The following is a 56751-nucleotide window of genomic DNA, read 5'->3' on the forward strand; positions in this document are numbered from 1 at the left end:
ATCGTCGAGCTCGAACAGGCGCCGTATGCGGAACGCGACAAGCCCTGGTACGAGGAGCGCCTGCCTATCCTCAAGGATCGCATCCGTGGCCGGCTGGACGAACTTTCCCGTCGGCTTGGCGATGCCGACTGGCTCGACGGCGCGTTCAGCGCCGGCGACCTGATGATGGTGATGGTGCTGCGCAGGCTCTACGGATCAAGGATACTGGAGGAGTATCCGAACCTCTCCGCCTATGTCGCGCGCGGCGAAGCGCGTCCGGCCTTCAAGCGTGCTTTCGATGCACAATTGGCGGTTTTCACCGGCGCATCGACCGGCCGGTGAGAGCATTCTGGAAGCTTACTTGACGACCGAAAATTCGTACTGGGTCCAGCGGTGCACCGCCTTGTATTCGTCATGTTGACCCGGCGTCCTCATCGGATTGCGGAAGATCGCCCCGCAGCTTGTCAACTCGCCCGGGAAGGATTTGCACAGGAAGCTGCCTTGCACCCAAGCTGTTCCGGAGTGTTTCTCGCTTCCTAGGGTTTGATCGAGCGTGCCGTCCGCCGAAATTGTGCGCTGCATCGGCAAGAACTTGGGGAATACCATTTTTCCACGCGTTTCATGGCCGAAAAGGAGAGATCTAATTTCCTCCCCCGTGAGTCTGTCCTTCGGGTTCATGCCCGCATTTGCAAATGCAGGCAGATCCGGCACGCCTGCCTTGGTGAGGCCGGCCAGGAGGCGTTCGGTATCGGCCGTGTTCTTGAATACCATGAAGTCTTGAGGGATCAACTGGTTCGGCTCCTGGTCCTGTCTTTGTGCGAGAACCTTTTTGAACTTTTCCAGGGCTGAAGCTGCTTGCTCGGTGCGCCCCAAATGAGCATAAGCCGAGACAAGTATCTGCAGAGCATAGAATTTCGCCCAAGGCTCGGGCGATTCAAAGTCCATGCTCTCGATGGTGCGAACCGCGTCGTCGAACTTTTCCTGGCCGAACTCCGCCAGCCCCGCCTGATAGCGCCGGTAGTTCACCCAGGAGTGCGGGTCGACGCGAGCAGCCGCATCGAGGTAGCTCAGCGCTTCCTTAGGCCTGCCGTTGAAATTCAAGGCATTGGCGAGGGTGAGATAATTCCAGGGATCGCTGGGGTCGAGCGCCACTGATTTCAGAAGAACGGTGACAGCTTCGTCTGAGTTGTGCTCTCGGACCATCAACTCGGCGACGAGTTGGTAATAGCCCGTCGAAGGATGCCGCGACGCGGTATCGAGCGTTTCGTGGACCTTGCTGTAAGCCTCGTCTATCGAAAGTCCCATCACCACGGCCCGGGTGGTATCCGCGTCCCAGTAGGCCCAGGCCAGTTGGGCATGCGCCGCGCCGAAATCCGGATCGATCTTAACTGCGCGCTTGAGGTGTTCTACCGCCTGGGCAAACTCATCGGGCGTGTTCTCGCGATTGTAGATATCCAGCGCCTTCAGATAGGCATCATATGCTTCCGGATTGCTCGTGCCTCCGGCGCGGGCTGGCACCTCGCCGCTGAAGAGGCGAAGCTTGAGCGCCCCGGCAATACTGCCCACGACCTTGTCCTGCAGCGCGAACACATCCGTCCACTGGCCGTCGAAACGCTCGGCCCACAGGTGTCCGGACGTCGAGCCGTCGATCAGCTGCGCGTTGATGCGCATGTCGTCTCCGACCCGGCGGATCGAGCCTTCGAGCAGGTACCGCACGCCCAATGCCTTGGCAATTTCCTCCGGCTTCGTTGCCTTGTCCTTGTAGGCGAAGGCCGCGTTGCGGGAGACGACGAAAAGGCCGGGCACGCGCGCCAGCTCGGTCGTCAGATCCTCGGTAAAGCCGTTGGCGAGATACTCCTGTTCCGCGTCGTCGCTGAGATTGTCAAACGGCAGCACAACGAGAGACGGCCGGACATCCACCGCCTCGCTGGCAGCAGGGGCGGCAGGTTGTGCAGGTCTCTCCCAAGGCTGCCACCATGCCGCGACAAGGCCGAGGGCCAGGACGAGGACAGCCGCCGCGACCGGAAAACGCCAGGCGCGCGGCTGGCGCGCCTTGGAGGTCAGGCGCTCCGCACGGGAATCAAGCACCACGCGATAGGCCTGAACCGGTTCGGCGATGTTCTTGACCCTCTGCTCACCCATCGGCTCGAAGGCGAACGCCAGTTTCCTCTCCACCTCCTTGGCAACTTTTCCCGACACGCAGATGCCGCCAGGTTCCGCCAGTTGCTGAAGCCTGGCGGCGATGTTGACTCCATCGCCATACCGGTCGTCGCCATCGACGATCACCTCGCCGAGGTTGATGCCGATCCGCACCAGGATCTGTTCTGCTTCGGAAAGCGAGGCGTTGCGTTCGGATAGGCCGCGCTGCAGCGACACTGCACATTCGACGCCATCGACGACGCTGCCGAATTCGGCCAGCATCCCATCGCCCATGAGCTTGAAGATATGTCCGTGGTGGCGGGCAATTTCAGGTTCGAACAGTTCCCTGCGTCCGGCACGAAGACGCTCGAAGGTACCGGCCTCGTCGCGCTCCATCTGAGCCGAATAGCCCACTACATCTGCGGCTAGAATCGCGGAAAGCTTGCGGTCCATTGTTGGCCTGGCCCCCAAGGGATCATAGTATTGCTTGTTCTGAAAAGAAACAGACCTCACCAGCACTAGTAAACCGCTTTCTTTCGTGCCGTTTTATTGACGGCTGATACGGCAACGTTTGACCAATGTCGTTATTCACTACATCGAGACATTCGAGCTTGCCTGCCGGTTCACCGCGCAACCTGGTCGAACGGTTCTTCAACAATATCAAACAACAATATCAAACAATGTCGGCGGATCGCGACGCGCCGCGACGAGATCGCTGCCAATTACCTTGCCTTTGTCCAGCTCGCGTCGATACGATCGTGGTTGCGCGTTAATAGGGCCATCAAGAAATGACCGCCTCGCCTCCGTTTCTCGGCTTTCCCGATCGCCTCGCCGATGGCCGCGTGCCATGTGCGGTGATCTTCGGAGCCGGCCACGCCAGTACCTATCCCGGCCAGGACAGCACCGGCTATACCCTGGCCGCCGACGCGATCCGCGCCGCCAGCCAATTCGATGCCGGGCTCGTCGAGCACTGGGACTTCGATCTCGGCGGCCCGCTGTTCGACAGCAAGCCTGTATCCTGCATCGACGTCGGCGACATCCCGACCACCATGCATGACAATGCAGGCAACCGGACCCGTATCGAGACGAAGACGCGCGAAATCCTGACATTGCCGGCCGTGCCGATCCTGCTCGGCGGCGACGATTCGGTGGTCATTCCCTTCCTCGCTGGCTTTGCGGATCACGGGCCGGTCTGGATCCTGCAGATCGACGCTCATATCGACTGGCGCGACGAGGTGCATGGCGAACGCCACGGCTATTCGAGCCCGATGCGCCGGGCGAGCGAGATGGCGCATGTCGCCGGCATGGTGCAGGTCGGCCTGCGCAGCGTCGGCAGCGCGCGTCTCGCCGAAATCGAAGCGGCGCGGCACTACGGCAGCCGCTTCGTGACCGCCCGCGAGGTTCACTCTCAGGGCGTTGAAGCCGCTCTGCGGCATGTTCCGGAAGGCGCGCGGGTTGTAGTCACCCTCGATTGCGACGGAGTTGATCCCGGCATTATGCCGGGTGTGGCGGCGCGTACGCCCGGCGGCCTCACCTACACGCAGGTCATCGACCTGATCGCAGGTGTCAGCAGGCGGGGCAGGATCGTCGGGTTCGACCTTGTCGAGCTCTTTCCCCCCGCCGACGTTGACGGCCTGTCGGCCCAGACCGCCGCGCGCCTTGTCGTCAATGTTATAGGCGCCATCGCCCGGCAGGTTTGAAACCCCTGCTTCCTTCCCCTGCGATTACCGCAGGTTCTCCATCTCCCTTATCCGCTTGGCGCTGTCGGTTTCGAGCTGCCGGGTGATTTCGCCGATCAGCGTCTCGGCTGCGACGAACAGCGCCGCGGACGAATCCCAGGCCGACGGCACGGCGGTGCGCCCGGCGATGACATGGCGGGCGAAACGGGCAATCGGCGACAGCCACTGGTCGGTGAAAAGCACGATCTGAACGCCGCGCGTGTTGGCCTTCTCGGCGAAACGGATCAAGCTCTCCTGATAGCGGCGAATGTCGAAAATGACGAGAACGTCGCGCTTGCCCATGTCGATCAGGCGGTCGCGCCAGTTGCTTTCCTGGCCGGTGAGATGAAACACGTTGGGCCTGATGATGGCGAGGTGGGCCGCCGTGTAGCGGGCGATCGGGTCGGTGAAGCGGCCACCCACCAGGAAGGTTTTGGCGCGCTGGTTGGAGAGCAGCGTCGCGATGTCCGCCAGTTGCTTGTCCGAAATGTGCCGGAAGGTTTCGCGGATGTTTTCGAGCGTCGCCTCGAGTGCGGGCGAGATGCCGCGGGGCAGCGGCGCAGGTGAAACCGTGCGCGAGGCGGGAGACTGCAGCTGGGCCGCGAGTTCGTCCTTCAGCACGGACTGGAACTCCGGATAGTTCTGGAAGCCGAGACGGGCGACGAAGCGCAGGATGGTCGGCGAGCTGACACCGGCCTGCGCCGAGAAGTCGGCGACCGTCTTCAGCCCGACCAGCGGATAGTTGGCGACCAGCGTCTGAGCGGCGCGCCGCTCGCCGGCCGGCATGCTGTCGATCCTGTCGGCGATCAGCTCGGCGATGTTGCTGCCCATTCCTGCCCCCTGTGCCGGAGGATGACGGCGCAGGCCGGTTTCCCCCTTGTTTTTCACCTACGCGCCGGCGTTGGCCGAAAACGCGTTTGACAAACGATAATAAGGTGTATGAAATCATCCGCAACGGCGCAAAGACAGAAAAGACGTAACATACGTTACAGCGCCATGGGGACAGTGGGATGGAGAAGAAGCGGCTCGCACCGCACGATCCGTCGAGTTCGGTCCGGACGACGAACCGCAAGGGTCGCAGTCCGGTTGTTCTGGTTTGCGACCACGCCTCCAATTTCATCCCCGCGCAGTTCGGAACGCTCGGCCTCGATGACAGCGAACTAACGCGTCACATCGCCTGGGATCCGGGTGCTGCCCCGGTGGCGCGGCTGATGGCTGCCGCACTCGACGCGGTGCTCGTCGAATCGCAGGTTTCGCGGCTGGTGATCGACTGCAACCGGCCGCTCGACTCGCCGGACCTGATTTCGCCGCTCAGCGAAACCACCCCCATACCCGGCAATGCACAACTGTCGCCGGCCGAGCGGGCCGAGCGCATAGCGCTTGCCTACGAACCCTTCCATGCCGCGATCGAAGGCGTGGTCGCCGCAAGGCTTGCCGCCGGACGCGAAACCCAGCTGGTTTCGGTGCATTCCTTCACGCCGGTCTACAAGCAGGTACCGCGGCCCTGGCATATCGGCATCCTGCATGACGACGACACCCGCCTCTCGGCCCCGCTGATCGCCGCGCTCGAAGCGCGAGGCGGCATCGTGGTCGGCGACAACCAGCCCTATTCGCCTGCCGATCGCGTGTATTTTACGCTGGAGCGGCATGCACGTTCGCGCGGCTTGCCCTGCGCGATGATCGAGATCCGCAACGACGAAATAGCCGATGAAATCGGGCAGCGGAAATGGGCGGATCTGCTCACCGGCATTTTCTCCAAACTTGAACCCGAGCCGTTACCGAAGCCCTCGGCGACGTCGAAGGTGGGACAGGCAATCGAAGGCACCGTTCAGCAATAATAAAGGGGACACTCAAAATGGCAGCGCCTGTATACACAGAAACGGACAAGAGCGAGGACGTAAAAGTCCTCCATGGCATGGGCTATGCCCAGGAACTTTCGCGAAGCATGTCGCGCTTTTCCAATTTCGCGATCTCGTTTTCCATCATTTGCATCCTCTCAGGCGGCATCAATTCGTTCGCACAGGCAACCTCATCCATCGGCGGCGCGGGCGCCGGTATCGGTTGGATCGTAGGCTGTATCGTGTCGGGCTTTTTCGCGCTCGCCATGGCCCAGATCGCCTCGGCGTTTCCGACCGCGGGCGGCCTCTATCACTGGGCCTCGATCCTCGGCAACCGCTTTACCGGTTGGCTGACCGCCTGGCTTAATCTGCTCGGCCTGATCACTGTCATGGGCGCCATCAACATCGGCACGGCGTTCTTTTTCGTCGGCACCTTCGGCAGTGGCATGGGTCTTACCGGTACGGCGGGCGAGATCGTTACCATTGTCACGGTCATCACAATCGTCCAGGCGGCCTTCAATCACTTCGGCATCAGGCTTACCGCCATGCTGACCGACCTTTCCGGTTATCTGATCCTCGCCACGACGATCGTGCTGATCGTCCTGTGCCTGGTGTTCGCACCGGCGATCGACATTTCGCGTCTGTGGACCTTCACCAACTATTCGGGCGAAGCCGGCGGCAATGTCTTCCCGCAGTCGAACAGCATGCTCTACCTGTTCCTGCTTTGCCTGCTTCTGCCGGTCTACACGATCACCGGTTATGACGCCTCTGCCCACACGTCGGAAGAGACGATGAAGGCAGCGCATTCCGTGCCGTCGGCCATTGTTTCATCGGTGTTGTGGTCGGCGCTGTTCGGCTGGGCGATGCTCTGCGCGATCACACTGGCCATTCCGGACTTGGACGCCGGCGCAAAATCCGGCTGGGGCGTCTTCTTCGGTACGATGGACGCGATCATGCCAAGCGGGATCAAGACCGTGCTCTATTTCGCCATCCTCATCGCACAATTCCTGTGCGGGTTGGCGACCGTGACGTCCGCCTCGCGCATGCTGTTCGCCTTCTCGCGGGACGGCGGCATGCCGGTAGGCTCGGCCGCGCTGGCGAAGGTTTCGCCGCAATACCGCACGCCCGTAACGGCAATCTGGACCGCCGCGATCCTCGAGATCCTGTACGTGTTTCTGGCGCAATTCGTCTCGATCGGCGGCACCAACATCTACACCATCGTCGTGAACTCGACGCTGGTCTTCCTGTTCTTGTCGTTCACGATCCCGATCGTGTTGGGCATGATGACCTATGGAACCGAGAAATGGCCGAACCCCGGCCCGTGGGCGATGAGCGCCGGCCTTTTCAAGCTCGTCTGCGTCCTGTCGGTGATCGGCATGGCGGTCATCCTGTTCATCGCGGTGCAGCCGCCGAACGACAAGGTGCTGCCGATCACCATCGGCTTCCTGATCCTCACGGCGGTGCTATGGTTCGGCTTCGAGCGTCGCCGCTTCCAGGGCCCCCCGATCGGTGAGGAAATCGCCAGGCGCAAGGCGATCATCGCAGCCGCCGAGAAGGCGGTCGGCGAAACGGGTCGCTGAGCCACCGTTCATCCCTGCCGTGGCCGGCGTCACGCCGGCCACGGTGCGTTTAGATTGTCGACGACGACGAGATCCCATCACGCCGGAGTAAGAAAAGAATGGCTGGAAATTTTTCATTCGATGCGTTGAAGAAGGCGGTTGCGGCCGGCGAGGTCGACACGGTGCTGGCTTGCGCCGTCGACATGCAGGGCAGGCTCGTCGGCAAGCGGTTCCTGGCGAAATATTTTGTCGATTCCGCGCATGACGAGACGCATGGCTGCAACTACCTCCTGGCCAACGACATCGATATGGAACCGGTCCCCGGCTACAAGGCGGCCAGCTGGTCGAAAGGCTATGGCGACTTCGTCGTGAAGCCCGACCTCGCGACGCTGCGGCTGATCCCGTGGCTCGAAAAAACGGCGCTGGTGCTGTGCGATATCCTCGACCATCATACCCATGCCGACCTGCCGCATTCGCCGCGCGCCATCCTGAAGAAGCAGGTGAAGCGGCTGCGGGATCGCGGCTATCTCGCCTACTTCGCCTCCGAGCTGGAATTCTACCTGTTCTCGGAAACCTATGATTCGGCGCGTGAAAAACACTGGCAGAACCTCGGCACCGCATCGCCCTATATCGGCGATTACCTGATCGGCATCACCACCAAGGAAGAAGGCGTGATGCGCCGGCTTCGCAACGAGATGGAAGCGGCCGGCATCCCGATCGAGAATTCCAAGGGCGAGTGGGGGCCGGGCCAGGAAGAGATCAACGTCCGCTACGCCGAAGTGCTCGAGATGGCCGACCGCCATGTCATCCTGAAGAACGGCGCCAAGGAAATCGCCGTCAGCGAAGGCAAGGCAATCTCCTTCATGGCCAAGTACAATTACGGCCTCGCCGGCAACTCCAGCCACATCCACAATTCGTTGTGGAGCGCCGACGGCAAGACACCGCTGTTCTACGATAAGAATGCCAAGTGGACGCTGTCGACGCTCGGCCGGCAATGGTCGGCCGGCCAGCTCAAATACGCCAAGGAGTTCACCTGGCTTCTGGCCCCCTACATCAATTCCTACAAGCGCTTCCAGTCCGGCACCTTCGCGCCGACCAAGATCATGTGGAGCGAGGACAACCGTACCGCCGGCTTCCGGCTCTGCGGTGAGGGCACCAAGGGCATCCGCATGGAATGCCGTATCGGCGGCGCCGATCTGAACCCGTATCTCGCCTTTGCGGCGCTGATCGCGGCGGGCCTCGCCGGCATCGACGAGAAACTCGAGCTGCAGAAGCCGTTCGTCGGCGACGCCTATCAGGCCTCGCGCCTGCCGGAGATCCCGAAAACCCTGCGCGAAGCCACCGACACGATGGCGAAGTCGAAAATGCTGAAGGCAGCGTTCGGCGCGGAAGTGGTCGAACATTATGTCCACACCGCCCGCTGGGAGCAGTTCGAATACGACCGCCGCATTACGGATTGGGAACTGCATCGCGGGTTTGAGAGGTATTGACATTATGACAACGTTGTGAAATGTTGTGATGCTGAAACCGGAGGTGCGGCAATGACTCTCAACGTTGACAAGCAATGGTTTGTGGATCGGTTGGCCGAGAAGGGGCTGAGTCTGCGAGAAGTTGCCAAAAAGCTCGACATGGATCCTGGCGCACTGTCCCGAACGCTCAGCGGAAAGCGGAGAATGCAGCTTCCTGAGGTTGACAAAATCGCAACGGTTCTAAACGTTCCACCTGAAATTGTGCTCGCACATTCAAAGGGTATGGATAGTGTTGCTTCGAATAAGAACAGCAAACCCGAAGCAATTCAGACGTCGGAGCGTTCCAAGGTCGGCAGGCACCCCGGCTTCGGCTTCATGAAGGGGTTGATCACCTTTGAGAAGGGGTTCGATGTCACGAAGCCGTTCTCCGACGAGCCCTGGGATCGGGGTTATCTTGGCGAAGGCGACCGTAAGTGACCGAACGGCCGAACCTTTTGCTGGATACCTGTGCGCTCCTCTTCGTTGCGAACGGGACGAAGATCGAGGATCAGGCTGAGACGGAGATTTCCGAGGCCGCCTATGACGGTCGCCTCTACGTGTCTCCTATGTCTGCCTGGGAGATTGGCGTCGGCGTCGCGAAGAACCGCCTGAAGCTCCCGCTCGACCCGCTTGAATTCTTCAATCGGTTCCTGAAGCTGATGACGGCTCAGCTCAGCGCCGTCTCGCCTGAGATACTGGTCGGCTCTTCGAACCTGCCTGGGGCGATTCACGGCGATCCGATGGACCGCATTCTGATCTCATCCGCGCGCCATCTCGACATGGTGTTGGTGACGCGCGACGGCCCTATCCTGGACTACGGCGCCGACGGTCATCTGCGCACACTTGCCTGTTAAATATTTGGAGACCTGGCTTTGGAAACGGTAAAACTGAAATCCCCCATCGACGGTTCGATCCATGTCGAGCGGCCCGTCGCCACCGATCAGGCAGTGAACGCCGCTGTCGAGCGGGCGCGCGCGGCACAGGCCGACTGGGCGAAGGTGCCGGTCGCCGAGCGCGCCAGCTACATGCTCAAGATGCTGGAGGCGCTCGTCGCCATGAGCGACGAGATCGTGCCGGAACTCGCCTGGCAGATGGGCCGTCCCGTGCGCTACGGCGGCGAGTTCGGCGGCGTCAAGGAACGCACCCAATACATGGTTGAGATCGCCGAGCGCGCGCTGGCGCCGGTGCCGGCGTCCAACCCGAAGGACGGCTTCCGCCGTTACGTGAAGAAGGACCCGCTCGGCGTAGTCATGGTGATCGCGCCGTGGAACTATCCCTACCTCACCGCCGTCAACACCATCGTGCCGGCGCTGATCGCCGGCTCCACCGTCATCCTCAAGCACGCCGCCCAGACGCTTCTGGTCGGCGAACGCTTCGCCAAAGCCTTCGAGGCAGCCGGCCTGCCGAAACATGTCTTCCAGAACCTGGTGCTCAACCACGCACAGACCGAGAAGCTGCTTGGCTCGGGCAAGATCGACCACGTCAACTTCACCGGCTCGGTCGCCGGCGGCCGCGCCATCGAAAAGGCGGCGGCGGGCACCTTCATGACGCTGGGGCTGGAACTCGGCGGCAAGGACCCAGCCTACGTGCTGCCCGACGCCAAGCTCGACCATGCCGTCGCCAACCTCGTCGAGGGCGCGTTCTTCAATTCCGGCCAGTGCTGCTGCGGCATCGAGCGCGTCTATGTGCACGAGAAGATCTATGACGACTTCGTCGAAGGGTTCATCGCCGAGACGAAGGGCTATGTGCTCGGCAACCCGCTGGAGCAGGCAACCACAATGGGGCCGATGGCGCAGGCGCGCTTCGCCGATTTCATCCGCGAGCAGAAGGCCGAAGCCCTGCGCAAGGGCGCGACCGCGCACATGAACACCAAGGCGGAAGGCGATAAAGCAGGTTCGCCCTATCTTCCGGCCGAAGTGCTCACCAATGTCGATCACCAGATGAGCGTCATGCGCGAGGAAAGTTTCGGGCCGATCGTCGGCATCATGAAGGTGCGGGGCGACGAGGAGGCGATCGCTTTGATGAACGACAGCCCCTACGGGCTTACCGCCTCGATCTGGACCGCCGACACCGAACATGCCGTTGCGATCGGCGACCGCGTGGAGACCGGCACCGTGTTCATGAACCGCTGCGACTATCTCGACCCCGCGCTTGTCTGGACCGGCGTCAAGGACACCGGCAAGGGCGCGGCGCTCTCGCAGATCGGCTACGACAACCTGACCCGACCGAAGAGCTATCATCTGAGAGAGGTGATCTAGCTGGCTTGCCATGAACCACCACCCCCTCTCGGAGAGGGGGACTTTTCAACATATCTGAAGGCTGTCACGCCCCATGTCCAAACTTGTCTCCAAATGGAACTATCCCACCACCGTCCGTTTCGGCGCCGGCCGCATCTCCGAGTTGCCTGACGCGCTCGCCGCCACCGGCATCAAGCGGCCGCTGTTTGTCACCGATCCGGGCCTGGCAAAACTACCGGTCGTCGCCTCGACGCTGAAAATCCTCGACGATGCCAAGGTGCCCTACGGCGTTTTCTCCGACGTCAAGCCGAACCCGGTGGAATCGAACCTCACCGCAGGCATTGCCGCGTTCAGACAAGGCAAGCATGACGGCGTCATCGCCTTCGGCGGCGGCTCGGCGCTCGATCTCGGCAAGCTGATCGCCTTCCAGGCAGGGCAGACGCGTCCGGTGTGGGATTTCGAGGATGTCGGTGACTGGTGGACACGCGCAAACTCCGACGCCATCGCGCCAATCATCGCGGTACCGACCACAGCCGGCACCGGCTCGGAAGTTGGCCGCGCCGGCGTCGTCACCAATGAAGAGACCCACACCAAGAAGGTCATCTTCCACCCCAAGCTTTTGCCCGCAATCGTGATTGCCGACCCGGAGCTTTCGGTCGGCATGCCGCAATTCATCACCGCCGGCACCGGCATGGACGCCTTCGCGCACTGCCTGGAAGCCTACTGCGCACCGGGCTATCACCCGATGGCCGACGGCATCGCGGTGGAAGGCATCCGGCTGGTGTTCGAAAACCTGCCTAGGGCCTATGCCAACGGCAAGGACCTGACCGCCCGCGCCCATATGATGAGCGCTGCCGCAATGGGGGCTGCCGCCTTCCAGAAAGGCCTCGGCGCGATCCATTCGCTGTCGCACCCGATCGGTGCGCTCTACGACACCCATCACGGCATGACCAATGCGGTGTTCATGCCCTATGTGCTGGCCTTCAACCGCGACGCCATCGAGGAACGCATCGCGCGCCTTGCCGCCTATTGCCGCATCAGGGGTGGTTTCGACGGTTTCGCCAGGGCGGTCATCAAGCTGCGCAAGGAACTCAACGTGCCGCATGCGCTGCCCGGCCTGATCAAGGGCCTCGACATGGACAAGAAGCGCAAAGGTCTGATTGCCGACATGGCGGTGGTCGATCCCACCGCCGGCGGCAACCCGGTGAAGCTCACCAAGAAGGCGGCGCTCGGCTTGCTTGAAAATTCCATCGCCGGAACGGTTTGATCGCCATTTTGGCGGTCAAACTTCTTTGCCGGCTATTGGAGGACGTGCTTAAATACCACCAGGGGAAACAGGGAAGGGGAGGAACGGACTGAACATACAAGTCGATGGCGCCCGATCTACTAAGGGATGCGGCGCCAACATTTGCCTGTAACCAAGAAAAGTAGTTAACTTTTTCAGCGCGGGCGGGTCGGTGTCATACCATTTTCATCCGACTGTCATTTGACAGCGGTAACGGCTTCGCAGGCGCCGATCGGCGTCAGTTCAACGGAGAGACACATGTTCAAATTCACGGGAAAGGTGCTTTCCCTCACGGCTTCCGCACTTCTGGTGACTTCGGCTATTTCGTCGGCGCAGTCCATGGACGAGTTGGTTGCTGCGGCGAAGGCCGAGGGCCAGCTCACCACCATCGCGCTGCCGCACGACTGGTGCGGTTATGGCGCGGTCATCGAAGCGTTCAAGGCCAAGTACCCGGAAATCACCGTCAATGAGCTCAACCCGGATGCGGGTTCGGGCGACGAGATCGAGGCGATCAAGGCCAACAAGGACAACAAGGGTCCGCAGGCGCCCGATGTCATCGACGTCGGCCTCTCCTTTGGACCGCAGGCCAAGGCCGAAGGCCTGATCCAGCCCTACAAGGTTTCGACCTGGGATTCGATCCCCGACTCCGTCAAGGATGCCGACGGCTATTGGTATGGCGACTATTACGGCGTTCTGTCCTTCCAGGTGAACAAGGACCTGGTTCCCAACGCCCCGGCGGACTGGGCCGATCTGCTCAAGGACGAATACAAGAATTCAGTGGCGCTGGCGGGCGATCCCCGCGCTTCCAATCAGGCGATCCTCGGCGTCTATGCGGCCGGCCTGTCCAAGGGTGGTGCCCCTGGCGAAGCGGCTGGCACCGCTGGCCTCGACTTCTTCAAGGAACTCAACGCCAAGGGTAATTTCGTTCCGGTCATCGGCAAGTCGGCAACGCTGGCACAGGGTCAGACGCCGATCCTGATCACCTGGGACTACAACGCCCTCGGCGGCCGCGACACGTTGAACGGCAATCCGCCGGTCGACGTCATCGTGCCGAAGACCGGCGTGGTCGCCGGCGTCTACGTTCAGGCGATCAGCGCCTATGCGCCGCACCCGAACGCAGCGAAGCTGTGGATGGAGCATCTCTATTCCGACGAAGGCCAGCTCGGCTGGCTCAAGGGATATTGCCATCCGATCCGCTTCAACGATCTGGCCAAGAACGGCAAGATCCCGCAGGAAATGCTGGACAAGATGCCGCCGGCAGCGGCCTACGAGGCCGCGATCTTCCCGACGCTTGACGACCAGGACAAGATGAAGGCGGCCATCACCGGCAACTGGGACAAGGTTGTCGGCGCCAACGTGCAGTAACAATAATAGCCATCATCGCTGCAAAGCTGGCGGTGATGGCGCAACGTGCCTCCCTCCCCCTTGTGGGGAGGGATTGAGGGTGGGGGTATTGTGATGGCGCCAAGCGCCATAGACCCGGCGACCATCAGCAGAGCCCGGACGTTGCGCAAGCGCATGACGGCTGGGGAGCAGAAGCTTTGGTCGGAGTTGCGCGAGTTCCGTAGGTATTACGGAATTCATGTTCGAAAACAGGCGCCGATCGGACCCTATGTCGTCGATTTCGTCATCCATGACAAAGGGCTTGTGGTCGAGGTAGACGGAGAACATCATTGCTTGCCCGACCAGATAATGAGCGACCGGCGCCGCGATGAATGGTTGGCAGGACAGGGGTATCGTGTCTTGCGCCTGACCACAGGCGAGCTCGGTGAATCCTTCGACGGTTGTATCGAGGAAATACTGAAAGAAATCGGGTTGATGAAATGATTGTGTTCTTGACCCCCACCCCTATCCCCTCCCCACAAGGGGGAGGGGGATACCGGCTCCGGCGGTGCCCAGGCGCATGACAGATATCAGCCTTTCCGATCCGGCCATGGCCCGAAAGACGGCGCCGCCAGCCGAAGCGCGCTCCGTGCGCCTTCCCACGCAGTGGATAGGTGTCGCGCCGTTCTTCATTTTCGCGGTGCTGTTTCTGATCCTGCCGACGATGTACCTGATTGTCGGCGCGTTTCAGGATCGCGACGGCGGGTTCACGCTGACGAACATCTTCAAGCTGTTCGAGCAGCCGACGATCCGCCAGTCCTACATGGTCTCGATCAAGATCAGCCTGTGGTCCGCCGTTCTCGGTGCGCTGGCCGGCCTCGGTATCGCGCTGGCGATCGTCCGCGGCGGGCTTCCCGAATGGGTTCGTTCGTCCACCATGACCTTCTCAGGCGTCGCGTCGAACTTTGCCGGCGTTCCGCTTGCCTTCGCTTTCCTGGCAACGCTTGGACGCCTCGGCCTGGTCACCATCCTGTTGCGCGACCTCTTCGGCTTCAACCTCTACGCGACCAGCTTCAACCTTTTGTCGTCCTGGGGCCTGATCGCGGTCTATCTCTATTTTCAGATCCCGTTGATGATCGTCATCATCACACCCGCCCTCGACGGTATAAAGAGGGAGTGGGGCGAAGCTGCCGCGACCCTCGGTGCCACCAACTGGCAGTACTGGCGCATGGTGGTTATCCCGGTGCTCTGGCCGAGTTTTCTGGGCACCGTGATCCTGCTCTTCGCCAATGCCTTCGGCGCCATCGCGACGGCCTATGCCTTTACCGGTTCCTCGCTCAACATCGTGCCGATCAGCCTTTACGCGCAAATCCGCGGCGACGTCCTGGGCGACCCCAATCTCGGCTACGCGCTCGCCTTCGGCATGATCTTCATCACCGGGCTCGCCAATATCTTTTACATCTGGTTCAGGACCCGCTCCGAGAGGTGGCTGAAGTGATGGACGCGCGTCTTCTGCTTCCCCCGCATCTGCGAGAGGCCATGCCATGAAAAAGCGCGGAGCATGGTGGGCCTGGCTCACCTTCTTTGTTGGCGCGGTCTATTTCATCGTGCCGCTCATCGCCACGTTCGAATTTTCCATGCGCATGAAGCGCGGCGAATATTCGTTCGAGGCCTACCGGGTCGTTTTCGCCAGTTCGCAGTTCCAGCAGACCTTCACCTATTCGGTGATCGTGGCCATCTTCACCATCCTGCTTGGGGTGTTTATCGTGGTGCCGACGGCCTACTGGGTACGCCTGCGCATGCCGCATCTGCGGCCGATCGTGGAGTTCATCACGCTGCTGCCGCTGGTCATTCCGGCCATCGTCATCGTTTTCGGCTATATCCGCATGTACGGCACCAACTCCTGGCTGCCGTTCCTCGGCACGATCACCGGCACCAACGTCCTTTTGGTCATCGGCTACTCGGTTTTGGCGCTGCCCTACATGTACCGCGCGGTTGACACCGGGTTGCGCACGATCGACGTGAAGACATTGACCGAGGCCGCGCAGATCATGGGCGCCGGCTGGCCGACCATCATCGGGCGCGTCATACTGCCTAACGTGCTGATCGCGGTGCTGTCAGGGGCGTTCCTGACTTTCGCCATCGTGCTTGGCGAGTTCACCATGGCCTCGCTGCTCAACCGTCCGGCCTTCGGGCCCTACATGCAGAACCTCGGCGCCAACCGCGCCTATGAACCGGCAGCACTTGCCATCATCGCATTCCTGCTCACCTGGGGCTGCATGACAGCCATCCAGTTCCTGGCGCGCTATGCGCCGAAATCCGCCAACCGGCCCAATTGAGAAAAGAGAACCCGATGGCAGATTCATTCCTCTCCATCCAGAACGTGAAGAAATCCTTCGGCGACGTCACCGTCGTCCAGGACTTCAATCTCCATGTCGAGCCCGGCGAATTCGTCTCCTTCCTTGGGCCGTCGGGATGCGGCAAGACCACGGTGCTCAGAATGGTCGCCGGCTTCGAGGAACCGACCGCCGGCAAGATCATGGTCGCGGGCAAGGACGTCACCAATCTGAAGCCGAACAAGCGCAATGTCGGCATGGTGTTCCAGGCCTATGCGCTGTTTCCCAACCTGACCGTCGCGCAGAATGTCGCCTTCGGGCTGAAGGTCGCCGGCATGCCCAGGGCCGATCAGGAAAAGCGCGTCGCCGAAATGCTCAATCTCATCAAGCTGCCGCAGCTTGGTGATCGCTATCCGTTCCAGCTTTCCGGCGGCCAGCAGCAGCGTGTCGCGCTGGCGCGCGCGCTGGCGCCGATGCCGAAGCTGCTTTTGCTCGACGAGCCGCTGTCGGCGCTCGATGCCAAGGTGCGGGTTTCGCTGCGCGAGGAAATCCGCTCGATCCAGAAAAGCCTCGGCATCACCACGATCTTCGTCACCCATGACCAGGAAGAGGCGTTGTCGATCTCCGACCGCATCGCGGTCATGTATGGCGGCAAGGCCGAACAGGTCGGCACGCCCTTCGAGATTTACAACCGCCCGGCGACCAAGTTCGTCGCCAACTTCGTCGGCACGCTCAACGTGCTGGAAGGCACCGTCAGCGACGCCGCCAACGGAACAGTACGCGTCAACGCGCAGGAGGTCGCCCTCAAGGGCAAGCTAAACGGCTCCAGGAACGGCGATACGCTTTCACTGGCGCTGCGGCCGGAGGCGATCACGCTCGGCCGCAGGCCGGGCGCTGACGCCAGCCTGTCCGGCGAAATCTCCGAAGTGCATTTCCTAGGCTCGGTCATCCGGGTGCGTGTCGGTGTCGGCGGCAGCACCGTATCGCTCGACACCTTCAACAACCCGAGCACGCCGCCGCCGGCCGTCGGTCAGAAGACCGACATCAGCTTTGCTTCCAACGATCTGCTGGTGTTGCACTAGAAGATCAGGCCTCCTTCGCCCCGCCAGCGGCGAGAAGGTCCGGTAGGGGGTGAGAAGCGGCGCTCGCCTTCGGCGCACTGGCCCAAGCGATTGATGCAGCCATGCTCGTTGCGCCGGCTAAGTTAAGAGGCTAGTTCCGCGAGCTTCTTCCTAACGCATGTCGCCCGAAAGTGTTCTCGGTTTCGGGAGAACGACGTGCTCAACAAGAAGCTGCAGCGCGGCGGCCGAATCCCGTTCGGCGTGACGCGATGTAGGGATCGCGGGACGCTTGAAGCTCGTCAGCTACAACATCCAGTATGGCTTTGGCGCGGACGGCCGCTACGCGCTCGAACGCGCCGCCGAGGTCGTGGCGGGCGCCGACATCATCGCGCTGCAGGAGGTCGAACGCCACTGGCAGCGCACCGGTGAAGACGACCAGCCGGAAATGCTCGGCCGTCTCCTGCCCGACCATTACCGGGTCTATGGACCAGCGTTCGACATGGACGCCAGCACGCACGGGGATGGCCGCATCGTCAACCGGCGGCGTCAGTTCGGCACCATGCTCCTGTCGCGGCTGCCGATCGTCTGGTCGAGGCTGCATCTCCTGCCGATGCGGCGCATGACGGCGCGCCTCAACACGCAGAACCCGGCGCTAGAATGCCTGATCCGCACACCGGCCGGGCCTATCCGCTTCCTTTCGCTGCATCTTGCCCACATCGACGCGGATGAGCGCCTGGAGCAGCTCGACTTTCTCCACGGCCTGCACCGCAGGGCGACGGGCGCGGGCGGTCCGTGGAGCGGCCTTGACGATGAAACGCACCGCAACTGGACGAATGGCGAGCCGGAGCCCGAATGCCCGCTGGAAGCGGTCTGGATGGGCGATTTCAACAGCGAGCCCGGCAGCGCGGAGTACCGGCGGATGACGGATGACGCCGGTGCGTCTGAAGGCTTCGTCGACGCTTTGGTTGCGGCGGGCCAGACGCCGGACGCGCAGTTCACCCATGTCAGGCAGTTCGAAGGCCGCATCCAGAAGCGGCGGCTCGACTACTGCTTTGTGAGTTCAGCGCTGGCATCGCGGGTGCGCTCCACCCGCGTCGACAACGACGAGGTCGCTTCCGACCACCATCCGGTGTGGACCGATATCGATCTCGAAATGCCGGCGCCGGAATGAGCCTATCCGTGTTTCTGGCGGTTCTCGCCGCCGCCGCCATGCACGCAAGCTGGAACGCGCTGATCAAGGTACGCGTCGACCGCTTCGCCTCGATCTCGCTGACATCGCTCGGCATGTCGCTCGCCGCCTTGCCGGTGCTGCCGTTCGTGGCGGTGCCGGATCCGCACGTCTGGCCGTAGATCGTTACGTCCCTGACTATTCATATAGGCTACAGGCTTTTCCTGATCCTCGCCTACGAAGCCGGAGATTTGGCCCAGACCTACCCACTGGCGCGTGGCGCCGCACCGCTGATGACAACCGTCGGCGGCATTTTTCTGATCGGCGAAATTCCGGGGCAGCTCGCCATCGCCGGCATCGTTCTTCTGTCCGCCGGCACGTTTTTGATGTCGGTTCGCGGCGGGTCCGGCCTCGGCAAGCTGGACAAGCGCGCCGTCGGCTTCGCGCTTGCCACATCGATATTCGTGGCCAGCTACACGCTGACCGACGGAAGCGGCGCAAGGCTTGCCGCTTCGGCGTCCAGCTATGCCGCGTGGCTGTTCCTGTGCGACGGGCTGGTGTCGATCACCATCGGCTTCTTCTACCGGGGGCGGCGTCTGCTGGCGATCATGGCGAAGGAATGGAAGATCGGCATCCTCACCGGCGTGCTGAGCGCCGGTTCCTACTGGATCGCGATGTGGGCGATGACAAAGGCGCCGATCGCCTCGGTCGCGGCGTTGCGCGAAACATCGATCCTGTTTGCGCTCGCCATCTCGCTGGCTGTGCTCGGCGAAAGAATGACGAAATGGCGGATCGCCGCGGCGTTTTGCATTGTGGCTGGCGTGGTGGCGCTCAGGCTCGGTTGAGATGCCGGCGCCCGCGCGCTGTGCGCCGAAACCGCGCGCAATCGTGCAACCGAAGTTGTGCTGCAAAATCTAGACTGGGAAGGATGGTGGGCGTGACAAGGATTGAACTTGTGACCCCTGCAATGTCAATGCAGTGCTCTCCCGCTGAGCTACACGCCCATCCGATGCCGCGCATACACCATTTTTGTTTGGGCGCGTCAATAGCTGGTTTGGCTGAAAAAGGCAGGCTGCGGCGACCTGTCCGGTCGGTCCGCGATGGAGGCTTTTTGCCTGCTCAGAGCATTTTGCAGCCAGGTGGAATCACTTGGCGTCCGCACAAATGCGGCTAAACAAACAGATGAGCGGAATGCCGGTTCAACCCATGTAATCCGCTCAGGCGGCCTGCAGCATCTTCTCGACCTCGTTGACGAGATCGCGCAGATGGAAGGGCTTCGACAACACCTTGGCGTCCTTGGGCGCCTTGGAATCGGGATTGAGCGCGACCGCGGCAAAGCCGGTGATGAACATCACCTTCAGGTCGGGATCGATCTCGGTGGCGCGGCGGGCAAGTTCGATGCCGTCCATCTCGGGCATCACGATGTCGGTCAGAAGCAGCGAGAACGGTTCCTCGCGCAGCCGCTCATAGGCGCTGGCGCCGTTGTCGAAATCGCTGACGTCGTAACCTGCCCGCTCCAGCGCCTTGACCAGAAAGCGGCGCATGTCGTCGTCGTCTTCAGCCAGCAGAATTCTTGCCATCGTTCCCGTCCGAATCAGAAAGCCGGTCCGCGCGACGCAGCCCGTTAACCATGTCTTCTATATGAAGAGCCGAGGGTAAACATCAAGTGAATGCTGGTGCCATGGGCCGCAACTTACGCATGGAAAACTACGGCATCGGCCCGAAAATCGGATTCGATTTTCGGAAAGCACGATGCCCAGATAAATCATAGAGCGTGCAGAAACGTGCAGCGCTCTATGTGTACTGGACAGGCAGGCGCTGCGATGGCAGGCTCCAGACACCATGAAGTGCGATGTTCGTCAGTGCAGGCAGGTATCATGACGGTAGCGGAGGATTTCTCAGGCGTTCGTCCGTTCGAAACTCGCAGTCCCGCCGAACAGCGCGTCCCCTTCGTCTTCAACTCTCCGCACAGCGGCCGTCACTATCCCGAGCGCTTTCTCTCCATGGTGCGGCTCGACCGCAACGCGATCCGCCGTTCGGAAGACTGTTTTGTCGACGAGTTGTTCGGGGGTGCCGTGGTGCTCGGCGCGCCGCTTCTGGCCGCCAATTTCCCGCGCGCCTATCTCGACGTCAACCGCGAGCCCTGGGAACTAGACCCGCGCATGTTCGCCGAGCCGGTGCCTTCCTATGCCAACATCCGCTCGGCGCGGGTCGCCGGCGGGCTTGGCACGGTGCCGAAGCTGGTCGGCGAGGGGCTCGACATCTATCCCGCCCGGCTGCCCTTGTCGGAAGCGGTGGATCGCATCGAGACCATCTACAAGCCCTATCACGAGCAGCTGAAGCGGCTGGTCACCCGCACCCACGCCCGGTTCGGTTTCGCCATCCTGGTCGATTGCCATTCGATGCCGGCATCGATCCGCGTCGGCGAGAACGGCATGCGGCCGGATTTCATCATCGGCGACCGCTTCGGCGCCTCCGCCTCCGCGGTGCTCACCGAACATGCGATCGGCCTGCTGGTCGCCATGGGTTATACCGTCGCCCACAACAAGCCATATGCGGGCGGCTTCATCACCGAACATTACGGCCGGCCGGCAAAGGGCCTGCACACGCTGCAGATCGAGGTCAACCGCGGTCTTTACATGAACGAGCGCACGTTCCAGAAATCGGTCGGATTTGACGCGCTGGCCGAGGACCTGGGGCGCTTCGCCGCCGACCTCATGGCCTTGCCCGAGCATCATTTCTACGGGCTTCCGCTGGCCGCGGAATAACCAGATTAAAACGTTTCGGCCTGAAAAAAGACCGCATCGTTTGCACGACGCGGTCGAAGTCTAGGGAGGAAACGCCCAAGGAGGGCATGGATGGGAACAACCCATCCGATTGATACTCTATTGTGCGCTGCACAAATGTCAATTGGCTTTTTTAATTCACTCTTATGTGTCAATTCAGTTTGATGGCTGGACCAGCACCGATCGGGGCATCATGACCAACGCAAAACCGGATGTAAGCGCGGCGTTCTTCCGCAAGATGGCCGACGCGGCGGCGGGCGAGACGATGCCGCGCTTCCGGCAGCAGGGTGCGGTTTCCAACAAGCTGAAATCGGGCTTCGACCCGGTCACCGAGGCCGACCGCGAAGCGGAAAAGGCGATCCGCGCCGTCATCAAGGCCCGGTATCCCGACCACGGCATTCTGGGTGAGGAGTTCGGCGCCGAAAACAGCTCCAGCCGGAATATCTGGGTCATCGATCCGATCGACGGCACGCGCTCCTTCATCTCCGGCCTGCCGCTGTGGGGAACCCTTGTCGGGCTGACGGTCGACGGCGATGCGGTCGCCGGCATGATGGCGCAACCCTTCACCGGCGAACTGTTCTACGCCAACGAGAGCGGCTCCCACTATGAAGGGCCGAACGGAAAACGCAGCCTTGCAACCCGCAAGACGGTTGCGCTCGAGGACGCGACGCTGTGCACGACAACGCCGGCGCTGTTCCTCGGCGGTCGCCGCGACGCCTACAACCGGCTGGAATCGGCCGTGCGCCTGCCGCGCTACGGCACCGATTGCTATGCCTATGCGATGGTTGCCGCCGGTCATGTCGATCTCGTCGTCGAGGTCGGGCTGCAATCCTATGACATCGTGGCGCTGATCCCGATCATCGAAAAGGCCGGCGGCATGGTGACCAACTGGGAGGGCGGGCCGGCCGAGAACGGCGGCGAGATCATCGCAGCCGCCACGCCCGAACTGCACGAAGCGGCCTTGAAGGTTCTGCACGAAAAATAAGCTGCAAAAGTCAGCATTTTGAAAACCTTACTGCTGACAGATCGCTGTCAGCAGCCCTGAGCTAGTGTCCTTCGACAGCAGATATCGAGGGGACCGCCAGCATGCCGCAGTTTTCAGCCACCCGCGACGCCAACACGCCGAATGACGGGCGTGCCGATTTCGATCCCTTGTTCGGGCGCTGGAATGTCCATCACAGGCGGCTGCAAAAGCGGCTTGAGGGCGACACCAACTGGGACGAGTTCTCCGGCGTCAGCGAGATGCGGCCGCTGATGGACGGCCTGGGCAATGTCGACGACAACCTTTTGGAATTGCCCTCCGGCACCTACCGCGCGGTGACGCTGCGCACCTTCGACCCTGCGACGAAACTGTGGTCGATCTGGTGGATCGACGGCCGCAATCCCTCGGTCATCGACGTGCCGGTGCGCGGCGCCTTCAAGGATGGCGTCGGCATTTTCGCCAGCGAGGACACCTTCAACGGCCGGCCGATCATCGTCCACTATATCTGGTCCGAAATCACCGCGAACACCGCGCGCTGGCAGCAGGCGTTTTCCCCCGACGACGGCAAGACGTGGGAATTCAACTGGGACATGCGGTTCACGCGAGCCGATTAACCGCCTGACGTGCGCCGGCCCAAGGCCAAATCAAACCCCGCTGTCGGTTCCCGGCACAAAGGCATCGAACGCGGCGAGCGCCTGCTCGCGGAAGATGTCGGCTTCCTGCAGGATCTCGTGGCGGGCGCCGTCGATGGTGAGCACCGTTCCGGAACGCAGCCGCGATGCATAGTCCTCGATGGCGCGGGTCGACACCACATCGTCGGCGCCGGCCGCGATGAACAGCGACGGAATGCGGATTTTCGCCATGAATTCCGGGTCCCGCACACGTTCGGCAGCCACGCTCGCCGCATGAATCCAGGCGGCAGTGGGGCCGCCCAGCCCAAGCTCGGGAAATTTCCGGTAGATATCGGTGTTGCGGGCGTAGCGGCGCCGGTCGGTGGTAAGCACGTTTCCGGCAAAAGGCGCAGGATCGCGCGTCTGCGGGCCGCCGCCGATATAGAGCTGGCCGAGCCCCGTCCAATTGAGAAACCCGCTCAGCCGGCGGACCGACTTCATCGACAGCGACGTCTTCTTCAATTCCAGGAACGGTGCGATCAGCACCATCCGGCGCACCCGGTTGACCATGGCGGGGGCTGCCAGAAGTGCCACCAGCGCGCCGGTGGAATGGGCAAGCAGGTAGAACGGGCTGCGGCAGTCGGGCAGCACGATCTCGTCGAAAAACTGTTCCAGATCACGCACATAGCTGTCGAAACTGTCGACGTGGCCGCGCATGGGGTCGCCAATGAGTCGGTCGGAACCGCCCTGGCCGCGCCAGTCGAAGGTTGCCACTGTGAAGCCCCGGGTCTGCAGATCGCCGATGGTCTCGAAATATTTCTCGATGCATTCGTTGCGGCCGGGCAGCACGATGACCGTACCCTTCACGGGACGCCCGTTCACGCCGAACCGGGCATAGCGGATCTGCTTGCCGTCCCGCGCCTTGAAAAACCCGGAAATCGCCTGCTCGGGCTGCGGGTTCTCCGGGATGTCGATCAAAAGCTCGGTCATCGATGGGGCGGTTTCCGGCGGCAGCGCGTGGTTGGATTTTCCACTGGAGGGTTCGATCCAGATAAAAAGCCGATTGCCAAAAAGCAAAGGAATTCCGTGATCTGGCGGCCTGGGCGGCGCGAAAAGAAAAGGCCGGAAGCCGCATGGTGCGTGCTTCCGGCCTCTATCGATCCGGGAGGAAGGGACGTTACACCCGGCTCGAACCCTGTGGCGATCCCTTGTCTGTGGTCGCCTTTTTCGATGTTGGGATGGATTTTAACGTCCGTCGCCTGAACGCAGGCCGAAGGCGCGGTTCATTTTCCGTTCATTTCGACAATGCATGTCGCGCAAAAGTGTGCAGCGGTTTTGCGATAACGACATGCCAAAAGCAAAAAGCTGCGCGGCCGCCACAGCGCATCCGACGCGCCGCGCCGCAGGCTTCCCGGCGGGGAAAAAATGCCTTGAAATCGCGGGCAGGGCTTCCCAAATCAACGTTGCGGCCGCCGAAAACCGGGGTCGCTGGCTCCCGGAAACGCCTGAACAGGGTTTTCGACCAGCCATACGCAAACCATGTTGCTCAGCAGGAGAACAAACCCATGCGTCATGTTGATTTTTCGCCGCTCTATCGTTCCACCGTCGGCTTCGACAGGCTCTTCACCATGCTCGATTCGCTTGCGCAGCCGGAAGGCGCGCAGACCTACCCGCCCTACAACATCGAGCGCACCGGCGAGGATTCCTACCGGATTTCGATGGCGGTCGCCGGTTTCTCGGACGAGGAAATCTCGATCGAAGCCCACCGCAACGTGTTGACCATCAAGGGTGAACGCAAGGACGAGGGCAATGGCGAAGGCTCCGAGCTGCTCTATCGCGGCATCGCCAGCCGTGCTTTCGAGCGCCGCTTCCAGCTTGCCGACCACGTCGAGGTGACTGGCGCCAACCTCAAGAACGGCCTCCTTCACATCGATCTCAAGCGCAGCATTCCCGAAGAGCTGAAACCCCGCAAAATTGCGATTTCGGCCGCTCCGGCGAACGCCAAGCAGATCGAAGCCAAGACCGCCAACTAAACCTGGCAGGATTTCTTGAAGGAAAAGGCGGCGCTTTCGGGCGCCGCCTTTTTCATTTCAGGGTGTGCTTTCTCAGGCGATCAGCGCGCCGAAAGCGTCGACTTCCTCCACGGTGGTGGCGAAGCTTGTGACGAAACGGTAGATCGCCTCGCCCTCCGGGAGATCGCCATCGAAGCTCTGCGGAAGGCCCCATTCATGGAACCTGGCCCCCGCCGCCCGTATCCGTTCAGCCTTCTCGCGGGTCAACATCGCAAACACCTCGTTGGCCTGCGGTTCCCAGGCCAGACGCACGCGGTTTGAGGCGCGCAGAGTGTCCGCCAGCCGTGCTGCCATCGCGTTTGCGTGGCGCGCCGTCTCAAGCCACAGATCGTCGGCCAGATAGGCCTCGAACTGCGCCGCCATGAAACGTGACTTGGAAAAGAGCTGGCCCGCCCGCTGGCGCAGAACCTGCAGGTCGCGGCCGAGTTCAGGGTTGAGCACGACGACCGCCTCGGCCATCCAGCAGCCGTTCTTGGTGCCGCCGAACGAGACGATATCGACGCCGTTTTTCCAGGTCATCTCCGCTGGCGTCACCTCGAGCGCGGCGAGCCCGTTGGCAAAGCGCGCGCCGTCCATATGCAGCGGCAAGCCGTGCTTCTTCGCCACGGCTGAAACAGCGGCTATATCGTCAAGCCCATAGACCGTTCCGATTTCGGTCGCCTGGGTGATCGTCACCGCCATCGGCTGGCCGGCAGGCGCGAGATCGTGGGAGAAGCGTGTGATGGCGCGATCGAGCGCTTTCGGGTCGATGCGGCCTAACCCGCCTGCAACCGGCAATGTCCGCGCGCCATCGGTGAAAAACCCCATCGCGCCGAATTCATCGACGGTCATGTGCGCTTCGGCATGGCAGAAGGCGACGCCGCCGATGCGGTTGCAGACGGACATGGATAGCGCGTTGGCCGCCGTGCCCGTCGCAGTGAAGAAGACCGCGACCTCGCGCTCGAAGATTTCGCTGAAGCGTTGCGAGACTATTTTGTCGAGCTCGCCGTTGCCGTAGGCCGGCTCGTAGCCCGCGGCATGGGCCGAAAGGCTTGCGGCAATCCTTGGATGGGCGCCAGCCCAATTGTCAGAGGCAAAAATCATGGAGTCCCGGTAAGTTGCCGTGTGGGAAATGTCGCCCGCTTCTATCATGTAGAAGCGCGCGGGAAACCGTCACACCAGCAAAAAACCAGCGGTCCACCGGTGTCCGGTTGCGCCATGATGTTGCAAGATCGGGCCTCCCGGCGAAACATTCTTACGCCGTTCCCCGATAAATTTTGCATTTCGGTCTTGTGCGCTACCCGAATCTCTGTCATAAAAAAATTAGGACAGCACTACTGTCTTATTTATCTCGATGAAGCTGGCCGGATCTGGCGTATAGTTCGCCGTCCGGCCTTCGCTGCGAGGCCCTACGGCCTTCGCTGCGAGCGGTGGCTGGCAGGATGCCCGGTTCGTTCGGTGCGGTCCGCCAAGCTTTCGCAAGACATGAAGCGTGACGTATGCTGGCTGGCGCCTGTTGCGGCCTGCCTGAAGGATGGAACGCCCGAAAGGGAATGTGAACGGAGGAAAGACGATGACGGAGATGACGCCATCTGTAACGACTGCAGCAATGCCGGCCGTGCAGACGAAAGCGGCTTCCGTCAAACGCGCCGCCAATCCCGCTACCGGCAACGCGCCGCAGGCCCAGGGCCTTTACGATCCGCGCAACGAGCATGACGCCTGCGGCGTCGGCTTCATCGCGCAGATGAAGGGCGTGAAGTCGCACCAGATCGTCAAGGACGGCCTGGCGATGCTGGAGAACCTCACGCATCGCGGCGCCGTGGGCGCCGACCCGCTGATGGGTGACGGCGCCGGCGTCCTGGTGCAGATCCCCGATCGCTTCTTCCGCGAGGAAATGGCCGGGCAGGGCATCGAGTTGCCGCCGGCCGGGCAATACGGCGTCGGCCACTGGTTCATGCCGCGCGATGCCGAACTGCGCGCCCATATTGACGAGATCATCCGTGAATCGGCGCAGTCCGAAGGCCTGCCGCTGATCGGTTTCCGCGACGTGCCCGTCGACAACTCCTCGCTGTCGAAGGCGCCCGATATCGCCGCGGCGGAGCCTCATCATCGCCAGGTGTTCATCGGCCGCACGCCAGACATCGACGACGACGAGGAATATGAGGCGCGGCTCTACCTGCTGCGCAAGGTCATCTCCGGTCGCTTCTATGCGGAAAACAACAACCGCGATATCGGCGCCTACTGCGTGTCGCTGTCGGCGCGCACCATCGTCTACAAGGGCATGTTCCTGGCCTACCAGGTCGGCGCCTACTACAAGGATCTCACCGATCCGCGTTTCGAGACGGCGCTGATCCTCGTCCACCAGCGTTTTTCCACCAACACCTTCCCGTCGTGGAAGCTGGCGCATCCCTACCGCATGGTCGCCCACAACGGCGAAATCAACACGGTGCGCGGCAACAACAACTGGATGGCGGCCAGGCAGGCGTCCGTCGACAGCGAACTGTTCGGCAACAACATCTCCAAGCTGTGGCCGATTTCCTATGAAGGCCAGTCGGACACGGCCTGCTTCGACAACGCGCTCGAATTCCTGTTCCAGGGCGGCTACAAGCTCGCGCATGCGATGATGATGCTGATCCCGGAAGCCTGGGCCGGCAACAAGCTGATGGATGCCGACCGCAAGGCTTTCTACGAGTATCACGCAGCGCTGATGGAGCCGTGGGACGGTCCCGCCGCCGTGGCCTTCACCGACGGGCGCCAGATCGGCGCGACGCTCGACCGCAACGGCCTGAGGCCGGCGCGCTACATCGTCACCGACGACGACCGGGTGATCCTGGCGTCGGAGGCCGGCGCATTCACCGTGCCGGAAGAAAAGATCGTCAGAAAGTGGCGGCTGCAGCCCGGCAAGATGCTTTTGATCGACCTTGAAAAGGGCCGCATCATCTCCGACGACGAGATCAAGTCGCAGATCGCCTCGCGCCACCCCTACCAGACCTGGCTCGCCAACACCCAGCTTATCCTGGAAGAGTTGAAGCCGGTCGAACCGCGCGCGCTGCGCAAGGACGTGACGCTGCTCGATCGCCAGCAGGCGTTCGGCTACACGCAGGAAGACACCAAGCTCCTGATGTCGCCGATGGCGACGACCGGGCAGGAAGCGGTCGGCTCGATGGGCACCGATACGCCGATTTCGGCGATGTCGGACAAGTCGAAGCTGCTCTACACCTACTTCAAGCAGAACTTCGCCCAGGTCACCAACCCGCCGATCGACCCGATCCGCGAGGAACTGGTGATGAGCCTGGTGTCCTTCATCGGGCCGCGGCCGAATATTTTCGACCTCGTCGGCAATTCGCGGCGCAAGCGCCTCGAAGTGCGCCAGCCGATCCTCACCAATGGCGATCTGGAGAAGATCCGCTCCATCGGCCACACTGAGGACCGTTTCGACACCAAGACGATCGACATCACCTATGCCTCCACGGAAGGTGCTGCGGGCATGCAGGGCGCGGTCGACCGGCTCTGCGACCGTGCCGAGGCGGCGGTCGCCGGCGGCTACAACATCATCATCCTGTCAGACCGCCAGGTCGGGCCGGACCGTATCGCTATCCCGGCGCTGCTTGCCACCGCGGCGGTGCATCATCACCTGATCCGCAAGGGCCTGCGCACCGCCGTCGGGCTGGTGGTGGAGTCGGGCGAGCCGCGCGAGGTCCATCATTTCTGCTGTCTCGCCGGCTACGGCGCCGAAGCGATCAACCCCTATCTCGCCTTCGACACGCTGCTCGACATGCACAAGCGCCGCGAACTGCCGGAAGAGGTCGACCAGTACGAGGTGGTTTCGCGCTACATCAAGTCGATCGGCAAGGGCATCCTCAAGGTGATGTCCAAGATGGGCATCTCGACCTACCAGTCCTATTGCGGCGCGCAGATTTTCGACGCGATCGGGCTGCGCACGGATTTCGTCGACAAGTACTTCTCCGGCACGGCGACGACCATCGAAGGCGTCGGGCTGGAGGAAGTGGCAGGCGAAACGGTGAGCCGCCACCACGACGCGTTCGGCGACGACCCGGTGCTGAGGAATGCGCTCGACGTCGGCGGCGAATACATGTTCCGCATGCGCGGCGAGGCTCACATCTGGTCGCCCGACGCCGTCGCAACCCTGCAGCACGCCGTGCGCAAGGGCTCATGGGAGACCTTCAAAGAATACTCCCGCGAGCTCGACAACGAGACGGCGAGGGCGCAGTCCATCCGCGGCCTGTTCAGGATCAGGAAGGCCGAGGAGACCGGGCGCAAGCCGGTGCCGCTCGACAGCGTCGAGCCGGCGGCCGACATCGTCAAGCGGTTCTCGACCGGCGCCATGTCGTTCGGCTCGATCAGCCGCGAAGCCCACACCACGCTCGCCATCGCCATGAACCGGATCGGCGGCAAGTCGAACACCGGCGAGGGCGGCGAGGAACCGGACCGCTACCTGCCGCTGCCCGGCGGCGGAGCCAACCCGGAGCGCTCGGCGATCAAGCAGGTGGCTTCCGGCCGCTTCGGCGTGACGGCGGAATATCTCGTCAACTCCGACATGATGCAGATCAAGGTCGCGCAGGGCGCCAAGCCCGGCGAGGGCGGCCAGCTGCCCGGCCACAAGGTCGACGCGACAATCGCCAAGACAAGGCACTCGACGCAGGGCGTGGGCCTGATCTCGCCGCCGCCGCATCATGACATCTATTCGATCGAAGATCTGGCGCAGCTGATCTACGACCTGAAGAACGTCAACCCGGCGGCCGACGTTTCGGTCAAGCTGGTCTCGGAAGTGGGCGTCGGCACGGTGGCGGCGGGCGTGGCCAAGGCGCGCGCCGACCACATCACCATCTCCGGCTATGACGGCGGCACGGGTGCGTCGCCGCTGACCTCGCTGAAGCATGCAGGCAGCCCGTGGGAAATGGGTCTTGCCGAGACGCACCAGACGCTGGTGCTGAACGGCCTGCGCTCGCGCGTGGCGCTGCAGGTCGACGGCGGCTTGCGTACCGGTCGCGACGTCATCATCGGCGCGTTGCTGGGCGCCGACGAATTCGGCTTCTCGACCGCGCCGCTGATCGCGGCCGGCTGCATCATGATGCGCAAGTGCCACCTCAACACCTGTCCGGTCGGCGTCGCCACCCAGGACCCGGTGCTGCGCAAGCGCTTCAAGGGCACGCCCGAGCATGTCATCAACTTCTTCTTCTACGTGGCCGAAGAGGTGCGCGAGCTGCTGGCGGCGATGGGCTACACCCATCTCGACGAGATCATCGGCGAAACCGACCTCGTCGAGAAGCGCGACATGATCGACCACTGGAAGGCAAGGGGTCTCGACTTCTCGAAGGTGTTCTTCAAGCCGGATGCGCCGCGCGAGGCCATCCACTGGACCGAACGGCAGAAGCACCCGATTGACGATGTGCTCGACCGCAAGCTGATCGAACAGGCCAAGCCGGCGCTCGAAGCCCGCCAGCCGGTGACGATCGAGGCCGACATCCGCAACGTCGACCGTTCGGTGGGCGCCATGCTGTCGGGCGAGGTCGCCAGGCGCTTCAGGCACAAGGGGCTGCGTGAGGACACCATCTCGGTGCGGCTGACCGGCACCGCCGGCCAGTCGTTCGGCGCCTTCCTGGCGCGCGGCGTGTCGTTCGAGCTGATCGGCGACGGCAACGATTATGTCGGCAAGGGACTGTCGGGCGGCCGCATCGTCATCCGTCCGCCCGAAAACTCGCGCATCGTGGCCGAGAACTCCATCATCGTCGGCAACACCGTGCTCTACGGCGCGACCGAGGGCGAATGCTATTTCCGTGGAGTCGCCGGCGAGCGTTTCGCCGTGCGCAACTCGGGTGCGGCGGCCGTCGTCGAGGGCGTCGGCGACCATGGCTGCGAATACATGACCGGCGGCGTGGTGGTGGTCATCGGCCAGACCGGCCGAAACTTCGCGGCGGGCATGTCGGGCGGTGTGGCCTATGTGCTTGACGAGGAAGGCGATTTCGCCATGCGCTGCAACATGGCGATGGTCGAGCTGGAACCGGTGCCGGAGGAGGATTACCTCCTGGAGAAATTCCACCATCACGGCGGCGACATCGACCACAAGGGCCGTGTCGACGTTTCCGGCGACATGACCAGCCACGACGAGGAGCGGCTGCACCAGCTGATCTCCAACCATGTGCACTTCACCGGCTCGACCAAGGGCAAGGCGATCCTCGAGGACTGGGCCAACTACCGGCCGAAGTTCCGCAAGATCATGCCGGTGGAATACAAACGCGCGCTGGAAGAGATGGCGCGCGCGCGCATGAACGTCGCGGCGGAATAGCGTGTGAGCGCGGCCGGGAAGCGGGGCTTCCCGGCGCCTGCCGATCAGCAGCAAATTTTGAAGCCCGATCCCTGGCGGTTGTCATTGTGACTGGATGGGATTAACGGGTGCGGCGGTAACCCCGCCATGTGGACTACAGGAACCGAAACATGGGCAAGGTAACAGGTTTTCTCGAGATCGACCGGCAGGTGCACAAGTACCAGCCGGCCTCCGACCGCATCCGGCATTTCCGCGAATTCACGCTGCCGATGTCGGATAAGGAGGTCGAGAAACAGGCCGCGCGCTGCATGGATTGCGGCGTGCCCTATTGCCATGGACCGACGGGCTGCCCGATCCACAACCAGATTCCGGACTGGAACGACCTCGTCTACAACCAGGACTGGGACAACGCGATCCGCAACCTGCATTCGACCAACAATTTCCCGGAGTTCACCGGCCGCATCTGCCCAGCACCTTGCGAGGAAGCCTGCACGCTGAACCTTGAGGACATTCCGGTCGCAATCAAGACCATCGAGCAGGCGCTGGCCGACAAGGCCTACGAGCTCGGCCATGTGCGGCCGTATCCGGCGGAGAAGAAGACCGGCAAGTCGGTCGCCATCATCGGCTCGGGACCGGCGGGCATGGCGGCGGCGCAGCAGCTCGGCCGCGTCGGCCACGACGTGCATGTCTACGAGCGGGAGTCCAAGCCCGGCGGGCTGATGCGCTACGGCATTCCCGACTTCAAGATGGAAAAGCACTATATCGACCGGCGCGTCGAGCAGATGCGCGGCGAGGGCGTCACCTTCCATTGCGGCGTCAATGTCGGCGTCGACAAGAAGGTCAGCGAACTGCTGGCCGAACATGACGCGGTGCTTTATTGCGGCGGCTCCGAAACGCCGCGGCCGGCCGGTATTCCGGGCGCCGATCTGCACGGCGTCCACGACGCGATGCCCTATCTGGTCCAGCAGAACAAGCGCGTCGGCGGCGAGGACATCCAGTCGGTCGCCTGGCGCGCCGAGCCGATCCTGGCCGGCGGCAAGCATGTCGTGGTGGTCGGCGGCGGCGACACCGCATCCGACTGCGTAGGCACGGCGTTCCGCCAGGGCGCGGTCAGGGTGACGCAGCTCGACATCCGCCCGCAGCCGCCGGAGAAGGAAGACAAGCTGACGGTGTGGCCGTACTGGGCCACCAAGATGCGGACATCGTCCAGCCAGGCGGAAGGCGCGGAGCGCGAATTCCAGGTGGCGACGCTGGAATTCATCGGCGAGGAAGGCGAGCTGATCGGCGTGCGCTGCTGCGAGGTCGACGAGAAGCGCAAGCCGGTGCCCGGCACCGATTTCGTCATCCGGGCCGATCTCGCCTTCATCGCCATCGGCTTTGCAGGACCGTTCGCCGATAGCGTGGTGCGCGAACTCGACGGCCAGATGAAGGTCGGCATCGACAATCGCCGCTCGACCAACGTCACGGCCAACGACCGCGATTACCGGACCAGTGTCGACCGGCTTTACGCCGCCGGCGACGTGCGCCGCGGCCAGTCGCTGGTCGTCTGGGCGATCCGCGAGGGCCGCCAGGCGGCGCGTTCTATCGACGAGGCGTTGATGGGAAGCTCGGTGTTGCCGAGGTAGGAAAAGTAAGGCAGTTGGCAGCAGGGCAATCGGCAGTAACTTCGCTTCTGAGATATCTGCCCTTGAGGGCTTGAAGCGGCGGACGACGATATGCCTACTGCCTTGTCGCCGTGGTTGTTTCCGGCTCGGGAAGCACCGGGGCTGCCACCGCTGCCGGCGTTTTGCCCCCGCCAAAATCGTCGGCGCGGCCGGGAGTGGCGTCAGACGCGACGCCTTCGATGGCCAGGCGTTCGCCGGGCGTCGTCGGCTTCGGCTTCGGCGAAACCTTGAGGCCCAGAAGCTCGGAGCCGCCGTCAAGTTCGGGGTCGGTGAACGAAATCGGCACGGTGCGGTCGATCTTGGCGATCGCCGCGGGGTCGACGGTGATCTCCGGGAGGGTCGGTGTGGGCACGCCGATTGCCGGCGCCTTGGCGTCGCCGAAAATCTTGGCTAACGGCTTTTCGGCATAGAAGGCGAGCTTGCGCTTGCCAGCCTTGGTCACGTTGATGCCGTCGCTGGAACGCAGCCGCACCGGCTGGCCGTTCATGTCCGGCCCGGACATGACGAAGGCGCCGTTCTCGTCGACAAAGCCGTCCCAGACATCGACGAACTCGCCCTTGGCGTTTTCGGCGACGCGCCGGTAGATGTCGTTGAGGGCGAGCATGTCGGCGGTCATGCTGGTGGATTTGAAGGCCGGCATTCCCACCCAGATCAGCGGGGCGTCGTTCTGCCTGGCTCCTGCCGCAAACACCGTGGCGCGCGCCTCGTATTCCTTGATCCAGGCTTCGCTCAACTTGTCGGCGCGGGTGTCGCCGGTGCGAATCTGCTGGCGGTCGTTCGAGCCCAGCATCACCACGATCGCCGCCGGTTTTTCGGTTTCGACCATCGGGCCGATCTGCTCGGGCCAGTTGAAGAAGTCGTCGCGCACGAAGCCCGACGAGCCGGAACTGCGGTCGACGACCCTGATGCCGGGCGTCTGGGCGTAGGCATCGGTCAGGCCTTCGGCGAGGCCGCTGCCGAGGAAATCGCCGACGACGAGGATAACCTTGGCGTCCGGCTGCTTCTCGACCGCCACGATTGCGGGTTCGACCGGCTCACTCGAACGCTTGGGCTGCGCCTTGGTGACTTTCTTGCGCGGCCTTGCCGGGCGTACCTGGCGCGGCGGCTCGCGATAATAATAATAATTGCCGAACAGCAGGCGCTGGATGAAGGTGCGGCGCGGCTGCTGCCGCTGGTCCTGCGCGGCCGAATCCGGCGCGGTGAACACCAGCGCCGTCGCGACCATTGCGAAAGCCAGGAACAGGCAGGCAAGGCGACGCAATGGATATGGTCTGGCCCAGCCTGCCTTCATCTACTCCGCCTTATCGCCCACGCAGGAACTTTAGCACTTCCTTGCTGGGGTGTCCGTCCTGCGTCAAGCCCATCTGCGCCTGAAACGCCTTGATCGCCGAACGGGAGCCGTCGCCGATCTTGCCGTCCGCCTTGCCATCGTAATAGCCGTTCGCGGAAAGCCGTTGCTGCAGTTCCTGCTTCTCCTCGAACGAAAGCTTGGTGAACGGCCGTTTCCAATCCTGGACAAGGCCGCCATGGCCGGCGATCTCGTCGGCGAGCAGGCCGACGGCCAGCGCATATTTGTCGGCGTTGTTGTAGTTCTTCAGCACGTAGAAGTTCTTGGTCATCAGGAAGGCCGGACCGCCGCGCCCGTCCGGCACCTTCAGTTCGGCCTTGTCGCCGCCGCGCCTGAAGGCCTTGCCGTTGGCCCGCTCCACACCGAGGCTTTCCCATTGCGCCAGCGTCTTCGAGCCGGCTGGCAGCTTGCCGGCCGGGATCACGACTTCATAGCCCCAGGTCTTGCCGGACTGCCAGCCGTTCTTGCGCAACAGGTTGGCGGCGGTCGCCAGCGCATCGGGCACCGAGGTCCAGATGTCGCGCCTGCCATTGCCATCGGCATCGACGGCATAGGCCTGGTAGCTGGTGGGGATGAACTGGGTGTGGCCCATGGCGCCCGCCCACGAACCGGTCAGGTGGCTTTCGTCGATGTCGCCGCTCTGAAGGATCTTGAGCGCGGCGATCAACTGGGTGCGGGCAAATTTCGCCCTTCTTTTGTCGCCATAGGCAAGTGTAGCCAGCGAGCGCACCACGTTGCGCATCACCTTGTCGTTCTTGAGGATCTCGCCGTAATTCGATTCCATCGACCAGATGGAGAGCAGGATGTAGCGGTCGACGCCGTAGCGGGCTTCGATGCGGTCGAGCCAGGGCTTCCACTTGCGCGCCATTTCGCGGCCCACCGCGACCGAGTTCTCGTGTACGCGGTTGTCGAAATAATCCCATACCGGCGCCGTGAACTCCGGCTGGTAGCGGGCCTTTTCAAGCACTTCCGGGTCCGGCGCGGTAATGCCGCGGAACGCACGGTCGTAGGTGTTGCCAGAGACGCCGCTCTTGGCCGCTACAGAGCGGAAACTCGCCACCCATTGCTGAAATCCCGCGTCGGCCGAAGCCGGACCTGCAGCAAGCGCGAACGCGACAGAGAACCCCGCCGCCGCGAGCATCATTCCAATGCGGTTTTTGGCCTTTTGAATGCCCATGCATCCCTCCTGAAAAAACAAGCAGAAGACCATTCTTGCCAAAGCCGGTTAGGAATTAGTTTACCATGGATGTCTTTCGGACGATAAATCGAATGTCGGGGTGGGAAACGGCCCGTTGTTGAATATTCTTCAATTTCGGCGTGAAAATGTCGATGGATGGAAGTGAAACAACAGGTTCGCGGGTGAGACGGGGATGAAGAAAGTTCGCAAGGCGGTTTTTCCGGTGGCTGGCCTCGGCACGCGATTCCTGCCGGCGACCAAGGCCATCCCCAAGGAAATGCTGACCGTCGTCGACAAGCCGGTCATCCAATATGTGGTGGACGAGGCCCGTGAAGCCGGCATCGAGCATTTCATCTTCGTTACCGGCCGCAACAAGACGGTCATCGAAGATCATTTCGACGTCCAGTTCGAACTCTACAACACCTTGGCGGCCCGGGGTAAGGACGAGCAGCTCGCCCAGTTGCAACGGCTACAGCCGGAACCCGGGCAGACCAGCTACACCCGCCAGCAGGTTCCGATGGGCCTTGGCCATGCGGTCTGGTGCGCGCGCGATCTCGTCGGCGACGAACCTTTCGCGCTGCTCCTGCCCGACATGATCATGCAGGCGGAGACAAGCTGCATGAAGGACATGACCGATCTCTACAACCAGACCGGCGGCAACATCATCGGCGTGCAGGAATGCGACCCCGCCGAAACCCACAAATACGGCATCGTCGGCCAGGGTGATACCGCGGGCAACGGGTTCCGGATCACCAGCATGGTGGAAAAGCCGAAGCAGGGGACCGCGCCGTCCAACCTCTACATCAACGGCCGCTACATCCTGCAGCCCGAGATATTCGGCCTCCTCGAGAAGCAGGAGCGTGGCGCCGGCAACGAGATCCAGCTCACCGATGGCATGCTGAACCTCAAGAAGAACCAGGATTTCTACGGCTACCACTTCCGCGGCCGCACCTTCGACTGCGGCTCGCCGGAAGGCTTCGTCGAGGCAAACGTGGCCTTCGCGCTGTGGCGCCCGGATATCCACGACAAGGTGGCCGACACGATCCGCAAGCTTGCCAACGAGTTGAAGCCGATCGACCGGCGCCAGTCGGAGCGGTAGCGCGGGAGCGACCGGCGGGATGCCGCTTTTGACCCCATTGCTGCGGTCTGCGATTAGTGGCTAACTAGAACCGGGGCTTGCGCGTCGGTCGCGGTTTGAGGAGGCCGATCTCGCACGGTTCACAGGGAGTAACGGTGATGTCCGTGGCGACGCACCCGTTGGCGCCACATTATCTGCCGGGATTTATCACGGCGCCGGGCGAGACCGATTATCTGTTCGTGGGGTCGGTCATCTTCCTCATAATTGTCGTGCTTGCCGTCGGGAGCCTGTATTTCTGGCTCCACGCCCTGCCGGAGCGCCTCGCGCACGGGACAAACAATCTCCAGTTCGAGCTCGTGGCGGTGCTGGCGTTGCTCGCCCTGTTCACGCACATCAATGCGTTCTGGGTGGCCGCGCTGTTGCTGGCTCTGGTTCCCATTCCCGATTTCTGGACGCCGCTGGCGACCATGGCCGAGTCGCTCGCCCGCATGGCCGGCCGGCGGTCGCCCGCATCGCCGGACGTGCCCGCGCAGGAACCGCAAGGGGCAATAGCCAACCTGTCGCATCCGGCGGATGAAGTCGATGGTCCCGACGACCATCCGCAAAGCGTTCTGCCGGTGGAAAAGCGTCAGCCATGATCGAAGTGCTGCTGCGCTCCGTCTTAGCGATCCTTCCTGATTTTCTCATCCGGCGTTTTGTGCAGGGCAAAAGGATAGGACGCGAGATCACGCTCTACCCGGTGTGGTACGAGCTTCGCTACGCAATAGCAACCTGCCTGATGCTCACCATCACTGCATCTCCAAGCGGATGACCATCATCCCAATGGTGGTTACCGAAGTGCAGGACTTTATCGCCACCGGCCAGATCCGGGCGTCGAATCAACTGATCGATCCGCAACTGGCCGGACAGCTTGGAACGATCACCGTCTTCATGGAGCAGAAGTCAGCGCATTCTGGCCTGGAAAATCTTCCAGAAAGCTATGACTGCGGCGATCGATACGTAGCCGTCCACCGCATAGTGCCAGCCGAAATAGACGGACCCGTAGAGGATAAGGGCGGTGAAGGCCCACGCCGCGAACCCCAGCCAGCGGCTGATCTGCATCAGGAACAGAGCATTGAGGGTTGCCACCGCCACATGGATGCTCGGCATGGCCGAGATGCCGGCGAAGATGTCCGCCGCACCGGAAGCATAGGCGGCGTAGAGCCGGTCAGCGACTAGGAAATGGTAGCTGGAGGCCGGGCTCTGTTTAAGCGTTGGGATGAGCTCGGCGAACCGGCCTTCGCCGGGAAAGAACTGGTCGTAGAATATCGGGCCGACAGAGGCGCCCAAAGTGGCGACCACGATTCCCAGCCCCGCATAGGTCGCGGTGAATGACAGCAGGTAGGTGAATCTCAGCCGATCGCTGGGGTGGAAGGCGGCCAGGGCGATACAGCCGAAGAATTCCAGCAGCCACAACGGGAAATAGACGACGAGCATGGGCCCCATCGCGGCCGCAGGTGCGATGGAATGCGCCCACCGCCACGGATCGCCGAAGTGAAGCGCGCGGTCGATTTCTGCAAGGGCGGGGTCAGCATAGAACGGAACGACGTGCGGGATATGGAATTTCAGCGTCCAGAACGCCGCCATGCCAATGCACATCACCAGGGCGATCCCGAGCGCGCCGCGTCCACGGCGCTTGATGACGCCGCTCAGCTGTGTGAGGGGTGCAGCCGGGTGCTGGACGATGGCGGCAAACAACAGGCCGAGGGCCGACAGGACCAGCGCTGCCGGCAGAAATTGCAAAGCAAACGCGCTGAGGTTGCGCATGTAGAGCGCTGGCGCGATGGCGAAGGCTGTGGTCGCACAGCCTCCACAAGCGATGCTGAGCCAGGCCGACGGCCACCTCGATGCGGCCATGCTGATCGCAGCTTCGGCCAATCCGGAAATCCCCATGTCCCGGAGCGATTGAACCACGAGTTTCTTTAAGGCTCGTTAGCGGCCCCTCACGTGAAAGAGGTTTTTCCCCGAAACCGATCACCGAGGCGAGAGTTACGCGCAGACGCCGCGATAGCAGGAGAACGGGCGTCCGCCGACCGTACCGGTGGTGCGGCCGTCGGCATCGGTCCAGGCGCTGACTGCTTGGCCGCCGATGGTGCCGGTGGTGGCGCCGCCGGGCTCGACCCTGAGCGCAACCGCTTTGCCGTTCAGCGATCCGTTGATGGTGGTGCCGGTCTGGTCGGCGCGGAATGCAACGGCACCGGCCGCGCATCCGGTGACAGCCAGCAGCGTGGCGAGGAGATAGATCTTCATTGCGGCAGGATAGACGATTCCGTTGGCCGGAAGCCAGACCGGTCCCTGATGCTTGTTTCGGGGGTTGCCGTCGGGCTGCTCTCGGGTGATGCGTGGCGCGGTGATGTCTGTGTCGCCAACCGTCGCATGATCGTGCAAAAAGATCCCTCATGTCAGGTGTCGAAAAACCGGCCCAGAAAATCGAGATCGACGCGGCGCTGGCGCGGCGGCTGGTCGATGCGCAGTTTCCTCAGTGGAAGCACCTGCCGGTCAAGCCTGTGGAGGCCGGCGGCTGGGACAACCGCACCTTTCATCTCGGCGATGCGATGACGGTACGGCTGCCGAGTGGCGCCTTTTATGCCTTGCAGGTCGAAAAGGAACAGGAATGGCTGCCCAAACTGGCGCCTCATCTGCCGCTGCCCATCCCGGCGCCGGTCGGCAAGGGACGGCCGGGCGAGGGGTATCCATGGGCATGGTCCATCTATCGGTGGATCGAAGGCAGTACCGCCACCAACGAGCGCATCGGCGACCTCGGCCAGTTCGCCGTCGCGGTGGCCGGTTTCCTCGTCGCCCTGCAGCGCATCGACGCCACCGGCGGGCCGCTGCCTGGACATCACAATTTCTTCCGGGGCGGTCCGCTCACCGTCTATGACAGCCAGACCTGGGCGGCGATCGAGGCGCTGAAAGGCAAGATCGACGCCGATCTCGCGGCCGCCGCATGGAAGGCGGCGCTGGCGGCGAGCTGGGAGGGCGCGCCGGTCTGGTTCCACGGCGACATCGCCTGGGGCAACCTTCTGGTCGAGGACGGCCGCCTCTCGGCGGTCATCGATTTCGGCACGTCCGGGGTGGGCGATCCCTCCTGCGACCTGGCGATAGCCTGGACACTGTTCAAAGGCGAAAGCCGGCAGGCGTTTCGCGCCGCGTTGCCGCTCGACGAGGCGACCTGGGCGCGCGGCCGTGGCTGGACGCTGTGAAAGCGCTGCTGGTTTATGCAGGCCACGCCGGTGCGAGCCAGGTGGAAGTGGAGAAATCCCGCCTCGTGCTGAAGGAGGTGCTCGACGATTTTCAGCGGCTGGGGTGACCGTTCCGGCTCAGCCTACCGCTGCATCTTCACGCCGAGGAAGACGCTGTCGGTCTTGCTGTCGCGGTCGGGCAGGTTGCTGTTGAGCTCCTCATGCCGGGCGCGCCCGACCAGGCCGAAATAGCGGTTGAACCAGTAGGTCGCGCCCGCTTCCGCCGAAAAGATCACGTCGCGGCCGTCCGAACCGGTGTAGTCGCGGTAGGCTGCGCCAAGCGCCACATTGGCGGTGAGGTTCGCGCGTATCTCGCGCTCTACGTTGAGGCGGCCGGCATAGAGGATTGAGCCGCTTTCGCCGGGCGTGGTCGTGCCTTCGATGATGGTGGAGCCCAGCAGGGAAACGTTGGTGCCGCGCTGCGGCGACCAATTGATGTTGGCATCCACCGTCGCGCCGGAAACCGGGGCAAGCCGGTCGTCGTCGAGCTTTTCGCGCAGCCAGCCGGCGGAGAATTCGCCGGAGAGCTTTTCGCCAAAGTCGAATTCGAGGCCGGCGCGTGCGCCGAGGCGGTCCGCGGAACGCTCGAAGCCGCTGGCGTCCTGCTTCTCGTCATAGAAGCGCCGGCCCACTTCGACCGCGACGAACGGCGTAAGCGCCGGCGAAATCTCGTAGCCGGTGCGCAGGTTCAGGGTGGCAAGCGTAGAGTCGCGATCGCGCTGCGAAACTGTGCCGCCGGACGAAAGCTCGGCGTCGCCATACCAGTCGCGCTCGATATTGCCGTCGATGCCGAGGCGCAATTTGCCGACGTCCTTCTCCAGGCCGAGATTGGCGTCGATTATCTGGCGGATCGGCCGCGAGGTGGTGTCCTCGATGATGACCGGGGACGACGCGGATTCCGGCTTGATGACATATCCCGCACCGGCAACTGCGCGGAACTCGTTGCCAAGTTCGATTATCGTCGAACCCTTGATGCCGAATTCCTTCTCGTCGAGCTCCTGCCCGGAGATTGATTCGCGCAGGCTGCCATAGGTCTCGAAGGCGGCTGAGTGGCGCGACCAGTCGGAAACGCCGTTCAGCCTCAGAATGGTTTCCGACAGCACCGCCGAACTGCCGTCCGGGCTGGAATCGGCGTTGGAGGTGGCGGTGATGCCGGTCTCGGCGCTCGGCGTGACGATGAAGGTGCCAAGCCGCAGCCCCAGCGGTGCGTAGGGGTTTTGCTCCGGCTCGCGGTCGAGGCCTTCGATCGCCTCGGCGCGTTCCGCGCCCCTGTCCACGGTGAGGTCGATTTCGGAATCGACCGTGTCGACACGCACCGTGCCGGTCGTGATGTCTTCGTCGGTCGCCGTTTCGGCGGCCACGCGGCCCGTCGGTGTCTGCGGCGGCTGGGCGAGGCGCTGGCGCGCTGCCTCGGTGCGCTCCCTGGCGGTCGAAGGGCGCATGGTCGGCACCGGCGCGGGCGCCGCCCCGAAAGCAGCCTCGGCGGCGTCGTTGTTCTGGAACAGCGAGGGCTGCGCCCCGTCCGCCGCACTCGGCTCGTCGACCGCGACGGTCGTTGGCCGGTAAGGCGGCACAGGCGCATTTTCCTGGAGCGCCGGCGCGGCGCGACCGAGCGTGGGGCGACCGCTCGCCATCGACGCGCCGGGGAGCAATTCCTGGTTGATTTCCTGCTCGTCGACGGCGCCGCGCATGCCGGATTCCTGCGCCAATGCCGGCCATCCGCCCACGAGCGCGGCCACGCCCGCCCCGACAAGCAGGGCGTGCACCGACGCAAGCCGCGCGCGTCTTCGGTTCTCTGGGCCGGCCGGAAACATCGTCACCTGACAGTTCGAAAGCGCGCAAGCGCCATGCTTACCGAACCGTAAATGCGGATGGTTAATGGAGGGTTGAGGAGCCCAACGCCGCAATCATCAATGGACAGACTCGGCCGAAAGCGCTAAGCGCATCTCCATGCATGCGGGTAGCTTGAAGAAACCGGCGGACGCGGAGGCGGCGATCGCTTCGGCCTTGCGCACGGTAGTCATCGAACAATCGGGCCTGTCGGCGCTGGCCGAAGCCCTCGACAACGGCCTTGCCGGGCCTTTTGCGCGGGCGGTCAGCCTTTTGTCGAACATCCAGGGCCGGGTCATCGTCACCGGCGTCGGCAAGAGTGGACATATCGGCTCGAAGATTGCCGCGACGCTGGCCTCCACCGGCACGCCGGCGTTTTTCGTGCATCCTGCCGAGGCCAACCATGGCGATCTCGGCATGATCACCCGCAGCGACGTCGTTCTGGCCATGTCGTGGTCGGGCGAGAGCGCCGAGTTGAAGGGCATCGTCGCCTATTCGCGGCGTTTCGCCATTCCGCTGATCGCCCTGACGTCGGGTGAAGGTTCGTCACTGTCGCGCGATGCGGATGTGGTGCTGACCCTGCCGAAAGTCGCCGAAGCCTGCCCGCATGGATTGGCGCCTACGACCTCCGCGCTCCTTCAGCTCGCCATCGGCGATGCGCTGGCGATCGCCCTCTTGGAGGCACGCGGCTTCACGCCGGACGACTTCCGCGGCTTCCACCCCGCCGGCAAGCTCGGCGCGACGTTGACGCATCTGTCCGAGATCATGCGGACCGGCGAAGATATCCCCTTCGTCGCCGTCGGCACCAAGATGCCGGACGCGGTGATGGAGCTGTCCAACAAGAAGGTAGGCTGCGTCGTCATCGTCGATGCCGAGGGTCGGCTCGCCGGCATCATCACCGATGGCGATGTGGCGCGGAACCTGCACCGCAACCTCAAGGACGTTTGCGTCGAGGAGGTCATGACGCGGACGCCGAAGACGGTGGAACCGAGCATGTCGGCGGGCGCGGCAATCGCCTACCTGAACGAAAACAAGATCGGTGCGCTGGTCGTCGTCGACGACGACAAGCCGGTCGGCGTCGTGCATTTCCACGACCTGCTGCGCATCGGCGCCGCCTGAGGTTAGCCTCCTTCTCCCCGTAAACGGGGAGAAGCCGGCAGGCGGATGAGGGGCAGCGCCTTTATCCCCTTTGGGCCGCCACTGGCCCCTCACCCTTACCTTCTCCCCGTGAAGAACGGGGAGAGGGGGCGTCGGCGTTGCGGCTCACGCCGCTTCGACCACCAGCTCGAGGTCGGTTTCGGTCGCTGCCTTGACGCGCACCTTGGCGCCGACAGGCAGGTCGGGTCCTGAAACTCGCCACATCGTGTCGCCGATGCGGATGCGGCCACGGCCGTCGGTGATCGGCTCGGTCAGCGTCGCGATGCGGCCGATCATCTGTTCGCCGCGACGGTTGAGCAGCGGCTGGTCGGTCTTTTCCTTGGCTCCGCCCATCACCTTGTTGCCGAGATAGGCTGCAACCAGCGACAGCCCCAGGAACAGAAGCACCTGCACCTGCCAGACCCAGGCGCCGGCATCCCACAGAAGTAGCGAGACTGCGCCGGTGATGAGCGCCGCGATGCCGATCCACAGCAGGAAGAAGCCGGGAACGATGATTTCGAGCACCAGCAGGGCGAGGCCCAGAACCATCCAGTTCCACGGCCCGAGTTCGGAAACGATGCGCTCGATCATGGCGTGCCTCTGCTAACTAACCCTGTTCCGGTCCGGTGCGGGGCGGGCGGCCCGAGGCTGAGGCGCGCTGCGCGCCGGCGGTGCCGCCATCGCGGAAAACTTCCTTGGCGATCTCGCCGATGCCGCCCAGCGTGCCGATCAGCGACGAGGCTTCCATCGGCATCAGCACCAGCTTCGAATTGTTGGCGGTGCCGACCTTGGCCAGCGCCTCGGTGTATTTCAGCGCGACGAAGTAGTTGAGCGCCTGCACGTCGCCCTTGGCGATGGCGTCCGACACCACCTGGGTGGCCTTGGCCTCTGCCTCGGCGGAGCGTTCGCGCGCCTCCGCGTCGCGGAAGGCGGCTTCCTTGCGGCCCTCGGCTTCCAGCACCTGCGCCTGCTTCTTGCCTTCCGCCTCCAGGATCTGGGCGCGCTTTTCGCGTTCCGCCATCATCTGGCGGGCCATGGATTCGACAAGGTTGGCCGGCGGGTTGATATCCTTGATCTCGACGCGGGTGACCTTGATGCCCCAGGGATGCGCCGCCTCGTCGACGACGCGCAGCAGGCGCTCGTTGATGGCGTCGCGGTTGGACAGAAGTTCGTCGAGGTCCATCGAACCCATCACCGTGCGGATGTTGGTCATGGTGAGGTTGAGGATGGCGTTCTGCAGGCCGGCCACCTGGTAGGCGGCCTGCGGCGCGTTCAGCACCTGGTAGAAGGCGACGCCATCGACCGCCACGATGGCGTTGTCGCGGGTGATGACCTCCTGCGTCGGCACGTCCAGCACTTGCTCCATCATGTTCAGCTTGGCGCCGATGCGGTCGAAGAAGGGGATGATGAGGTTGAGGCCGGGCGTCAGCGTCTTGGTGTAGCGGCCGAAACGCTCGACCGTGTAGTTGTAGCCCTGCGGTATCGTCTTGATGCCGGCAAACAGCAGCACGAGAACAAGAACGACCAGAACCGGTATGACGATGTCGAATCCCGAAAACGGCATCAAGCTCTCCCTCAAGTTGCAGCCGGATGGCAATGCTTGCGGCTTGCCAGCACAGATTGTCCGAAGAAAGACTTAAGGGTGATTTCCAGACGTTACAATCGCGTGAAGCCGGAATGTTTTTTGCGAAGCATTCAACCGTCAAGCGCATAGAGGCCGGCGTCGGCGTCCTTATGGCCGGCGATTGCGGCGCTGACGATCTCCGACGCGATCTGCGAATAGGTGATGCCGTTACCGCCATAGCCCATCACCGCGAAGGTTCTCGTGTGGCGCGGCACCCTGCCGATGAGCGGTAGGCCGGTGCCCGACGAGCCGAAGGATCCCGCCCAGGCGAATTGCGGCGTTGCATCGATCGAGGGCAGTAGTTTTTTCAGCCTGGCGGCGATGGCAGCTGTCTTTTGCGCGATCAGCGCATCGCGCCGGTCCGTGTCGGTGAAATCCTCGTCCTCGCCGCCGCAGATGATGCGGCCATCGGCCGATGCGCGCAGATAGAGGTAGGGATCGGAGGCTTCCCACACCAGCGGCAGGTTTTTCCAGTCAAACCGCTTCTGCGGCGCGGTCGCGATGGCGAATGTCGAGATGATCGAATGTCCTGCGGTCGGCACCTTGTCCATCAGCTCGTAACCGGTGGCCAGGATCAAGAAACCGGCAGAGATGGTCGGTCCCTCGCTTGTCGCGACCGTCACGCCGTCCCTGCTCTCGGTGAACGACACCGCTTCCACCGGCGCATAAAGCCGCGCCTTGCGTGCCAACGCCTTCAGCAGCAGTCCGGCGGTCAGCTTGCGCGGATCGAGCGCGATGTTGCCATGGCTGAGGATCGCGCCGTCGCGCGCCATGCCGAAGCGATCCCTCAATTCACCGGCAGTCAGATATGCCGCATGGATGCCGGCCAGCCGGCGCGCCTCGGCCTCGTCCCGCAGGGCGCCCGCCACAAGCGTCGTGCCGGCGAGATAGAGCGATTGTTTCCACGCGCAATCGCAGCGTATGCCCAGTTCGTCGATGCGCGCCGCCAGATTGAACACCGCAAGCCGCGAGCGCCGCCACGCCCGCTCCGCGCTCGCCTTGCCGATCTTCTTCGACAGCAGCGTCAACGGCTGGTCGATCTCGAACTGCACGAGCGCGGTGGTGGCCATTGTGGAGCCGAGCAGTGGGCCGCGCCGGTCGACCACGACGACGGAACGGCCGGCCGCCGTCAGCGTCTCGGCCATCATGGCGCCGCTGATGCCCATGCCGACGATCACCACGTCGGCCTTGACGTCGCGCGCCAGCCTGCTCACGGGAACTTTCGGGGCGCGGTAGGCGCTCCAGACGGGACGTCCGGTCCTGAGATCGAGCTGGCGCGGCATGGATGTTTCCCCCCGAGGTGTTTGGTCAACGCTGCGGGGTGCATCCGGTTCCGGGAGTCTTGCTCATCCTTTTTGGGTGACGCTGGCTGGGGATGAGGGGCAGCGCTAATCGATCCGAGCGTTCTCTGTATGATCCCAGCCGTTATTCAACTCAGAGATCGGAAATACGTCAGGGCGTGGCGGAATCGAAGATGGGCGCGTTAGCGACCAAACAGGTTATTTCGAGAACCGGAGCGCAGCGTACATTTTGGTACGTGAGCACCGGAAGCGCAGAAATTGCCATTTGCAGCCCGCCATCACGTATTCCAGGGGTCTCTTACATCCACCCCATCAGTTCGCGGCGCACCAGCGCCTCGATCACCGCCATGCCGTCGGCGCTGTCGTTCAGGCAGGGGATATGGCTGAAGTTCTTGCCGCCGCCATGATGGAAAATCTCTGCCACCTCGCCGGCGATCTCCTCCAGCGTCTCGATGCAGTCCGACGAGAAGCCGGGATTGACGATGGCGATCGACTTCACTCCTTCCTTGGCGAGCCTCTCCACGGTTTTGTCCGTATAGGGCTGCAGCCATTCCTGCGCGCCGAAGCGCGACTGGAATGTCGTGATCAGCTTCTTCTCGTCCCAGCCCAGGCGCTCGCGCAGCAGGCGCGTCGTCTCCAGGCAATGCTCCCGGTAGGGGTCGCCGCGGTCCGAATAGGGCTTCGGGATGCCGTGGAAGGAGGCAAGCACCACCTCCGGATCGAAGTCGAGGCCGGCGAGATGCCGTGTGATCGAGCGGGCCAGCGCATCGATATAGACCGGCTCGTCGTAATAGGGCGGCACGCTGCGCACCGCCGGCGCGCGGCGCATCTTCATGAGTGCGCGGAACAGCTGGTCGTTGGCCGTCGCCGTCGTGGTCGCCGAATATTGCGGATAAAGCGGCACTGTCAGGATGCGGTCGCAGCCCTGCGCCTCCATCCGCTCGACCACGCTGGCGATGGACGGAGTGCCGTAACGCATGCCCCAGTCGACGACGATTTCGGGGTTGCCGGCAAACACCGCCGCCAGCTTTTCCGACTGCGAGCGGGTAAAGGTCCTGAGCGGCGATTCATTCTTCTCGCGGTTCCAGATCTTCTTGTAGTTGGCGCCCGATTTCGTCGGCCGTGTGGTCAGCACGAGGCCATAGAGGATCGGATACCAGATCGCCTTGTTGAGCTCGATGACGCGCGGATCCGACAGGAATTCCCTGAGGTAACGCCACATCGGCCAGTAGTCGGTGCCGTCGGGGGTGCCGAGATTGACCAGCAGCACGCCGATTTTCCTGACCGCAAGCGGCGAACGCCCGGCGGGCAGTGTGCCGACGGCTTTTGCCTTGGCCATATCGATCTGAACGGGACGGTTCATGCGTTTCTTCCCTTCACTGCGGGGGAAACTAGCGATGCGAGGCTCAGATGCAATGCCGCGTCTAGCCGCAGGGCATCGTTGCGGCCGCCCGCCTTCGCCCCGGAGAAGGTGCCGTCGTCGACAAGGTCAGAAGGCGGATGGGGGCAGTTCTGCACCGCCACCGATTGTTGAGGGAGGCAAAGAAACGTGTCATTTCGATTGTGAAGCATACCAGAACCAAAGCGGTGTCAAATCGAATGCCACATCACGGCAATTCACCGGTCGGCAAGGTCATTCTGCTCAATGGCGCATCGAGTAGCGGAAAGTCGTCTGTTGCCGTGCAGTTCAAGCGAGAGCCGAAGAGCCTTTCTGGCACATCTCGATAGATCATCTGCGCGACAGCGGCGTTCTTCCATTGGATCGTATCCGCAGCGGCGATTTCAAGTGGCTAGAAATGCGCGAGGCCTTCTTCGACGGCTTCGAGCGCTCGCTTGTCGCCTACATCCAGGCTGGGAACAGCCTAATCGTCGAATACATCATGGAAACCCCAGAATGGATGCGAAGGATGGTCCGGCTGTTGCAGGGATATGACGTTTTCTTCGTGGGTGTTCGTTGTAGCCTAGCCGAGCTGGAGCGCCGTGAGCTTGCGCGGGGCGACCGTCCAATAGGCGATGCGCGCCGTGATCACCACACGATTCATGAGTACTGTACTTACGATGCCGAACTGGATGGTATGCTTCTACCCGACGTCAATGCGGCGAAGCTGATCTCCTTGTGGCAAACCCGTCAACGTCCTTCGGCCTTCGAAAGGATGGCAAACGCCGTCGAAGCCTCGTGATGATGTGATCGAGCGGAGCCGTTGCCGCCGCAGGGATTGACGCTCGCTTTCCCCTTGCCGCGGATTTCCCAACAAGCCCTCACTTCCTCCCTTGCGGATAGATCGTCTCGCCGTGCCTCAGCATCTCGACGAAGGTTTCGATCTTCTTCTTGCGGCCGGCTTCCGTCTTCATGTTGTGGGTGCGGAAGGCCAGCGCGAAGCGGTTCTGCGCGCTGAGCCCGGCCAGCATCGCCTTCGCTTCCGGTACCGCGTCGATCGCCGCCTGCAGATCGGCGGGGATCGCCATGTCCTTGATCCTGTAGGCGCGGTCCCAGCGTCCGTCGGCCTTGGCCGCCTCGACCTGGCCGAGCCCGTGTTCGGTCATGCGGCCCTCCCCGATCAGCCGGGCGACATTGTCGACATTAATCTGGCTCCAGGTGCTCTTTCGGCCGCGCGGCGTGTAGCGCTGCAGGAAGCTCTTCTCATCGAGCCCCTTGCGGATGGCGTCGATCCAGCCCCAGCACAGCACCACGTCGATGGCTTCTTTCGGGGTGATCGACTTCAACCCCGAACCGGCCTTGTGGACCTTGATCCACACCTCGTCGTCGCTGCCATGATGCTGGCGCAGCCATTCGTAGAACGCATCGGCGTCGGCGAATTCATGCACCTTGTCAGGATCGACCTTGAACGGCGCCATCAGTTCGTTCCTGCCCTACAACCCGAACTTCTCTTTGATCAGCGCTGCGCACTCCATAGGCGAGGCGCCGCCGGTGTCGACTTCGAGATCGTAGGCCATGTCCTTGTGAACCAGCCCGTATTGCCATCGCGCCAGCCCGATCGAGCGGTCCCTGCGCCGGTGTTCGCGGGCTTCGAGAATTTCAAGCGGCGCAAACAGCCCGACGCGGTGAAACACGAAGGGAGAGAGGAGATCGGCATATTCCCGCTTCTCGTCGCCCAGAAGCACATCGTCGACGATCAGGTTGTTTCCTTGCCCGGCCATGGCGGCGACGGCGTGCCGCATGCCGCGCAAGACCGTCTCCCCGACCGGCCCCGTCTTGACGATCGTCACGCGCCGCCCCGCCTCGTCCGCGGTTTCGTAGGTGAAGCCGTCGGGATGAGCATGATGGGTCTCGGGCAGCATGTCCATGAATGTATCCATCTGCACATGCAGGAAGGGCGAGGCGGTGATCGCCTGCAGCGCCCGCGCGATGGAAGTTTTTCCGGCGCTTCCGGCGCCATTGAGCAGGACAATCCGAGCGGTGGTGTTCATTGGCTCTCCCGGCCACGAGAAGCGCTGCGCGGTCATGACGCTATCAAATACCGCAAGGCCCGCCCGGTGGCCGGGCGGGCCTTGCAGTCGAATGCTATGGCAACGATCAGCTTGCCGGCGGCAGCTTCAGCGTCGTGCCCACAAACAGATGGCGCGGGCGCAGGCCCGGGTTGGCATCCGAAATCAGCTTCCACTTCTCGCCATCGCCGTAAACCTTCTCGGCGATGTCCCACAGCGTGTCGCCGGCGGCGATCACATGTTCGCCGGGGTTGGCGGCTGCGGCCGGCGCCGCTGCGGCAGCCGGCGCCGCTGCGGTCGCGGGCGCCGCTGCTGTTGCCGGTGCTGCCGCCGTTGCTGGCGCGCCTTCGACCTTGGGCGGCTGGTTGGCGATGTCGCCCGATGCCGCCGGCAGTTCGGGTAGCGGCGCGGTCGCGGCCGGCGCCGCCGCTGTGTCGGCGGGCTTGGCTGCCTCGGCCGGTGCAGCCGGAACAGCTGCCGCGATCTCGGTGATGCGGCCGTCGAGCTTCGGGGTGTAGGGGCGGTTGGCGCTCAGATAGTCGGCCACCAGCTGCTCCAGTCCCGGGCCGTAGTCATAGGCCTTTTCGGCCTTCTCGGCGAACAGCTTGTAGCCGTCGCCGCCGGCGCGCACGAAGTTGTTGGTGGCGATTGAGTAGGTCTTGGCGTCGTCAAGCGGCACCCAGGCGCCGCCTTCCATCACCTCCACCGACTTCAGCCGGCCGCCATTCGGCGCCACCGACTTGTCGAAGGAATATTTGAGGCCGGCGACCTGCGGGAACTTGCCCTTCGCCTCTTCGATCTCCGACAGGCCGCTTTCCAGCGACGCCTTGAGGTCGGCGCCCTTCAGCTGGAAGGTCGCCAGCGTGTTCTGGAAGGGCAGCACGGTCAGCACTTCGCCCATCGTCACCACGCCCTTGTCGATCGAGGCGCGGATGCCGCCGCCGTTCTGGATGGCGATGGTGACGCCCTGGTCCTTGGTGCGGTCGAGCATGGCGTCGGCGATCAAATTGCCCATCGCGCATTCGCGGGCGCGGCAGTTGTCGCGGCTGCCGTCGATGGCGTCGGTGGATTCGGCGACTTCCTTGGTCTTCAGCTCCTCGATCGGCGCGCCGAGTTCCTTGATGCGGGCAAGCACGGCCGCGTCGGGCGTGATCGACTTGTCGAGGAAGATCGGGTCGCCGGTGGCTTCCTTGACGACGCCGTTGTCGTCGAAAACCACCTTGATCTCGCCGAGATATTTCGAATAGGAGGCCGCCTGCACCACCGGCACCTTCGAGCCTTCCGGATTGTCGACGATGGTCGGGTAGGGGCCTTCCGCCTTGGGGTCGGTCTTGGACAGGAGCGAATGCGAGTGGCCGCCGATCACCACGTCGATGCCGGGAATCTTGGCGATGACGTCGCGCTCGCGGGTATAGCCGATATGGGTGACGGCGATGATCTTGTTGACGCCCTCGGCCTTCAACTTCTCCACTTCGGCGGTGATCGCCTTGACGTCGTCGTCGATGGCGATGTTGGGGCCGGGGGAGGCGAGTTCGGGCGTATCGTTGGTAATGCCGCCGATGACGCCGATCTTCTGGCCGCCGACATCGAGCACGACCGATGACTTGACCTTGCCCGAGGCGCCGGACTTTTCGTTGGGATGCACGTTGGCGCCGAGCACAGGGAACTGCGCCTTGTCGAGGAACGGCACCAGTGCTGCCTCGCCGTCGTCGAATTCGTGGTTGCCGAGCGCCATGGCGTCGGGCTTCATCTGGTTGAGGAACTCAAGCTCGGCCTGGCCCTTGTAGGTGGTGTAGAAGAGCGAGCCTTGGAAATTGTCGCCGGCGCTGAGGAACAGCACGTTCTGGCCCTTGAGCTTGTCGCGCTCCTGGTTGAGCGCCGTGACGAGCCGCGCCGCGCCGCCGATGCACTCGCCCTTGCCTTCCTCCTCAGCCGAGCAGGTCGATTCGAATTTGTTGTTCGATTCGATGCGGCTGTGCCAGTCGTTGATGTGCAGAATGTTCAATGTGTAGTCGGCAAAGGAAGGCGCGGTCGACATGGCGAGCGCCGATGCCGAAAGCGCGAGTGCGGCCAGTTTCTTCATGCTTGATCTCCCAAACAATTGCGTGGATGGCGTTTAGCGCCATTCGTTGTCAGATTTGTTTCAACCCCGTATTGCCAGCATGTTCCCACCCTGTTTTGCCCGATGCAAGCGGAATCGCTTGGGTTCTGCGGCCTTATCCGCTGTAGTCGCGCTCGTCGGAAATGACCTTGCCGTCATTGGGCAGCGAACCGGCTTCGGCCAGCACCACGCCGCCGCCCATCCTCGTGATTTCGCGCAGCGACGCCTCCACCGGCTTCAGCTCGATCGGGTGACCGCTAGCCGGCTCCACATGTAGCGTCATGGCGTCGCGTTCGCCGTCGCGCACCACCACCAGACGCGCCTTGGCGACTTCGGGATGACGGCGCACGATCTCGGCGATCTGCTTGGGGTCGACGAACATGCCCTTGACCTTGGTGCGCTGGTCGGCGCGGCCCATCCAGCCCTTGATCCTGGTGTTGGTGCGCCCGCAGGGCGAGCGGCCGGGCAGCACCGCCGACAGGTCGCCGGTGCCGAGCCGCACCAGCGGGTAGTCGGGGTTGAAGCTGGTGACGACGAGTTCGCCGACTTCGCCTTCCGGAACCGGGTCGCCGGTGCCGGGGCGCACGATCTCGACGATCAGGTTTTCGTTGACCACCATGCCGGGGTGGGGCGTGCCGTCCTCAGCCGCCGTCTCGTAGGCGATGACGCCGAATTCGGCGGTGGCGTAGCATTGCAGCACCGTCACGCCGCGCCCGGCATATTCGGCGCGCAGCGACGGAAACAGCGCGCCCGCCGAAACGAGGCCAAGGCGGAAGCAGGAAAGGTCCTTGCCCATCTCGCCGGCCCGGTCGAGCATCACTTTCAGGAAGTCCGGCGTGCCGCAATAGACGGAGGGCCTCAGCGTTGCCGCCGCCTCCACCTGCATGTCGGTGTTGCCGGTGCCGGCCGGGAATACCATGCAGCCCAGCGCGCGCGCGCCTTCGTCGAGGATGAAGCCGCCGGGCGTCATGTGGTAGGCGAAGGCGTTGTGGACGATGTCGCCGGGGCGGATGCCTGCTGCGTGGAAGGCGCGCGCCGAGGCCCAGGGATCGGCGCCGAGACCTTGCGGTTCCCACAAGGGCCCCGGCGACTGGAAAACACGGCCACCCTTCAGGGCAGCAAGATTGGCGAAACCGCCGAAAGGCGGATTTTCGGCCTGGAATGCCATCAGTTCGGTTTTGCGCAGCACCGGCAGGGCCGCAAGCTGCGCCCGGTCGCCGACGGCATCGAGGTCGACGCCCGCCAGCCATTTTGCCAGTCCCGGCGCGTTGGCCGATGCTTTCCTTAGAAATTCCGGCAGGCGGGCAAAGAGATCGCGCTCCCGCTCGGCCGGATCGCGCATTTCCAGTGCGTCGTAAGATACGCTCATCCGGCTTTGTCCCTCCCCGGTCGATGCCGTTTATGGCAACGGGGAGGCAATGACGCAAGCGCCGCCACAGCGTTTCCAGCACGTGGCGGCGCGAGGCGTATGCGCTGTTCAGCCGCCATTTGCAGGCAGGCATCACCTGAATATCAAGATACCCTAGGAAACGGCTCTCGGACGGCGGGTCAGCACGAAGGTCTGGCCGGCGGAACTGGTGCAGTTGAGCTGGTCGGGCGAAGCCAGCGCGCAATTCACATTGGTGGTCGTCTGGCGGATCAGCGAAATCACGGTGATTTCCACGGTGCGCGCATCGGCCATGCGATAGCTGCCGTCGGCAAGCTTGTTGCCTGTGTCGGTGGCCACCGTCTCGAAGACGCCGCCGGAGAAACGGGAGACCGCCACACCATCGGTGCTCAGCCATTCGCCTTCAACCGAAGGCGCCCGACCAAAACCGCCGCCGCCCGGCCCGCCGCTCATGCAGCCGGCCAGCAAGGCAACCGCCGAAAGCGTGCCGGCCGAAAATAGTCCGCGCGCTGTGAACATCGTTTCAATCCTCTCCTCAGTCCGCCCCTGTTCAATCGCCTGATTTCAGGGCGATTGCAAGGCATACTACCGTTGCGTCAAACGCATGGAGCCCGGTTCCGACCAACCGGAACCGGGCTCCAACTTATTGTTTTTCTTCGATCTTGTCCGAAACCCGGCTCAACTTGTCCGGGAGCGCGCCCTCTAACGAACGAGAATGTTGCGGAACTGCCACGGGTCCTTGGCGTCGATGTCCTCGGCAAACAGTCCCGGCCGGCCATCGATCGGCGTCCAGTCGGTGTAGTAGCCTTTGACCGGCCCGAGATACGGCAACTGCACTTCGAGGCAGCGGCGGTAATCCATTTCGTCGGCTTCGACGATGCCGGCTTGCGGGTTCTCCAGCGCCCAGACCATGCCGGCGAGTACGGCCGAGGTGACCTGCATGCCGGTGGCGTTCTGGTAGGGCGCCAGAGCGCGGGCCTCATCCAGCGTCAGCTGCGAGCCGTACCAGTAGGCGTTCTTCTTGTGGCCGTAGAGCAGCACGCCGAGTTCGTCGGAGCCATCGACCAGTTCGTTCTCGTCGAGCACGTGGAAGGTCTCTTGCGCCTTGCCGGTCGCACCGAAAATCTCGTGCAGCGACAGCACGGCGTCGTTGCAGGGATGGTAGGCGTAGTGGCAGGTCGGGCGATAGCTCACCTCGCCCTTCTTGTCGCGCACGGTGAAGAAATCGGCAATCGAGATCGCCTCGTTGTGGGTGACCAGGAAGCCATATTGCGCACCGGGCGTCGGGCACCAGGTGCGCACCCGCGTGTTGGCACCGGCCTGTTCGAGAAAAATACCCGCCTTGGAGCCATTCTTGTGCTTCTTGCCATTCTTGGGCATCCATTTCTCGTGCGTACCCCAGCCGAGTTCGGCCGGTTGCATGCCCTCGGAGATGAAACCCTCGACCGACCAGGTGTTCCAGAAGGCATTCATCGGCTTCGGCTTCTTGGTGCGCTGGGTGTCGCGCTCGGCAATGTGGATGCCCTTGACGCCGGCCTTCTTCATCAGTTTGGCCCAGCCTTGACGATCGTCCTGGGCGGGCTCCTTGAAGTCGATCTTCAGGTCCTTGGCGAGATTGAGCAGCGCCTGCTTGACGAACCAGGAGACCATGCCGGGATTGGCCCCGCAGGTGGAGATCGCGGTGGCGCCGCCGGGGTTCTTGCGCTTTTCCTCCAGCAGCGTTTCGCGCAGCGCATAGTTGGTGCGCGAGGCGTTGTCGGCCTTGGCGTCGAAATAGAAGCCGAGCCACGGCTCGACCACGGTGTCGATGTAGAGCACGCCGAGCTCGCGGCAGAAGCGCATCAGGTCGACGGAGCCGGTGTCGACCGAGAGGTTGACGCAGAAGCCCTGGCCGCCGCCCTTGGTCAGCAGCGGCTTCAGAAGCTTCTTGTAATTCTTCTTGGTGACCGCTTCGTGCACGAAGGCGATGCCGCGATCGTCGAGCAGCTTGCGGTCGGTATCGCGCGGGTCGACGACCGTCATGCGCGACTTGTCGAATTTGAAATGGCGTTCGATGAGGGGAAGCGTTCCGCGGCCGATCGAGCCGAAGCCGATCATCACGACGGGACCGGTAATTTCACCGTACACAGGCCATTTTTCATTCGCCATTTTCGGGGGCACTCCTTCTCTTTTTCAAAAATTAGCTAGGCTTTTCGCAAAACAACCGGGCCCCGATGGCCCGGCTGTTGCAGCTAAACCATACAGGCTTGTCACAATAAAGCGAATCTACGCTGGCCTTACTGGCCGCGCGCGCCTTCCCCCACAAGGGAAGGAGGAAGCGCGGTCGCCGCCATCTCGTTGAGATACTCGACCAGCCGGTCGCGGTCGGCGGTCAGGCCCTTGTAGTCGAGCTGCGCGGTATCGAGGCCGGAAAGCTGCCCGGCGAAGGACGAGGCGAGCGCCGCGCGGTCGGGATGCCGGGCCAGCACCCCCAGCGGATCGAGATAGATGCGGATGGTGAAGAGGATGTCGCCTGATCTCGGCAGCTTGCGCAGCGTCTGGCGTTCGACCCGGATGAAGGCGCTGGCGAAATCGGCGTCGCCGGCGAATTTCGAGGGGCGCTTCCCGGCGCGTTCGTCGCGCTGCCGGCCGGACAGCGGGTGGTAGAGGTCGGCATTGGCCTGCAGCGACCAGTTCCAGCGCTGCACCGGCTGCGCCAGCCTGTCGAACATGCGCACGATCAGTTCGTTCATGCGCGTGCCCTGGCCGAAATCTGGAACCGGGCCGTGGATCTCGTGCAGCGGCTTGCCGAATTTTTCCTCTAGCGACCACGAGGAAGGAAAGCACAGCGAACCGGCGGCCAGCCGCCAGTCGCTTTCGCCCTTGCGCATCAGGATCAGGTCTTCCTGGACGAGCATGGAGGCCGTGCGCAGCGGCGCAATGTCCGTCGCGGCCATCATCGGCTCCAACTGGGCGTCAACGCGCCTGCGCACGGATCCGCCTGGATCGAGGCGCGTATGCTCGGCGGCAAGATGGTCCACGATCAGGTCGAGCACTTCCTGCTGCGCGTCACGCGTCTGCGGCTCCTCGACGAAGACAAGCCCGGGAATCTCGGCGTAAAGCCTCGCCTTCTCGGCGAGATAGGCGTCGTAATGCGCGTCGACCTCGATCCAGTCCTTCAGGTCGAGCTGCTTCAGGCCGATGGTGAACGGCTTCGACGAGCCGTCATAAGGTGTATGGGCAATCATGCTGGCGGCGAACTGGTTGAGAAGGAACCCCAGGCAATCAGTCTTGGTATCGCGCAATTCGGGGCAGCGCGAGCCGTATTTAATGGCTTGAATCGTGTGCAGGAAGCAACCCGGCGGCGTGGCTTGGGCGGGGGGTGAGGTGAAGCGCACGTCCGCCGGGTTAAGAACCGAAGCCTCTGGCAATGAGACTTCGGGCACGAACCGCAGGTTTGTGCCCGCGTTGTTCTTCCGTGTGTGCCTGTAGAATGAGTAAGGCTGGCACAGTCTTGGTTCGATCGACGCGCTCTTTGTCACGGAAAGCGACCGCGAGCTTTCGAGTGTTCCGGGCGAAGAACCTCGACGAAGGTGCGATCCACGGACTCTGAAGATCGACACGAACAACGACATTTTTATCATTTTGGAACAGGGTATGGTGTTCCATAAAGAACAGATTTCAATATTTCCGAATCTTGATACGCGGATTTTCGTGTGAAACCACATTCAACAGAGAATTATGGACCTCCAATTCTCCGTTGTACTCGATGAAGCCGAGTTTTCGGAATTTATTCATGAAAGTGCACACACGCGATCTTGTCGTTCCGACCATCTCGGCGAGCGTCTCCTGGCTTAGTTTACCTATGACACGTTGCGGCTCGCCCTCCTTGCCGAAATTCGCCATGAGGAGGAGCAATCTTGCCAGGCGCTTCTCGCTTGAGTTGAAATGCTGGTCCACCAAATCCTCCTCGACCCGCGCGTTCCTGGCCAGCAGAAACGACATGAACATTGCGGAGAATTCCGGTTCGTCGCGGAGAACGCGTGTAATTGAAGCCTTGTCGAGTCGTGTAATGACGCAATCCGTGATTGCAGACACCGTCGCCAGGCGCAGTTCCTGGCCCGTCAGGCAGCCTTCGCCGAAAAAGTCCCCGCTTCCTTGGATGGCGACCACCGCCTCCTTGCCTTGCGTGGACACGACGAAGACTTTGACGGTGCCTTTCTGGATATAGAAGACTGAATCCGCCGGGTCGCCCTGCGAGAAGATTTTCTGGTTCTTGCTGTACGTCGTGACAGTCTTGCCGCTATCCACCGTGTTAAGGAAAACTTTCGTATCGAACGGACGCGTCTTAGGCTTTGTCATGCCACGCTCCCCTTCTTGTAAGGCGAAGTGATACTGTAACCTACTGTGATATTGCAGGGAAATCACGTGATTTGACTGTAGCGTTACTTATCTCTACATGGGCGAATTTTGGCGTGCCAAAGTCCATTTTCCGAGGCGATCTTCGCGAGCATCCACGATGTGTTGTTC

49 protein-coding genes, 1 tRNA gene and 2 pseudogenes (1 of these 52 cut by a window edge) are annotated in these 56751 nt (G+C 62.8%); 29 read left to right on the forward strand and 23 right to left on the reverse strand.

The window, feature by feature from the left end:
* Positions 1–321: the final stretch of a glutathione S-transferase family protein gene (locus F3H98_RS13950; RefSeq protein ID WP_149760754.1), read on the forward strand. The gene continues 333 nt to the left of window position 1, outside the view; 321 of the gene's 654 nt are visible here — the last part of the coding sequence; its start codon lies off the left edge, out of view; it ends in the stop codon at positions 319–321.
* A 15-nt stretch (positions 322–336) separates the two neighbouring features.
* On the opposite strand, the gene F3H98_RS13955 is transcribed toward F3H98_RS13950, so the two are convergent.
* Positions 337–2571, reverse strand: a complete 2235-nt coding sequence (locus F3H98_RS13955) for an adenylate/guanylate cyclase domain-containing protein (protein ID WP_149760755.1) — start codon at positions 2569–2571, stop codon at positions 337–339.
* Positions 2572–2906: 335 nt separating this feature from the next.
* On the opposite strand from F3H98_RS13955, the gene F3H98_RS13965 reads away from it, so the two are divergent.
* Positions 2907–3818, forward strand: coding sequence for an agmatinase (locus F3H98_RS13965; protein WP_149760756.1), 912 nt, complete (start codon positions 2907–2909; stop codon positions 3816–3818).
* Between the two features lie 24 nt (positions 3819–3842).
* Here the strand turns inward: F3H98_RS13965 and F3H98_RS13970 are convergent, their stop codons facing one another.
* Positions 3843–4667: a MurR/RpiR family transcriptional regulator gene (locus F3H98_RS13970; protein ID WP_149760757.1), complete on the reverse strand. Its 825-nt coding sequence runs from the start codon at positions 4665–4667 to the stop codon at positions 3843–3845.
* Between the two features lie 179 nt (positions 4668–4846).
* Here F3H98_RS13970 and F3H98_RS13975 point away from each other — a divergent pair, with 179 nt between their 5' ends.
* From F3H98_RS13975 to F3H98_RS14040, 15 genes are all read left to right on the forward strand, one after another.
* A complete protein-coding gene (locus F3H98_RS13975; protein WP_149760758.1) occupies positions 4847–5674 on the forward strand; it encodes an N-formylglutamate amidohydrolase in 828 nt (275 codons plus the stop codon).
* A 17-nt stretch (positions 5675–5691) separates the two neighbouring features.
* On the forward strand, positions 5692–7254 hold the full coding sequence (locus tag F3H98_RS13980; protein ID WP_149760759.1) for an amino acid permease: 1563 nt from the start codon (positions 5692–5694) through the stop codon (positions 7252–7254).
* Positions 7255–7352: 98 nt separating this feature from the next.
* The gene (locus F3H98_RS13985; RefSeq protein WP_149760760.1) at positions 7353–8723 is read left to right on the forward strand and encodes a glutamine synthetase family protein; all 1371 of its coding nucleotides are present in this window, start codon (positions 7353–7355) and stop codon (positions 8721–8723) included.
* A 51-nt stretch (positions 8724–8774) separates the two neighbouring features.
* On the forward strand, positions 8775–9179 hold the full coding sequence (locus F3H98_RS13990; protein WP_149760761.1) for a helix-turn-helix domain-containing protein: 405 nt from the start codon (positions 8775–8777) through the stop codon (positions 9177–9179).
* Positions 9176–9595 (forward strand): type II toxin-antitoxin system VapC family toxin, encoded by a 420-nt coding sequence (locus tag F3H98_RS13995; RefSeq protein ID WP_149760762.1) that lies wholly within the window; start codon positions 9176–9178, stop codon positions 9593–9595. Before F3H98_RS13990 ends, F3H98_RS13995 begins: the two co-directional genes overlap by 4 nt.
* An 18-nt stretch (positions 9596–9613) precedes the next feature.
* Positions 9614–10999 carry an aldehyde dehydrogenase family protein gene (locus tag F3H98_RS14000; protein ID WP_149760763.1) on the forward strand — a complete coding sequence of 462 codons (1386 nt, stop codon included), beginning with the start codon at positions 9614–9616 and terminating at the stop codon, positions 10997–10999.
* Positions 11000–11072: 73 nt separating this feature from the next.
* Positions 11073–12245: an iron-containing alcohol dehydrogenase gene (locus F3H98_RS14005; RefSeq protein WP_149760764.1), complete on the forward strand. Its 1173-nt coding sequence runs from the start codon at positions 11073–11075 to the stop codon at positions 12243–12245.
* A gap of 276 nt (positions 12246–12521) precedes the next feature.
* Complete coding sequence (locus tag F3H98_RS14010; RefSeq protein WP_149760765.1) at positions 12522–13628, forward strand: ABC transporter substrate-binding protein; 1107 nt, start codon at positions 12522–12524, stop codon at positions 13626–13628.
* Between the two features lie 93 nt (positions 13629–13721).
* Positions 13722–14090, forward strand: a complete 369-nt coding sequence (locus F3H98_RS14015) for an endonuclease domain-containing protein (RefSeq protein ID WP_149760766.1) — start codon at positions 13722–13724, stop codon at positions 14088–14090.
* A gap of 76 nt (positions 14091–14166) precedes the next feature.
* Complete coding sequence (locus F3H98_RS14020; protein ID WP_149760767.1) at positions 14167–15084, forward strand: ABC transporter permease; 918 nt, start codon at positions 14167–14169, stop codon at positions 15082–15084.
* A gap of 46 nt (positions 15085–15130) precedes the next feature.
* Positions 15131–15925 carry an ABC transporter permease gene (locus F3H98_RS14025; RefSeq protein WP_149760768.1) on the forward strand — a complete coding sequence of 265 codons (795 nt, stop codon included), beginning with the start codon at positions 15131–15133 and terminating at the stop codon, positions 15923–15925.
* Positions 15926–15939: 14 nt separating this feature from the next.
* Entirely contained in the window at positions 15940–17004 is a 1065-nt protein-coding gene (locus tag F3H98_RS14030) for an ABC transporter ATP-binding protein (protein WP_149760769.1), read from the forward strand.
* Positions 17005–17272: 268 nt separating this feature from the next.
* On the forward strand, positions 17273–18154 hold the full coding sequence (locus tag F3H98_RS14035; protein WP_149760770.1) for an endonuclease/exonuclease/phosphatase family protein: 882 nt from the start codon (positions 17273–17275) through the stop codon (positions 18152–18154).
* Entirely contained in the window at positions 18151–18333 is a 183-nt protein-coding gene (locus F3H98_RS31760) for a hypothetical protein (protein WP_244621719.1), read from the forward strand. The genes F3H98_RS14035 and F3H98_RS31760 overlap by 4 nt, the downstream gene beginning before the upstream one ends.
* 69 nt (positions 18334–18402) lie before the next feature.
* Complete coding sequence (locus F3H98_RS14040) at positions 18403–18996, forward strand: DMT family transporter (protein ID WP_244621720.1); 594 nt, start codon at positions 18403–18405, stop codon at positions 18994–18996.
* Positions 18997–19080: 84 nt separating this feature from the next.
* On the opposite strand, the gene F3H98_RS14045 is transcribed toward F3H98_RS14040, so the two are convergent.
* Together F3H98_RS14045 and cpdR are read right to left on the reverse strand one after the other, a co-directional pair.
* Positions 19081–19155: transfer RNA gene (locus tag F3H98_RS14045), tRNA-Val, on the reverse strand.
* Positions 19156–19368: 213 nt separating this feature from the next.
* Positions 19369–19731, reverse strand: a complete 363-nt coding sequence (cpdR, locus tag F3H98_RS14050; protein WP_008835384.1) for a cell cycle two-component system response regulator CpdR — start codon at positions 19729–19731, stop codon at positions 19369–19371.
* A gap of 297 nt (positions 19732–20028) precedes the next feature.
* Here cpdR and F3H98_RS14055 point away from each other — a divergent pair, with 297 nt between their 5' ends.
* The 3 genes from F3H98_RS14055 (at position 20029) to F3H98_RS14065 (ending at position 22533) form a co-directional block, all read left to right on the forward strand.
* On the forward strand, positions 20029–20919 hold the full coding sequence (locus F3H98_RS14055) for an N-formylglutamate amidohydrolase (protein ID WP_188130424.1): 891 nt from the start codon (positions 20029–20031) through the stop codon (positions 20917–20919).
* Positions 20920–21130: 211 nt separating this feature from the next.
* The gene (hisN, locus tag F3H98_RS14060) at positions 21131–21922 is read left to right on the forward strand and encodes a histidinol-phosphatase (RefSeq protein WP_149760772.1); all 792 of its coding nucleotides are present in this window, start codon (positions 21131–21133) and stop codon (positions 21920–21922) included.
* A 101-nt stretch (positions 21923–22023) separates the two neighbouring features.
* On the forward strand, positions 22024–22533 hold the full coding sequence (locus F3H98_RS14065) for a DUF1579 domain-containing protein (protein ID WP_149760773.1): 510 nt from the start codon (positions 22024–22026) through the stop codon (positions 22531–22533).
* A 30-nt stretch (positions 22534–22563) separates the two neighbouring features.
* Here F3H98_RS14065 and F3H98_RS14070 read toward each other — a convergent pair whose 3' ends face one another.
* Positions 22564–23520 (reverse strand): alpha/beta fold hydrolase, encoded by a 957-nt coding sequence (locus F3H98_RS14070; RefSeq protein ID WP_149760774.1) that lies wholly within the window; start codon positions 23518–23520, stop codon positions 22564–22566.
* A 575-nt stretch (positions 23521–24095) separates the two neighbouring features.
* Between F3H98_RS14070 and F3H98_RS14075 the strand changes: the two genes are divergently transcribed.
* A complete protein-coding gene (locus F3H98_RS14075) occupies positions 24096–24563 on the forward strand; it encodes an Hsp20 family protein (protein ID WP_149760775.1) in 468 nt (155 codons plus the stop codon).
* A 72-nt stretch (positions 24564–24635) separates the two neighbouring features.
* Here F3H98_RS14075 and F3H98_RS14080 read toward each other — a convergent pair whose 3' ends face one another.
* Positions 24636–25685 (reverse strand): threonine aldolase family protein, encoded by a 1050-nt coding sequence (locus F3H98_RS14080; protein ID WP_149760776.1) that lies wholly within the window; start codon positions 25683–25685, stop codon positions 24636–24638.
* A gap of 469 nt (positions 25686–26154) precedes the next feature.
* Here F3H98_RS14080 and gltB point away from each other — a divergent pair, with 469 nt between their 5' ends.
* Together gltB and F3H98_RS14090 are read left to right on the forward strand one after the other, a co-directional pair.
* Positions 26155–30888: a glutamate synthase large subunit gene (gltB, locus tag F3H98_RS14085; RefSeq protein WP_149760777.1), complete on the forward strand. Its 4734-nt coding sequence runs from the start codon at positions 26155–26157 to the stop codon at positions 30886–30888.
* A 149-nt stretch (positions 30889–31037) separates the two neighbouring features.
* On the forward strand, positions 31038–32492 hold the full coding sequence (locus tag F3H98_RS14090; RefSeq protein WP_149760778.1) for a glutamate synthase subunit beta: 1455 nt from the start codon (positions 31038–31040) through the stop codon (positions 32490–32492).
* Positions 32493–32586: 94 nt separating this feature from the next.
* Here F3H98_RS14090 and F3H98_RS14095 read toward each other — a convergent pair whose 3' ends face one another.
* Positions 32587–33822 carry an SGNH/GDSL hydrolase family protein gene (locus tag F3H98_RS14095; RefSeq protein ID WP_149760779.1) on the reverse strand — a complete coding sequence of 412 codons (1236 nt, stop codon included), beginning with the start codon at positions 33820–33822 and terminating at the stop codon, positions 32587–32589.
* 10 nt (positions 33823–33832) lie between these two features.
* Complete coding sequence (locus F3H98_RS14100; protein WP_425294846.1) at positions 33833–35023, reverse strand: lytic murein transglycosylase; 1191 nt, start codon at positions 35021–35023, stop codon at positions 33833–33835.
* A gap of 226 nt (positions 35024–35249) precedes the next feature.
* Here F3H98_RS14100 and galU point away from each other — a divergent pair, with 226 nt between their 5' ends.
* The 3 genes and pseudogenes from galU to F3H98_RS14115 form a co-directional block, all read left to right on the forward strand.
* A complete protein-coding gene (gene galU / locus F3H98_RS14105) occupies positions 35250–36155 on the forward strand; it encodes a UTP--glucose-1-phosphate uridylyltransferase GalU (protein ID WP_149760781.1) in 906 nt (301 codons plus the stop codon).
* Between the two features lie 137 nt (positions 36156–36292).
* On the forward strand, positions 36293–36772 hold the full coding sequence (locus F3H98_RS14110) for a hypothetical protein (protein WP_149760782.1): 480 nt from the start codon (positions 36293–36295) through the stop codon (positions 36770–36772).
* A pseudogene (locus F3H98_RS14115) lies at positions 36769–36927 on the forward strand (HlyD family secretion protein); the annotation flags it as partial. The gene F3H98_RS14110 and the pseudogene F3H98_RS14115, both read left to right, overlap by 4 nt.
* Positions 36928–37076: 149 nt before the next feature.
* Here the strand turns inward: F3H98_RS14115 and F3H98_RS14120 are convergent.
* Positions 37077–38051, reverse strand: coding sequence for a phosphatase PAP2 family protein (locus F3H98_RS14120; protein ID WP_188130425.1), 975 nt, complete (start codon positions 38049–38051; stop codon positions 37077–37079).
* A 111-nt stretch (positions 38052–38162) separates the two neighbouring features.
* Positions 38163–38561 carry a hypothetical protein gene (locus tag F3H98_RS14125; protein ID WP_149760784.1) on the reverse strand — a complete coding sequence of 133 codons (399 nt, stop codon included), beginning with the start codon at positions 38559–38561 and terminating at the stop codon, positions 38163–38165.
* An 11-nt stretch (positions 38562–38572) separates the two neighbouring features.
* Here F3H98_RS14125 and F3H98_RS14130 point away from each other — a divergent pair.
* Positions 38573–39483, forward strand: a pseudogene (locus tag F3H98_RS14130) (aminoglycoside phosphotransferase family protein).
* Positions 39484–39498: 15 nt separating this feature from the next.
* Here the strand turns inward: F3H98_RS14130 and F3H98_RS14135 are convergent.
* Positions 39499–41181, reverse strand: a complete 1683-nt coding sequence (locus F3H98_RS14135; protein ID WP_244621721.1) for an outer membrane beta-barrel protein — start codon at positions 41179–41181, stop codon at positions 39499–39501.
* Between the two features lie 184 nt (positions 41182–41365).
* Between F3H98_RS14135 and F3H98_RS14140 the strand changes: the two genes are divergently transcribed.
* Complete coding sequence (locus tag F3H98_RS14140; protein WP_149760785.1) at positions 41366–42364, forward strand: KpsF/GutQ family sugar-phosphate isomerase; 999 nt, start codon at positions 41366–41368, stop codon at positions 42362–42364.
* 144 nt (positions 42365–42508) lie between these two features.
* Here F3H98_RS14140 and F3H98_RS14145 read toward each other — a convergent pair whose 3' ends face one another.
* The 4 genes from F3H98_RS14145 to hemH all read right to left on the reverse strand — a co-directional run bounded on the left by F3H98_RS14145 (position 42509) and on the right by hemH (position 46670).
* The gene (locus tag F3H98_RS14145) at positions 42509–42973 is read right to left on the reverse strand and encodes an NfeD family protein (protein WP_149760786.1); all 465 of its coding nucleotides are present in this window, start codon (positions 42971–42973) and stop codon (positions 42509–42511) included.
* 16 nt (positions 42974–42989) lie between these two features.
* Positions 42990–43946, reverse strand: coding sequence for an SPFH domain-containing protein (locus F3H98_RS14150; RefSeq protein ID WP_149760787.1), 957 nt, complete (start codon positions 43944–43946; stop codon positions 42990–42992).
* Between the two features lie 131 nt (positions 43947–44077).
* Positions 44078–45289: an NAD(P)/FAD-dependent oxidoreductase gene (locus F3H98_RS14155; RefSeq protein ID WP_149760788.1), complete on the reverse strand. Its 1212-nt coding sequence runs from the start codon at positions 45287–45289 to the stop codon at positions 44078–44080.
* Between the two features lie 316 nt (positions 45290–45605).
* Positions 45606–46670: a ferrochelatase gene (gene hemH, locus F3H98_RS14160; protein ID WP_149760789.1), complete on the reverse strand. Its 1065-nt coding sequence runs from the start codon at positions 46668–46670 to the stop codon at positions 45606–45608.
* A gap of 370 nt (positions 46671–47040) precedes the next feature.
* Here hemH and F3H98_RS14165 point away from each other — a divergent pair, with 370 nt between their 5' ends.
* The gene (locus tag F3H98_RS14165) at positions 47041–47487 is read left to right on the forward strand and encodes a phosphotransferase-like protein (RefSeq protein WP_244621725.1); all 447 of its coding nucleotides are present in this window, start codon (positions 47041–47043) and stop codon (positions 47485–47487) included.
* A 79-nt stretch (positions 47488–47566) separates the two neighbouring features.
* Here the strand turns inward: F3H98_RS14165 and F3H98_RS14170 are convergent, their stop codons facing one another.
* The 8 genes from F3H98_RS14170 to F3H98_RS14205 all read right to left on the reverse strand — a co-directional run bounded on the left by F3H98_RS14170 (position 47567) and on the right by F3H98_RS14205 (position 56583).
* Complete coding sequence (locus F3H98_RS14170) at positions 47567–48163, reverse strand: YdeI/OmpD-associated family protein (RefSeq protein ID WP_149760790.1); 597 nt, start codon at positions 48161–48163, stop codon at positions 47567–47569.
* 15 nt (positions 48164–48178) lie between these two features.
* Positions 48179–48736, reverse strand: coding sequence for a chloramphenicol phosphotransferase CPT family protein (locus F3H98_RS14175; RefSeq protein ID WP_149760791.1), 558 nt, complete (start codon positions 48734–48736; stop codon positions 48179–48181).
* A 106-nt stretch (positions 48737–48842) separates the two neighbouring features.
* On the reverse strand, positions 48843–50837 hold the full coding sequence (locus F3H98_RS14180; RefSeq protein WP_149760792.1) for a 5'-nucleotidase C-terminal domain-containing protein: 1995 nt from the start codon (positions 50835–50837) through the stop codon (positions 48843–48845).
* A 133-nt stretch (positions 50838–50970) separates the two neighbouring features.
* Positions 50971–52224 (reverse strand): phenylacetate--CoA ligase family protein, encoded by a 1254-nt coding sequence (locus F3H98_RS14185; protein ID WP_149760793.1) that lies wholly within the window; start codon positions 52222–52224, stop codon positions 50971–50973.
* Positions 52225–52377: 153 nt separating this feature from the next.
* The gene (gene omp10, locus F3H98_RS14190; protein ID WP_149760794.1) at positions 52378–52761 is read right to left on the reverse strand and encodes an outer membrane lipoprotein Omp10; all 384 of its coding nucleotides are present in this window, start codon (positions 52759–52761) and stop codon (positions 52378–52380) included.
* Between the two features lie 183 nt (positions 52762–52944).
* Entirely contained in the window at positions 52945–54390 is a 1446-nt protein-coding gene (locus tag F3H98_RS14195) for a homospermidine synthase (RefSeq protein ID WP_149760795.1), read from the reverse strand.
* A 128-nt stretch (positions 54391–54518) separates the two neighbouring features.
* The gene (locus tag F3H98_RS14200; RefSeq protein ID WP_149760830.1) at positions 54519–55469 is read right to left on the reverse strand and encodes a heme-dependent oxidative N-demethylase family protein; all 951 of its coding nucleotides are present in this window, start codon (positions 55467–55469) and stop codon (positions 54519–54521) included.
* Positions 55470–55902: 433 nt separating this feature from the next.
* On the reverse strand, positions 55903–56583 hold the full coding sequence (locus F3H98_RS14205) for a Crp/Fnr family transcriptional regulator (RefSeq protein ID WP_149760796.1): 681 nt from the start codon (positions 56581–56583) through the stop codon (positions 55903–55905).
* Between the last annotated feature and the right edge of the window lie 168 nt (positions 56584–56751).

Origin of the sequence: Neomesorhizobium albiziae (genome assembly GCF_900114255.1) — a bacterium.
Classification (GTDB): domain Bacteria; phylum Pseudomonadota; class Alphaproteobacteria; order Rhizobiales; family Rhizobiaceae; genus Neomesorhizobium; species Neomesorhizobium albiziae.

What these genes read in the sequence shown, in the direction of transcription:
- F3H98_RS13955 (WP_149760755.1), bottom strand. Translation starts at nt 2,571, where the DNA reads ATGGACCGCAAGCTTTCCGCGATTCTAGCCGCAGATGTAGTGGGCTAT.
- F3H98_RS13965 (WP_149760756.1), top strand. Translation starts at nt 2,907, where the DNA reads ATGACCGCCTCGCCTCCGTTTCTCGGCTTTCCCGATCGCCTCGCCGAT.
- F3H98_RS13970 (WP_149760757.1), bottom strand. Translation starts at nt 4,667, where the DNA reads ATGGGCAGCAACATCGCCGAGCTGATCGCCGACAGGATCGACAGCATG.
- F3H98_RS13975 (WP_149760758.1), top strand. Translation starts at nt 4,847, where the DNA reads ATGGAGAAGAAGCGGCTCGCACCGCACGATCCGTCGAGTTCGGTCCGG.
- F3H98_RS13980 (WP_149760759.1), top strand. Translation starts at nt 5,692, where the DNA reads ATGGCAGCGCCTGTATACACAGAAACGGACAAGAGCGAGGACGTAAAA.
- F3H98_RS13985 (WP_149760760.1), top strand. Translation starts at nt 7,353, where the DNA reads ATGGCTGGAAATTTTTCATTCGATGCGTTGAAGAAGGCGGTTGCGGCC.
- F3H98_RS13990 (WP_149760761.1), top strand. Translation starts at nt 8,775, where the DNA reads ATGACTCTCAACGTTGACAAGCAATGGTTTGTGGATCGGTTGGCCGAG.
- F3H98_RS14005 (WP_149760764.1), top strand. Translation starts at nt 11,073, where the DNA reads ATGTCCAAACTTGTCTCCAAATGGAACTATCCCACCACCGTCCGTTTC.
- F3H98_RS14010 (WP_149760765.1), top strand. Translation starts at nt 12,522, where the DNA reads ATGTTCAAATTCACGGGAAAGGTGCTTTCCCTCACGGCTTCCGCACTT.
- F3H98_RS14015 (WP_149760766.1), top strand. Translation starts at nt 13,722, where the DNA reads ATGGCGCCAAGCGCCATAGACCCGGCGACCATCAGCAGAGCCCGGACG.
- F3H98_RS14020 (WP_149760767.1), top strand. Translation starts at nt 14,167, where the DNA reads ATGACAGATATCAGCCTTTCCGATCCGGCCATGGCCCGAAAGACGGCG.
- F3H98_RS14025 (WP_149760768.1), top strand. Translation starts at nt 15,131, where the DNA reads ATGAAAAAGCGCGGAGCATGGTGGGCCTGGCTCACCTTCTTTGTTGGC.
- F3H98_RS14030 (WP_149760769.1), top strand. Translation starts at nt 15,940, where the DNA reads ATGGCAGATTCATTCCTCTCCATCCAGAACGTGAAGAAATCCTTCGGC.
- F3H98_RS31760 (WP_244621719.1), top strand. Translation starts at nt 18,151, where the DNA reads ATGAGCCTATCCGTGTTTCTGGCGGTTCTCGCCGCCGCCGCCATGCAC.
- cpdR (WP_008835384.1), bottom strand. Translation starts at nt 19,731, where the DNA reads ATGGCAAGAATTCTGCTGGCTGAAGACGACGACGACATGCGCCGCTTT.
- F3H98_RS14055 (WP_188130424.1), top strand. Translation starts at nt 20,029, where the DNA reads ATGACGGTAGCGGAGGATTTCTCAGGCGTTCGTCCGTTCGAAACTCGC.
- hisN (WP_149760772.1), top strand. Translation starts at nt 21,131, where the DNA reads ATGACCAACGCAAAACCGGATGTAAGCGCGGCGTTCTTCCGCAAGATG.
- F3H98_RS14065 (WP_149760773.1), top strand. Translation starts at nt 22,024, where the DNA reads ATGCCGCAGTTTTCAGCCACCCGCGACGCCAACACGCCGAATGACGGG.
- F3H98_RS14070 (WP_149760774.1), bottom strand. Translation starts at nt 23,520, where the DNA reads ATGACCGAGCTTTTGATCGACATCCCGGAGAACCCGCAGCCCGAGCAG.
- F3H98_RS14075 (WP_149760775.1), top strand. Translation starts at nt 24,096, where the DNA reads ATGCGTCATGTTGATTTTTCGCCGCTCTATCGTTCCACCGTCGGCTTC.
- F3H98_RS14080 (WP_149760776.1), bottom strand. Translation starts at nt 25,685, where the DNA reads ATGATTTTTGCCTCTGACAATTGGGCTGGCGCCCATCCAAGGATTGCC.
- gltB (WP_149760777.1), top strand. Translation starts at nt 26,155, where the DNA reads ATGACGGAGATGACGCCATCTGTAACGACTGCAGCAATGCCGGCCGTG.
- F3H98_RS14090 (WP_149760778.1), top strand. Translation starts at nt 31,038, where the DNA reads ATGGGCAAGGTAACAGGTTTTCTCGAGATCGACCGGCAGGTGCACAAG.
- F3H98_RS14095 (WP_149760779.1), bottom strand. Translation starts at nt 33,822, where the DNA reads ATGAAGGCAGGCTGGGCCAGACCATATCCATTGCGTCGCCTTGCCTGC.
- F3H98_RS14100 (WP_425294846.1), bottom strand. Translation starts at nt 35,023, where the DNA reads ATGATGCTCGCGGCGGCGGGGTTCTCTGTCGCGTTCGCGCTTGCTGCA.
- galU (WP_149760781.1), top strand. Translation starts at nt 35,250, where the DNA reads ATGAAGAAAGTTCGCAAGGCGGTTTTTCCGGTGGCTGGCCTCGGCACG.
- F3H98_RS14110 (WP_149760782.1), top strand. Translation starts at nt 36,293, where the DNA reads ATGTCCGTGGCGACGCACCCGTTGGCGCCACATTATCTGCCGGGATTT.
- F3H98_RS14140 (WP_149760785.1), top strand. Translation starts at nt 41,366, where the DNA reads ATGCATGCGGGTAGCTTGAAGAAACCGGCGGACGCGGAGGCGGCGATC.
- F3H98_RS14145 (WP_149760786.1), bottom strand. Translation starts at nt 42,973, where the DNA reads ATGATCGAGCGCATCGTTTCCGAACTCGGGCCGTGGAACTGGATGGTT.
- F3H98_RS14150 (WP_149760787.1), bottom strand. Translation starts at nt 43,946, where the DNA reads ATGCCGTTTTCGGGATTCGACATCGTCATACCGGTTCTGGTCGTTCTT.
- F3H98_RS14155 (WP_149760788.1), bottom strand. Translation starts at nt 45,289, where the DNA reads ATGCCGCGCCAGCTCGATCTCAGGACCGGACGTCCCGTCTGGAGCGCC.
- hemH (WP_149760789.1), bottom strand. Translation starts at nt 46,670, where the DNA reads ATGAACCGTCCCGTTCAGATCGATATGGCCAAGGCAAAAGCCGTCGGC.
- F3H98_RS14170 (WP_149760790.1), bottom strand. Translation starts at nt 48,163, where the DNA reads ATGGCGCCGTTCAAGGTCGATCCTGACAAGGTGCATGAATTCGCCGAC.
- F3H98_RS14175 (WP_149760791.1), bottom strand. Translation starts at nt 48,736, where the DNA reads ATGAACACCACCGCTCGGATTGTCCTGCTCAATGGCGCCGGAAGCGCC.
- F3H98_RS14180 (WP_149760792.1), bottom strand. Translation starts at nt 50,837, where the DNA reads ATGAAGAAACTGGCCGCACTCGCGCTTTCGGCATCGGCGCTCGCCATG.
- F3H98_RS14185 (WP_149760793.1), bottom strand. Translation starts at nt 52,224, where the DNA reads ATGAGCGTATCTTACGACGCACTGGAAATGCGCGATCCGGCCGAGCGG.
- omp10 (WP_149760794.1), bottom strand. Translation starts at nt 52,761, where the DNA reads ATGTTCACAGCGCGCGGACTATTTTCGGCCGGCACGCTTTCGGCGGTT.
- F3H98_RS14195 (WP_149760795.1), bottom strand. Translation starts at nt 54,390, where the DNA reads ATGGCGAATGAAAAATGGCCTGTGTACGGTGAAATTACCGGTCCCGTC.
- F3H98_RS14200 (WP_149760830.1), bottom strand. Translation starts at nt 55,469, where the DNA reads ATGATTGCCCATACACCTTATGACGGCTCGTCGAAGCCGTTCACCATC.
- F3H98_RS14205 (WP_149760796.1), bottom strand. Translation starts at nt 56,583, where the DNA reads ATGACAAAGCCTAAGACGCGTCCGTTCGATACGAAAGTTTTCCTTAAC.